The 57,671-nt window shown below is 55.2% G+C and carries 49 protein-coding genes (2 of these 49 only partly in view); 42 read left to right on the top strand and 7 right to left on the bottom strand.

The window, feature by feature from the left end; genetic code table 11:
* Positions 1 to 810 carry the 3' portion of a branched-chain-amino-acid transaminase gene (gene ilvE / locus KVT34_RS08660; RefSeq protein WP_217558179.1) on the top strand. 72 nt of this gene lie to the left of the window's left edge, so the window shows 810 of its 882 coding nt (coding positions 73-882); the start codon falls outside the window, past its left edge; the stop codon is at positions 808 to 810.
* A gap of 138 nt (positions 811 to 948) precedes the next feature.
* Here ilvE and KVT34_RS32940 read toward each other — a convergent pair whose 3' ends face one another.
* Complete coding sequence (locus KVT34_RS32940; RefSeq protein ID WP_483311431.1) at positions 949 to 1,347, bottom strand: hypothetical protein; 399 nt, start codon at positions 1,345 to 1,347, stop codon at positions 949 to 951.
* Here KVT34_RS32940 and KVT34_RS31725 point away from each other — a divergent pair.
* The 11 genes from KVT34_RS31725 to yajC all read left to right on the top strand — a co-directional run bounded on the left by KVT34_RS31725 (position 1,334) and on the right by yajC (position 13,020).
* Complete coding sequence (locus KVT34_RS31725) at positions 1,334 to 1,519, top strand: hypothetical protein (RefSeq protein WP_254634765.1); 186 nt, start codon at positions 1,334 to 1,336, stop codon at positions 1,517 to 1,519. The genes KVT34_RS32940 and KVT34_RS31725 overlap by 14 nt on opposite strands.
* Before the next feature lie 8 nt (positions 1,520 to 1,527).
* Entirely contained in the window at positions 1,528 to 4,131 is a 2,604-nt protein-coding gene (locus KVT34_RS08655) for a LysM peptidoglycan-binding domain-containing protein (RefSeq protein WP_309244081.1), read from the top strand.
* 213 nt (positions 4,132 to 4,344) lie between these two features.
* On the top strand, positions 4,345 to 5,022 hold the full coding sequence (locus KVT34_RS08650) for a BofC C-terminal domain-containing protein (protein WP_217558176.1): 678 nt from the start codon (positions 4,345 to 4,347) through the stop codon (positions 5,020 to 5,022).
* 197 nt (positions 5,023 to 5,219) lie between these two features.
* The gene (locus tag KVT34_RS08645; RefSeq protein ID WP_217558175.1) at positions 5,220 to 5,642 is read left to right on the top strand and encodes an organic hydroperoxide resistance protein; all 423 of its coding nucleotides are present in this window, start codon (positions 5,220 to 5,222) and stop codon (positions 5,640 to 5,642) included.
* Between the two features lie 278 nt (positions 5,643 to 5,920).
* Positions 5,921 to 6,424, top strand: coding sequence for a crossover junction endodeoxyribonuclease RuvC (ruvC, locus tag KVT34_RS08640; RefSeq protein ID WP_009671937.1), 504 nt, complete (start codon positions 5,921 to 5,923; stop codon positions 6,422 to 6,424).
* Positions 6,421 to 7,047, top strand: coding sequence for a Holliday junction branch migration protein RuvA (gene ruvA / locus KVT34_RS08635; protein WP_009671933.1), 627 nt, complete (start codon positions 6,421 to 6,423; stop codon positions 7,045 to 7,047). Before ruvC ends, ruvA begins: the two co-directional genes overlap by 4 nt.
* Before the next feature lie 18 nt (positions 7,048 to 7,065).
* Entirely contained in the window at positions 7,066 to 8,073 is a 1,008-nt protein-coding gene (ruvB, locus tag KVT34_RS08630; RefSeq protein ID WP_217558174.1) for a Holliday junction branch migration DNA helicase RuvB, read from the top strand.
* A gap of 246 nt (positions 8,074 to 8,319) precedes the next feature.
* Positions 8,320 to 10,392 carry a SpoIID/LytB domain-containing protein gene (locus KVT34_RS08625; protein WP_217558173.1) on the top strand — a complete coding sequence of 691 codons (2,073 nt, stop codon included), beginning with the start codon at positions 8,320 to 8,322 and terminating at the stop codon, positions 10,390 to 10,392.
* Positions 10,393 to 10,401: 9 nt separating this feature from the next.
* Entirely contained in the window at positions 10,402 to 11,523 is a 1,122-nt protein-coding gene (queA, locus tag KVT34_RS08620; RefSeq protein ID WP_217558172.1) for a tRNA preQ1(34) S-adenosylmethionine ribosyltransferase-isomerase QueA, read from the top strand.
* A 20-nt stretch (positions 11,524 to 11,543) separates the two neighbouring features.
* Entirely contained in the window at positions 11,544 to 12,680 is a 1,137-nt protein-coding gene (gene tgt, locus KVT34_RS08615; RefSeq protein ID WP_217558170.1) for a tRNA guanosine(34) transglycosylase Tgt, read from the top strand.
* A 19-nt stretch (positions 12,681 to 12,699) separates the two neighbouring features.
* Entirely contained in the window at positions 12,700 to 13,020 is a 321-nt protein-coding gene (gene yajC / locus KVT34_RS08610) for a preprotein translocase subunit YajC (protein ID WP_217558169.1), read from the top strand.
* 92 nt (positions 13,021 to 13,112) lie between these two features.
* Here yajC and KVT34_RS08605 read toward each other — a convergent pair whose 3' ends face one another.
* A complete protein-coding gene (locus tag KVT34_RS08605) occupies positions 13,113 to 13,958 on the bottom strand; it encodes a phosphatase PAP2 family protein (RefSeq protein WP_217558168.1) in 846 nt (281 codons plus the stop codon).
* A 93-nt stretch (positions 13,959 to 14,051) separates the two neighbouring features.
* Positions 14,052 to 14,444: a TIGR04086 family membrane protein gene (locus KVT34_RS08600; RefSeq protein WP_217558167.1), complete on the bottom strand. Its 393-nt coding sequence runs from the start codon at positions 14,442 to 14,444 to the stop codon at positions 14,052 to 14,054.
* 119 nt (positions 14,445 to 14,563) lie between these two features.
* Here KVT34_RS08600 and KVT34_RS08595 point away from each other — a divergent pair, with 119 nt between their 5' ends.
* Both KVT34_RS08595 and KVT34_RS08590 read left to right on the top strand, forming a co-directional pair.
* A complete protein-coding gene (locus tag KVT34_RS08595) occupies positions 14,564 to 15,883 on the top strand; it encodes an SLC13 family permease (protein WP_217558166.1) in 1,320 nt (439 codons plus the stop codon).
* 83 nt (positions 15,884 to 15,966) lie between these two features.
* A complete protein-coding gene (locus KVT34_RS08590; protein WP_042230414.1) occupies positions 15,967 to 16,656 on the top strand; it encodes a DUF421 domain-containing protein in 690 nt (229 codons plus the stop codon).
* A gap of 65 nt (positions 16,657 to 16,721) precedes the next feature.
* On the opposite strand, the gene spoVB is transcribed toward KVT34_RS08590, so the two are convergent.
* A complete protein-coding gene (gene spoVB / locus KVT34_RS08585; RefSeq protein ID WP_217558165.1) occupies positions 16,722 to 18,293 on the bottom strand; it encodes a stage V sporulation protein B in 1,572 nt (523 codons plus the stop codon).
* A gap of 181 nt (positions 18,294 to 18,474) precedes the next feature.
* Between spoVB and KVT34_RS32585 the strand changes: the two genes are divergently transcribed.
* The 6 genes from KVT34_RS32585 to KVT34_RS08555 all read left to right on the top strand — a co-directional run bounded on the left by KVT34_RS32585 (position 18,475) and on the right by KVT34_RS08555 (position 25,506).
* Entirely contained in the window at positions 18,475 to 19,176 is a 702-nt protein-coding gene (locus KVT34_RS32585) for a post-transcriptional regulator (protein ID WP_217558164.1), read from the top strand.
* A 112-nt stretch (positions 19,177 to 19,288) separates the two neighbouring features.
* Positions 19,289 to 20,521, top strand: a complete 1,233-nt coding sequence (gene secD, locus KVT34_RS08575; RefSeq protein ID WP_217558163.1) for a protein translocase subunit SecD — start codon at positions 19,289 to 19,291, stop codon at positions 20,519 to 20,521.
* Complete coding sequence (gene secF, locus KVT34_RS08570) at positions 20,511 to 21,431, top strand: protein translocase subunit SecF (protein WP_217558162.1); 921 nt, start codon at positions 20,511 to 20,513, stop codon at positions 21,429 to 21,431. Before secD ends, secF begins: the two co-directional genes overlap by 11 nt.
* A gap of 91 nt (positions 21,432 to 21,522) precedes the next feature.
* Positions 21,523 to 22,476, top strand: a complete 954-nt coding sequence (locus KVT34_RS08565; protein WP_217558160.1) for a cation diffusion facilitator family transporter — start codon at positions 21,523 to 21,525, stop codon at positions 22,474 to 22,476.
* Between the two features lie 43 nt (positions 22,477 to 22,519).
* A complete protein-coding gene (gene recJ / locus KVT34_RS08560; RefSeq protein ID WP_217558159.1) occupies positions 22,520 to 24,976 on the top strand; it encodes a single-stranded-DNA-specific exonuclease RecJ in 2,457 nt (818 codons plus the stop codon).
* A 14-nt stretch (positions 24,977 to 24,990) separates the two neighbouring features.
* Positions 24,991 to 25,506, top strand: a complete 516-nt coding sequence (locus KVT34_RS08555; protein WP_217558158.1) for an adenine phosphoribosyltransferase — start codon at positions 24,991 to 24,993, stop codon at positions 25,504 to 25,506.
* An 85-nt stretch (positions 25,507 to 25,591) separates the two neighbouring features.
* Here the strand turns inward: KVT34_RS08555 and uraA are convergent, their stop codons facing one another.
* Positions 25,592 to 26,848 carry a uracil permease gene (uraA, locus tag KVT34_RS08550; RefSeq protein WP_217558157.1) on the bottom strand — a complete coding sequence of 419 codons (1,257 nt, stop codon included), beginning with the start codon at positions 26,846 to 26,848 and terminating at the stop codon, positions 25,592 to 25,594.
* 236 nt (positions 26,849 to 27,084) lie between these two features.
* Between uraA and KVT34_RS08545 the strand changes: the two genes are divergently transcribed.
* The 4 genes from KVT34_RS08545 to KVT34_RS08530 all read left to right on the top strand — a co-directional run bounded on the left by KVT34_RS08545 (position 27,085) and on the right by KVT34_RS08530 (position 32,451).
* A complete protein-coding gene (locus KVT34_RS08545; protein ID WP_217558156.1) occupies positions 27,085 to 29,271 on the top strand; it encodes a RelA/SpoT family protein in 2,187 nt (728 codons plus the stop codon).
* Positions 29,272 to 29,298: 27 nt separating this feature from the next.
* Positions 29,299 to 29,742, top strand: a complete 444-nt coding sequence (gene dtd / locus KVT34_RS08540; RefSeq protein WP_042230397.1) for a D-aminoacyl-tRNA deacylase — start codon at positions 29,299 to 29,301, stop codon at positions 29,740 to 29,742.
* Between the two features lie 135 nt (positions 29,743 to 29,877).
* Positions 29,878 to 30,051 carry a hypothetical protein gene (locus tag KVT34_RS08535; protein ID WP_217558155.1) on the top strand — a complete coding sequence of 58 codons (174 nt, stop codon included), beginning with the start codon at positions 29,878 to 29,880 and terminating at the stop codon, positions 30,049 to 30,051.
* 417 nt (positions 30,052 to 30,468) lie between these two features.
* Entirely contained in the window at positions 30,469 to 32,451 is a 1,983-nt protein-coding gene (locus tag KVT34_RS08530; protein ID WP_217558154.1) for an FAD-dependent oxidoreductase, read from the top strand.
* Positions 32,452 to 32,623: 172 nt separating this feature from the next.
* Here the strand turns inward: KVT34_RS08530 and KVT34_RS08525 are convergent, their stop codons facing one another.
* A complete protein-coding gene (locus KVT34_RS08525) occupies positions 32,624 to 33,409 on the bottom strand; it encodes a phosphodiester glycosidase family protein (protein WP_217558153.1) in 786 nt (261 codons plus the stop codon).
* Between the two features lie 265 nt (positions 33,410 to 33,674).
* Here KVT34_RS08525 and KVT34_RS08520 point away from each other — a divergent pair, with 265 nt between their 5' ends.
* The 10 genes from KVT34_RS08520 (at position 33,675) to KVT34_RS08475 (ending at position 46,637) form a co-directional block, all read left to right on the top strand.
* Complete coding sequence (locus KVT34_RS08520) at positions 33,675 to 33,980, top strand: winged helix-turn-helix transcriptional regulator (RefSeq protein ID WP_217558152.1); 306 nt, start codon at positions 33,675 to 33,677, stop codon at positions 33,978 to 33,980.
* 489 nt (positions 33,981 to 34,469) lie between these two features.
* On the top strand, positions 34,470 to 35,759 hold the full coding sequence (gene hisS / locus KVT34_RS08515) for a histidine--tRNA ligase (RefSeq protein WP_217558151.1): 1,290 nt from the start codon (positions 34,470 to 34,472) through the stop codon (positions 35,757 to 35,759).
* Positions 35,756 to 37,540, top strand: a complete 1,785-nt coding sequence (aspS, locus tag KVT34_RS08510; RefSeq protein ID WP_217558150.1) for an aspartate--tRNA ligase — start codon at positions 35,756 to 35,758, stop codon at positions 37,538 to 37,540. Before hisS ends, aspS begins: the two co-directional genes overlap by 4 nt.
* 204 nt (positions 37,541 to 37,744) lie before the next feature.
* A complete protein-coding gene (locus tag KVT34_RS08505; RefSeq protein ID WP_217558149.1) occupies positions 37,745 to 38,500 on the top strand; it encodes a tRNA threonylcarbamoyladenosine dehydratase in 756 nt (251 codons plus the stop codon).
* Between the two features lie 46 nt (positions 38,501 to 38,546).
* Entirely contained in the window at positions 38,547 to 39,857 is a 1,311-nt protein-coding gene (locus KVT34_RS08500; protein ID WP_217558148.1) for an S-layer homology domain-containing protein, read from the top strand.
* Between the two features lie 313 nt (positions 39,858 to 40,170).
* The gene (locus KVT34_RS08495) at positions 40,171 to 41,532 is read left to right on the top strand and encodes a spore germination protein (protein ID WP_217558147.1); all 1,362 of its coding nucleotides are present in this window, start codon (positions 40,171 to 40,173) and stop codon (positions 41,530 to 41,532) included.
* A complete protein-coding gene (locus KVT34_RS08490; RefSeq protein ID WP_217558146.1) occupies positions 41,519 to 42,607 on the top strand; it encodes a GerAB/ArcD/ProY family transporter in 1,089 nt (362 codons plus the stop codon). The genes KVT34_RS08495 and KVT34_RS08490 overlap by 14 nt, the downstream gene beginning before the upstream one ends.
* Positions 42,604 to 43,707, top strand: coding sequence for a Ger(x)C family spore germination protein (locus KVT34_RS08485; RefSeq protein WP_217558144.1), 1,104 nt, complete (start codon positions 42,604 to 42,606; stop codon positions 43,705 to 43,707). The genes KVT34_RS08490 and KVT34_RS08485 overlap by 4 nt, the downstream gene beginning before the upstream one ends.
* 86 nt (positions 43,708 to 43,793) lie before the next feature.
* Positions 43,794 to 45,098, top strand: coding sequence for a replication-associated recombination protein A (locus KVT34_RS08480; RefSeq protein WP_483311433.1), 1,305 nt, complete (start codon positions 43,794 to 43,796; stop codon positions 45,096 to 45,098).
* Between the two features lie 60 nt (positions 45,099 to 45,158).
* Entirely contained in the window at positions 45,159 to 46,637 is a 1,479-nt protein-coding gene (locus tag KVT34_RS08475; RefSeq protein ID WP_217558142.1) for a potassium/proton antiporter, read from the top strand.
* Between the two features lie 358 nt (positions 46,638 to 46,995).
* Here KVT34_RS08475 and mnmA read toward each other — a convergent pair whose 3' ends face one another.
* Entirely contained in the window at positions 46,996 to 48,078 is a 1,083-nt protein-coding gene (gene mnmA, locus KVT34_RS08470; RefSeq protein ID WP_217558141.1) for a tRNA 2-thiouridine(34) synthase MnmA, read from the bottom strand.
* Between the two features lie 248 nt (positions 48,079 to 48,326).
* Between mnmA and cymR the strand changes: the two genes are divergently transcribed.
* From cymR to alaS, 8 genes are all read left to right on the top strand, one after another.
* Positions 48,327 to 48,746, top strand: coding sequence for a cysteine metabolism transcriptional regulator CymR (cymR, locus tag KVT34_RS08465; RefSeq protein ID WP_009676580.1), 420 nt, complete (start codon positions 48,327 to 48,329; stop codon positions 48,744 to 48,746).
* Between the two features lie 16 nt (positions 48,747 to 48,762).
* A complete protein-coding gene (locus KVT34_RS08460) occupies positions 48,763 to 49,905 on the top strand; it encodes a cysteine desulfurase family protein (RefSeq protein WP_217558140.1) in 1,143 nt (380 codons plus the stop codon).
* A 57-nt stretch (positions 49,906 to 49,962) separates the two neighbouring features.
* On the top strand, positions 49,963 to 50,490 hold the full coding sequence (locus KVT34_RS08455; RefSeq protein WP_217558139.1) for a PRC-barrel domain-containing protein: 528 nt from the start codon (positions 49,963 to 49,965) through the stop codon (positions 50,488 to 50,490).
* A 14-nt stretch (positions 50,491 to 50,504) separates the two neighbouring features.
* Positions 50,505 to 50,702, top strand: a complete 198-nt coding sequence (locus KVT34_RS08450) for a hypothetical protein (protein WP_009676575.1) — start codon at positions 50,505 to 50,507, stop codon at positions 50,700 to 50,702.
* A 221-nt stretch (positions 50,703 to 50,923) separates the two neighbouring features.
* Positions 50,924 to 51,994: an AI-2E family transporter gene (locus KVT34_RS08445; protein WP_217558137.1), complete on the top strand. Its 1,071-nt coding sequence runs from the start codon at positions 50,924 to 50,926 to the stop codon at positions 51,992 to 51,994.
* A gap of 198 nt (positions 51,995 to 52,192) precedes the next feature.
* Positions 52,193 to 54,442, top strand: coding sequence for an ABC transporter ATP-binding protein (locus KVT34_RS08440; protein WP_217558136.1), 2,250 nt, complete (start codon positions 52,193 to 52,195; stop codon positions 54,440 to 54,442).
* Positions 54,426 to 54,959 carry a DUF1854 domain-containing protein gene (locus tag KVT34_RS08435; RefSeq protein WP_217558135.1) on the top strand — a complete coding sequence of 178 codons (534 nt, stop codon included), beginning with the start codon at positions 54,426 to 54,428 and terminating at the stop codon, positions 54,957 to 54,959. The genes KVT34_RS08440 and KVT34_RS08435 overlap by 17 nt, the downstream gene beginning before the upstream one ends.
* A 545-nt stretch (positions 54,960 to 55,504) precedes the next feature.
* Positions 55,505 to 57,671 carry the 5' portion of an alanine--tRNA ligase gene (alaS, locus tag KVT34_RS08430; protein ID WP_217558134.1) on the top strand. Its footprint extends 461 nt past the window's final position, so 2,167 of the gene's 2,628 nt are visible here — the first part of the coding sequence; its start codon is at positions 55,505 to 55,507; its stop codon lies off the right edge, out of view.

Below are 57,671 nucleotides of genomic sequence, written 5' to 3'. Positions count from 1 at the left end.
CACGGTTTTTTGTACGGGGATGGAATTTTTGAAGGCATCCGCATTTACGGCGGCAACATTTTTAAATGCAAGGAGCATCTCGACCGTCTTTACGATTCGGCCAAATCGATTATGCTCAACATTCCATTAAGCTTTCAGGAAATGCAGGACGCGTTGGTGGAAACGATCCGTCGCAACGAACTTCGTGACGGATATATCCGTCTCGTCGTTTCCCGCGGTCCCGGCGACCTCGGGCTCGATCCGCGCCGTTCGCCCAAAGCGAGCGTCATCATTATCGTCGAGCAGCTGTCGATTTATCCGGAAGAAGCTTACATCAACGGCCTCAAAACCGTTTCGGTCTCAAGCCGCCGCAATATTCCCGACGCGGTCAATCCGAAAATAAAGTCGCTCAACTACCTGAATAACATTCTCGTCAAAATCCAGTCCAACCTGGCCGGCGTGGGCGAAGCGATTATGCTGAATTCGCAGGGATATGTAGCGGAAGGTTCTTCGGATAACATTTTTATCGTAAAAAGAGGCGTCGTGTTCACACCGCCTTGCTACATCGGGGCGCTTGAAGGTATCACGCGCGCGGCGATCATCGAGATTTGTGAGCGCCAGGGCTACACCTTGAAGGAAGAGCCGTTTACCCTTCATGACGTGTATGTGGCCGATGAAGTGTTCTTTACGGGCACAGCCGCCGAAGTTATCGCCGTTCGCGAAGTGGACGGCCGCATTATCGGGGAAGGCAAAGCCGGCCCGATTACGACGAAACTTCTGCAGGAATTCCGCAGCATAGTGACTGTCGACGGGGTTAAAGTTTACGAATAGGCTCCCACGTACGATTCGTTTCATTTGATTACCGGTACCGACTTTTGTATCGGTTGGACCGTTTTATGCCAAAACAACTCATCAAACTCTCAGAAAACCGTTTCCGGGGAAGGGGCACTTCCTGCGGCAGCGGTTTTTTTATGCCCGGAATTGCTGTGTTTGCGCCTGTCCTCCGGAATTTTCCGCGGCTTTTTTTCGTCCGGGGATGTCAAATGCCCATGCGTCTGCATAAGATGTAATGTCAATCGGATTGGGGAAGACGGATATGTACTTAGAAGAAGGAGGTAAGACCCGTTGAAAATCCATATGGTTAAAAAAGGGGATTCGCTGTATAAAATCGCCCAAAAATACAACGTCGATCTCGATAAAGTGATCGAAGCGAATCCTCACATCGCGAACCCGGACCAAATCAACGTCGGCGAAAAGGTGAAAATTCCGGGAATGCCGACGAAACCCCATCACCATGAAGGGCAGCATCACGATGGACAGCATCACGATGGGCACCAGCAGGATGGACAGCATCATGATGGGCATCATCACGATGGGCACCAGCAGGGTGGACAGCATCATGATGGGCATCATCACGATGGGCAGCATTATGATGGACAGCATCACGATGGGCATCATCACGATGGGCAGCATTATGATGGACAGCATCACGATGGGCATCATCATGATGGGCATCATCATGAGCCCCACCATCTGGTAAAGCACATTGTGCAGCAGGGAGATACGCTGTGGAAGCTCTCGAAGGCATGGGGAATTCCGCTGAAAGAAATGATTGAGGTCAACACCCAACTGAAAAACCCGAGCGTTCTGATGACCGGTGAAACCGTCTATATTCCCAAAAAGGGTCACAAAGAGCAAGAAGGCGTTCAAGGGTATCAGCCTCATCACGGCGGGACAGCTCACGGCAAGAAGAATACTGCCCCGATCCAGCCGGTTGTCCCCGTGCCCGAGGTAGTGGAGCAAAAGGCGGAAGTCATCCAGCCCCCTCCACCACCGGAAATTAACCAAATAACGAAGATAACGGAAATTAACTTAAACGTGGCAAAGGTGACAGACCATAAAGAGGAAGTAAAGATCGAACTTCCCGCACAGCCTGCGCCTAAGGTAGAGCTGCCTGTTATCGAGCAGCCTCCCGTGCAGCCGGCTCCGCAGCCGCCGGTTCAGCCGCAGGTGCCTGAATACCAGCTGCCTCAACTGGTGCTGCCGCAGATCGAGCTGCCGTCTTATACACCGCAGCCTCCGCCCCAGCACCCTTGCGAGCCCGTTGTACCGGCTCCTTATCCCGCTTATGTAAAAGAGGCGGAAGCTATTCCGGACTGCGGAGGCTATCCGGAAATCCTTCCGATGATTCAGCCCTGCCCTCCTTATGCGCCTTTCGTGTCTCCATATGGGCATCATCATGAAATGTGGAAAAAAGAACCGTGCGGATGCGACGGTGAACTGCCCGTCCCGTATGGACATCACGGAGCGTACGAAGGCGGCTGGGGACATCCGCAGACGCTGCCGTATCCGAATGTGGAAATTCCTCAAGGCATTCCGTCCTATCAGGCAATGGTCGCTCCCGAGGAAGAATTCATCCAGCCGGCCGGGCATATTCAGGCACAGCCCTATCCGTCCCAGCCTTGGTTTCCGAGCCAGCCCGGTTTGTACGGAGGCATGGGAGTCGGCCCGGATTTGAATACCCCTTACACGGACGGAGCCTATTGTGCGGAAAAGCCCGCATTGGGACAGCATCCGGGTTACCCCGAGCCATATGCACCATTTGGCCATGGGGGCTTTGAGCATGGAGGCTACGGTGACGTAGGCGGATGGCCTCAGAGCCACGAGCAGGCAGGCGGATGGCCGCAAGGCTTAGCGCCGCAGCAATGGGCGGAGCAGGGGCAGCATGTCCCCGGAGGTTACGGTGACGTAGGCGGATGGCCGCAAGGCTTAGCGCCGCAGCAATGGTCGGAGCAGGGCCAATACGCGCGCGGAGGCCACGAGCAGGCAGGCGTCTGGACGCAGGGCTACGCGTCGCCGGAGGAGGCGGAGCAGGCCGCATATGCGCTTGGAGGCCGCGAGCAGGCAGGCGTCTGGTCGCAGGGCTACGCGTCGCCGGAGGAGGCGGAGCAGGCCGCATATGCGCTTGGAGGCCGCGAGCAGGCAGGCGTCTGGTCGCAGGGCTACGCGTCGCAGCAGGAGGCGGAGCAGGCCGCATATGCGTCCGGAGGCCGCGAGCAGGCAGGCGGATGGCCGCAGGGCTACGCGTCGCCGGAGGAGGCGGAGCAGGCCGCATATGCGCTTGGAAGCCGCGAGCAGGTAGGCGGATGGCCGCAAGGCTATGCGCCGCAGCAGCAGCCGGTCCAGGGGCAGTACGCGCCCGGAGGCTACGGTGAAGGAGGCGGATGGCCGCAAGGCTATGCGCCGCAGCAGCAGCCGGTTCAGGGGCAGTACGCGCCCGGTGGCTACGGTGAAGGAGGCGGATGGCCGCAAGGCTATGCGCCGCAGCAAGAGCCGGTTCAGGGCCAGTACGCGCCCGGAGGCTACGGTGAAGGAGGCGGATGGCCGCAAGGCTATGCGCCGCAGCAAGAGCCGGTTCAGGGGCAGTACTCGCCCGGTGGCTACGGTGAAGGCGGATGGCCGCAAGGCTATGCGCCGCAGCAGCAGCCGCTTCAGGGCCAGTACGCGCCCGGAGGCTACGGTGAAGGAGGCGGATGGCCGCAAGGCTTTGCTCCACAGCCTTATGGGTCGCAGGCTTTTACGGCCGGCCTGGCGTCTATTCCACCATCGGCGGGCAAGAAAGATTGCGGCTGCGGCTGCGGGGGTGCCAAGAAGGGCCGCGGTCAGACGCCGGAGGCGACTAACTTCCCGGCATTCCCGTCCGGGTTCGTTCCTTACGCGGGAGGCGCTCAGCAATCGCCGTACACGCCGTTTACAAGTTACGGCCAGCCGGATTGGGAGCGGATTTATCCGCCCGCGTTTCCAGTACCGTACGGTTATGGTCCCGATCAGGAAGGAGCGGTGAATCCGTACGCCCAAATTCCCCAGCCCGCCTACGCCGTTTCAGGTCCGCCGTTTCAGGGGGCCTCTAACGGGATAGAGGGCTTCCAGGGATCCGAACAGGGATACGGGGACAGTGAAGCACGGATTCATCTGGCCGATCAGGAAGAGGAATCGGATTCCTTTTTGGAGACGCAGACCAAAGCCAAAAAAACGTCCGCTCCCAAGAAATCCAAACCTTCCAAGAGTTCCGTGCGCACGATCATCCGCAAATCGGGCCGCCGCGCGCCGAAACAGACGGTTAGTGCAAATGTTCCTTGGATGAACGTTTAAACCTTTTGTCTTATCGGCTTTCCATGTCAATCCATGGGAAGTTTCCGCTCCGGCGATTCCTCTCGGGAATGCCGGAGTTTTTCATTTTATGCACGGCGATATCGTCTCCAGATTTTCTTACCGCAGCCTTTATACCGTGCTGGAAATACATGTATAAGCTTTTAGACGGGGGGAACAATAAGGGAAAACAGAGGATAGAAGGGGATTGCCGTGATGGTTTTCAACTTGCTGAAGCAATTGAAGAAAAAAATCCGTCTTAAACGCAAACGGCTGATATTCGGCAGTTACGTTCTGCTTGCCGCAATCGCATACCTGCTGGTTGCCTATGAATTCCCCGAACCGGCTTATCGGGAAGCAGGTGCGCCGCTCGGACAAGCTGCCGCGCCGGAAATCGATCAGGCTCTGAAAGCGCAGCAGGAACAAACCCTGCGGCAAATCCGCTCCGAAGGCGGTCAGCGGCTGACTTATATACAGCGCTCGTACGTATGCGGAGAAGAGCAGCAGGAGCTGGGACTGAAATCCGCGGACGAGATTACGGCTTTGAACGGGGAGCATCCTGATTGGACCCTGAGTTTGAATTCCAAGGGGAGTGTAATTTTTACTCAGCATATCGACGATCTGTCGCCCAAATGCAAACAGAGCGCATATTTCGGGGTGGACGAGAGCGGAAACTTATCTTTGTTTGACGGGCTGCCAGCCAATGACAAGGTGATTCGTACCTTTTTCCAGCTTAATATCCAATATCTCGAAAGCACTCTGCCCAAAGAAACCGTGCATCAGCTTCACGAAGGAATACGGGTGTCCGATGTGGCTGAGTTCAACAGTGTCTTGTCCACATTCAGCGATTATGCCGTCCAGGAGAGCGAAAAGGCCATGTCGCCCAATTACTAAAGTTTTTACCGGCCGGAATGGCGATTTCAACAAATTTGTTTAAAAAGGTTCCGCTTTAAGGCGGAGCTTTTTTTAGGAATATAAATTTTATAAAATTATATTGCACACAATATAATAGTGTGATATTATTCTCTCATACAACGAAGCGCCTCCTGCGGCGCCTCTATTTTAAACTTTTAAAGGGATGGTGTTTGACTATGGAACATTTATACACAGCGGTTGCAACGGCTCAAGGCGGACGGAACGGGAAAGTAACTTCGGATGACGGTGTGCTGAATTTAGAAGTCAAAATGCCCAAAGAGCTGGGCGGTCCCGGCGGAGCGGCAACGAATCCCGAGCAGCTTTTTGCGGCGGGTTACGCGGCCTGCTTCGACAGCGCCCTGAACCTTGTGATGAGGCAAAAGCAAATCCGTTCCGAAACACAGGTGACGGCTCACGTAACGATCGGTAAAGACGCGGAGGACGGGGGCTTCAAGCTGGCTGTCGAACTCAAAGTGAGCATTCCCGGAGTGGAAATGGGAACGGCTAACGAGCTGGTCGCCGCCGCACACCATGTTTGTCCTTACTCGAAGGCTACACGGGACAATATCGACGTGTTTATCGATGTTGTCCAAGCGTAAATTTACAGCGAAACGAGACGGCTTCCGCGAGGGAGCCGTTTTTATTGTTGCAAGAGCGGTAGGGTCTTGCGGGACTTCTATTTAGTTGAGGATCGGACCGAAGATGTTCGGAACATACCTGTAATTCAGGCTGTGGACAGACCGCGAACAAGAGGGGGAATATTTACGGTTTGTCCCGGTTTTAAACACGCTATCCCTTTCGGCGAGAATTTGCTATAATGGAAATCGATACATATGTTCGCTTTTTGGGGCATACAGGGGATGGGAGAGAACTTCTTTTGCGTATTCTGGGAATCGACCCGGGCATTGCGATCGTCGGTTTCGGGTTTATCGACAAGACCGGCAGCAAACTAACGCCCGTTCAGTACGGCTGTATACAAACCGAGGCCCACACCGATCCGGGTCTTCGGCTGAAGCAGGTTTATGATGCGGCCTGCCAGCTCATAGACAAATATAAACCCGACGCGATGGCTGTCGAGAAACTGTTCTTCAACCGGAACGTGACGACGGCCTTCACCGTAGGACAGGCGCGCGGCGTGATTATACTCGCAGCCGTTCAGCGCGGAATACCCGTCGGCGAATACACGCCGCTCCAGGTTAAGCAGGCCGTTGTCGGCTACGGCAAAGCGGAGAAAATCCAAGTGCAGGAAATGGTCCGCATGTTTCTTAAGCTGTCCGCGATACCGAAGCCGGATGACGTAGCCGATGCGCTCGCCGTAGCGATCTGCCACGCGCATTCATCCACGCTGCACGATAAAATCAAAGAGGTTACCAAACGATGATTGATTTCTTAAGAGGCAAACTAGCTGCGCGTGAAACGGAATACGTCGTTCTCGACGTGAACGGAGTCGGCTACCGCGTTTTTTGCGCCAACCCGTACGCGTTCGGATTGAAAGAAGACGCCGATGTCACGCTGTATACTCATTATCATGTGCGTGAAGACGCACACCTGCTGTTCGGTTTCCCGACAAGGGAGGAGCAGATGTTGTTCCGGCAGCTTATCGATGTCAGCGGCATCGGTCCCAAAGTCGCGCTCGGCATTCTTGCCGGAGGCCGCCCGGAAACGGTAGTCGCGGCTATCCAGCAGGAGAATATCGCGTTTCTTACCAAGCTGCCGGGTATCGGCAAGAAAACCGCACAGCGGCTTATTTTCGACCTGAAAGAAAAGCTGGGCGCACTGCCGGTTACGGAGCGCGATCTGGCCGTATCGTTCGGCTTAGTGGACCCGTCGGACGAATTCGGCACCCAGGGAGTCTGGGGCGAAGTCAAGCAGGGTCTGCTCGCGCTCGGCTACACGGAAGCGGAAGCGGACCGCGCGTGGTCCCGCATCCAGCCGAAGGTTAAGGACACCGATCCGGCCGATGTCATCATGAAACAAGCCCTCCAGGCTCTGTTTCAAATGTAAGTTTTGGGGGAGATGACGATGGAAGACCGCATTATATCCGCCAATTTGATGATGGAAGACGAAATCGTGGAATTTTCCCTTCGCCCCCGGTACCTGGCGGAATATATCGGACAGACGCAGGCGAAGGAAAATCTCAAGATTTATATTGAAGCGGCCAAAATGCGCAAAGAGGCGCTTGACCACGTTTTGCTTTACGGACCTCCCGGGCTCGGAAAAACGACCCTGTCGAATATCATCGCCAACGAGCTTGGCGTCAATATCCGCACGACGAGCGGTCCCGCTATCGAGCGGCCCGGCGACCTCGCTGCGATTCTGACGAATCTGCAGGAAGGCGACGTGCTGTTCATCGACGAAATCCACCGCCTCCACCGGACGGTGGAGGAAGTGCTGTATCCGGCGATGGAGGATTTTGCGCTCGATATTATCATCGGCAAGGGGCCGAGCGCGCGTTCCGTGCGGCTGGATCTGCCGCCCTTCACGCTGATCGGCGCGACAACTCGCGCAGGGCTGCTGTCGGCTCCGCTGCGGGACCGTTTCGGCGTAATCAGCCGGCTCGAGTTCTACACCGTCGACGAGCTGTCGTATATCGTCAGCCGCACCTGCGACATCCTCCAGGTGCAGATCGTCGGAGAGGCGTCGCGTGAAATCGGGATGCGCTCCAGGGGCACGCCGCGTATCGCGAACCGGCTGCTGAAGCGGGTACGCGATTTCGCCCAGGTCAAAGGAGACGGGATCATTACCGTCGACCTGGCCCGCGAATCACTCCGGCACATTCAGGTGGACGATCTCGGCCTTGACGAGATCGACCACAAAATGCTGAGGGCGATCATTACTTCGTTCCGCGGAGGCCCGGTCGGACTCGATACGATTGCAGCCACCATCGGCGAGGAAAGCCAGACGATCGAAGACGTGTATGAACCCTATTTGCTGCAAATCGGCTTTTTGCAGCGGACTCCCCGCGGACGGATGGTCACGCACCAGGCGTACACCCATTTGGGGCTGCCGATTCCGGAGCAGAATACTTAAATAATCTTATGCCATTTTTCCAATCGGGCTTTTTCCGGTCTCCGATACCTGCTTTCATGCAGCTTCGGGGACTTGAAAAGGCCTTTTTTAATGCCGATATAAAGGATAGAGAAGGGAGTCCAACTTGGGCTTATTTGGAATTCTCACAACTTATCGTTGAAAGCTGCGTCTAATAGTTGATAGAATACTAGAGTTGGATTCATTTACCAGACCCATATCCCCAAACGGAAAGGATTGTTTGCATCTATGAAGAACAGCCGGATAAGCTGGAAAGTGGTCACGGCCGCCTTGCTGGCGCTGGTGCTGGCAGCGGGATTGTTCGGCAGCGCCGCGCTCCCGCTACAAGCAGCGGTTCCGAAACTCGATACGATTCGGGTCGGCCTTTTTATCGAACATGAAAGCTACCGCACTCCCGAGCAGGTGGTTACCCTCTCATCGGACAAAGGCTTCAAGCTGGGAGTGCGCACCCCCGCAGGGGTTGTGAACCTAGCGGCGGAGGGGGGCGCGACTCTGAAAACCTCCCTGGACGCTTACGGGGTACTTGTGCTGGAGACGGCGAACTGGAGTGAAGCGAAAGCCGCTTACGACAAGCTCCAGAGCTCGCCTTCCGACCGTGCGTACATCATCAGCCGCTCCAAAAAAGGAGCCAACGTGTATCAGGTATACTACGGCAGCTACGCGGCGAAGGAAACGGCCAACACGGCAAAAGCCAAGGCGGTCAAGGCAACCGGCTCCGCGCAAGCGGTTCTGTCGGGGCCTCTGCATTGGTCTGCCGGCACGTACGCCACGGCCGCCGAAGCGGAGAAGCAGGCCGCGGCCGTATCACTGGCGGGAGCGGACGCCGACGTTGTTCTGACGCCGGATGCTTCGGGACAAGCCGGGTACAGTGTATGGGTAGGCGGCGAGGCGGACGAGGCCGGGCTGGCCGCCGTCAAAGCGGCTTTGCCGGGCGTGGCCCTGCAGCCGGCCGATACGGCATCGGCGTATCTGATCAAGCGGGCGGACGCTACGACCGCCGCAGCGGGAGTTCCCCATTATTTCTCGGGAGCAGGCTCGCAGAAAACTTGGTTCGACGGCAACGGTGCCGGCATCAAAGTAGCGGAGAAGTCGAATCAGGTCTACCGGGGCAGCATGGAAATCAGCCGCTACAACGGCAAATTCGCGCTCGTTAACGAGCTTCCTTTCGAAGAGTATTTGTACTCCGTGGTCAGCTCCGAGATGGACGGCAGCTTTCCGCTGGAAGCGTTGAAAGCGCAGGCGGTCGCCGCGCGTACGTTTGCGATTAAAAAAGGAATGAAATACGGCATCGCGCACCTCAGCGATTCGACGACTGACCAAGCCTACAGGGGGATGCTCCGCGAAGCCGAAATCGTCCGCCAGGCCGTCGATGCGACCAAAGGTGAAGTGCTGGTAGACAAGTCGGGCATTATCGGAGATCCTTTGTACTCTTCCAATTCGGGCGGGCAGACCGCCGACGCTTCCGAAATTTGGGGCAATGCGGTTCCCTATCTGAAAAGCGTAGCCAGCCCCGACGAGGGAGCGGCTAAAGGCAAGCCAGTCTGGTACCGGGTTGCATTGCTTTCCGGTGAAACCGGCTATGTCAGCGGCACTTACCTGAAGAAAACGGGCGAGAAGAGCGCGGCCGGTCTTGAAATAGCCGCATCCACGCAAGGGGGCGTAAATGTCCGCACGTTGCCGAGCACGGACAGCGCCAGCTCCCCGGCTGTTGCCCAGCTTAAGGACAAGGAGCGTGTCACCCTGCTGGAACAGGTAACGGAGTCAAACTCCTACAGCTGGTTCAGGGTGTACGACCGCGCCCAGATGGAGAAGCTGCTCGCAGGCGCGGGAGTAAAGCTGAACGGACCGCTCCAGTCGCTGGAGGTAAGCAAAAGAGGACCGTCGGGACGCGCTACCGAACTGAAAGCAAACGGGGAAGTAGTGAAGGTCAAATACCCGAACGATCTGCGAAATGTTTTGGGCGGCCTGCCCAGTACCCTGTTTGATATTGAGGAACCGGGAAGGTATACTATAGTTGGTGCAGACGGTAAACCGGCCGCCCAAACGGCGGGTTCTGTCCAGGTTATCGGGGGAACCCAGGCCAAACCGCAAAAAGCGGGGGCCGACCTGTTCGTCATGGGGGCGGACAACCAGGTGCGCAGCGTCGCATCGGGCACGGCCGGCTTCGTGATCCGCGGGACAGGCAACGGGCACGGACTCGGCATGTCCCAATGGGGAGCCAGAGGTCTGGCGGAGCAGGGGAAAACCTACACCGAAATTTTACAAACTTACTATACCGGAGTTTGGACGACTAAGGAATGAGAGACATAAATGGACGTACAAGATTTTGATTACGATTTGCCGGAAGAATTGATTGCCCAGACTCCGCTCCTGGAACGGACGCAGTCTAGACTGATGACGCTCGACAAGCAGTCGGGCGCCATCGGTCATCATACGTTTGAACAGTTGGCCGATTATTTGAAAGCCGGGGATCTGCTCGTGATGAATGACACGCGAGTCATTCCAGCCCGGCTTTTTGGCGTGAAGGCGGACACGGGGGCCAAAGTGGAGCTTCTGCTGCTCAAGCCGCTGGGCGAGGACCGATGGGAAGCTTTGGCCCGTCCCGGCAAGCGGATTAAAACCGGCACCGAGCTGCTGTTCGGTGTACAGCCGGAGACGGCTGCGGACGGTACGCCGGTCGTTCCGAAGCAGGCGCCGCTTTCGGCAGTTGTCGAAGCCGAAGGGGAGATGGGAGCGCGTACCGTCCGCTTCCGTTACGAAGGTATTTTTAACGAGATCCTGGATAAGCTGGGGGAAATGCCGCTGCCTCCTTATATTAAGGAACAGCTGCCCGAGAAGGAGCGCTACCAGACGGTCTATGCCCGCCATGCGGGTTCCGCTGCCGCTCCGACCGCCGGGTTGCATTTTACCGGCGATTTTCTCGACAAGCTGAAAAACCGGGGCATCCGTCTGGCCTTCGTGACTCTTCACGTCGGGCTCGGGACGTTCCGTCCCGTATCCGCCGACAAGGTGGAAGAGCACGAGATGCATGCCGAGTACTATGAGCTTCCGCAGGAAACGGCGGATCTCATCAACGAGACGACCGCCGCAGGCGGCCGCATCGTAGCGGTCGGCACGACCTCGACGAGAACGCTGGAAACCGCGGCCCGCCAGTCGCGGTCGGCAGCGGAAGAACAAGGCGGCTCCGTCCACACGGACAGCGGCAAGCCGTACATTCGCGCTTGCAGCGGGTGGACCAGCATCTTCATCTATCCGGGCGTGGAATTTCAGCTTGTCGATGCGATGCTGACGAATTTTCACCTGCCTAAATCGACGCTGCTGATGCTGATTTCCGCGATGGCCGGCCGGGAGAGCATTTTGAACGCTTACCGTGAAGCCGTCGAGCGGAAGTACCGCTTTTTCAGTTTCGGCGACGCGATGTTTATTTATTGAATCGAGAAGGGAAGACAACTATGGCTGCGGTTACTTATGAACACATCAAGACCTGCAAGCAGACCGGGGCAAGGCTCGGTCGCGTACATACTCCGCACGGTGTGATCGAAACACCGGCTTTCATGCCGGTAGGCACCCAGGCGACGGTAAAAACGATGAGCCCGGAAGAACTGAAAGTGATGGACGCTCATATTATTTTGAGCAACACCTACCATCTTTTCCTCCGCCCCGGCCATGAACTTGTGAAAAAAGCAGGCGGCCTTCATAAATTTATGAACTGGGACCGCCCGATTTTGACGGACAGCGGGGGCTTTCAAGTATTCAGTCTGAGCGATATCCGTAAAATCACGGAAGAAGGCGTGCAGTTTCGTTCCCACCTGAACGGGGACAAACTCTTTATATCGCCGGAGAAAGCCATGGAAATCCAGAATGCGCTCGGCTCCGATATTATGATGGCCTTCGACGAATGTCCTCCCTATCCGGCGACTTACGAGTACGTGAAAGACTCTCTGGAGCGTACGACCCGCTGGGCGGAGCGCTGCCTGAAGAGTCATGCCCGTCCGGGCGACCAGGGACTGTTCGCCATCGTGCAGGGCGGCATGTACGCCGATTTGCGCAAGCAGAGCGCGGAGCAGTTGACTTCCATGGATTTCCCGGGGTATGCTATTGGAGGATTGAGCGTAGGCGAGCCCAAGCACCTCATGTATGAGATGCTGGAGTGCACGACACCGCTGCTTCCGACCGGAAAGCCCCGCTACCTGATGGGAGTGGGTTCACCCGACGCACTGATCGAAGGCGCTATCCGCGGCGTGGATATGTTCGACTGCGTACTGCCGACACGGATTGCCCGCAACGGCACCGTGATGACGAGCGCAGGACGTCTTGTTATCCGCAACGCGAAACACGCCGATGATCTCGGGCCGCTTGATCCCGAGTGCAGCTGCTACACATGTACCAACTACAGCCGCGCCTATATCCGTCACCTGATCAAGGCCGATGAGACATTCGGCATCCGGCTGACCACGTACCACAATTTGCATTTCTTGCTTGAACTGATGAGGGGTGTCAGACAAGCCATCCGCGAAGATCGCCTCGGCGATTTCCGGGACGAGTTTTTTACAAAGTATGGTCTTCACGACAACGACAAAGGTTTTTAACTGAAGGAGGATCTTAACGATGTCCAATCTGGCCGCAGCAGCCAATGCAAGTCCGTACGGAAGCTTAGTGACGTACATTCCGCTTATTCTGATGTTCCTGGTTCTTTATTTCCTGCTGATCCGCCCGCAGCAGAAGCGGACGAAAACCCGCAACATGATGCTGGCTAACTTGAAGAAAAACGACAAGATCGTGACGATCGGAGGCCTTCACGGCACGATCCTGGAGATTACCGACGACATCGTCGTTCTGCGCGTTAACGACGCGACCAAAATGACATTCGACCGTTCCGCGGTCAACACCGTTGTAACGAGCAGCGCGGTTGCAGAAGAGAAGAAATAAAAGCGAATCACATACATAAAAGGCGAGTTCCTCGACCGGCCGGTCTAAGGAACTCGCCTTTTTTACGTACGTATCGGCAAGCTGCTGCAGCATTATTCGCTGACTTCTTGCTTCTGGAGCCTGCGCTGCGGCAGAAGAATCCTGCTGAAGAACGGACGCTCTTCGCTGATGCTTAGGCCCAGACGGGCCGCGAATATACCGAGAAGGACACCGCCGCACATGTCGGTCAGCCAGTGGATCCCCAGGTAGAAGATCGAGAAGATGATCACCACGCAGCTGAGGAGGGAAAACCATTTCCAAAGCCGGTTCCCTGAACGGCTGGCAAGCAGCGCCATAGAAACGGAAATGGAGGTGTGCAGGCTCGGGAAACAGTTGTCGAGCCCGGACAAAGGCCGGTATTCCGCTTCGAATTTAGGAAACACTTCCAAGATCAGCAGCTTTACGTTGGGATGGAACGCCCACACTTCCTGGACGGGGAAGAACAAGTAAAACGGAATGGCAATGACGTAATTGATTATGACCGTATAGCAAAGCGCATAAAAAAGACGGTATTTCTTCTGGTACGTATAAATCAGAATCGATACGATCATCAGGCATGGAAATACGATCACATAAAAAATACTGGTAACCATCGTGATGGTGTTGTTATAGAACAAGTGCTGGAAACCTGCTACGAAGTCTCCTTCCAGCCCGTGTATTTTTGCCGTGAAATCGGCTGTGTAGTGCATTTTGGATTCAATCCAAAGCTCGACTTTGTTGAAAAAGAGAATAGCCATGACCGCCGCAAAATGAAAGAAAAACTTCCGTTTTGTGAAAAAGTCCTGTACGAATGCTCCCGCGACAAAAAACGGATTTTTCCGTAAAGACAGGTACAGGAGAACGTAGATGGAAATCACAATATATACGGTTGCGTGGGTCATGGATTGTAACGGATACATTGTATTTCCCCCTAAAATTCAAAAAGGTATAAGAGAACTAAGATATTATATCATAGTCGGAGTAGTAGGTGTGCAATTTCAGGGGTCTCTCCATTATTTACTGCTGGAATTAACGCCGATCATGCCGCCGAGCGCACCGGCAACGAAAGCGAATCCGGCCAGAGTGAGCGTTTTCAGATCGAATGCGGTATCAACCGCAAGGAAGCCGATAATCCAGACGATCAGCGCATAAAAAATACCCAGCATGCCGCCGTAATACCAGCCTTTCCGGCCCGCGCGTTTACCCGCAACCCAGCCTCCTACAAAAACGGAAAGCCCGTGCGTGATATACGCCAGGGTGGAAAGCGAAGATTCTTGCGTACGGCTGAGAAGCAGAATCAGCGACGTTACTATCGTTCCCGCAACCAGCATAATGAACGCATAGAGAAGGCCTGAAAGAAATGGTGAAGATAGACGGACCTGGCTCACCTTATTAATCGGAATCATGACAGTATCCTCCCTTTCCCTTAAGAACATTTCGGTATCATCATTCTATGGGCCTGTTCATAAGAATAGTACAGGTTCCGCTTGTACGCGGTTCCGTGGGAAAGGGGGGCGGGAACAAGATGTATAAAGCTGTGCAGAATGCCGGCTGGCAGGCCGCAGCGGCTGTAGTTGTCGCCCTGCTGGCCGTAGGTTTGGGCCTGAAATTTGTCCGCTGCCGCGCCTGGCTTCCGCTGGCGGGAGCAGCTGTTTTAATGGCGGCCGGAATTGCGGGTCCCCCAGCCGCCGTGATAGAGACCGTCCCGTGGAGAGCGCTCGCGCTTGCGCTGACTATGGGAATAATCGCGACCGTAACCGAAGAAGCGGGATGGATTCAGCTGACGGCGGTAAGATTTTATCGGCTGACTTCGGCGAACCCGCAAAAGATGCTGGCCATGTCCATGATGCTGGCCGCCGCCGCATCGGCCCTTCTGGACGCATTAACCGCCATGGCGGCTCTTCTGCCGCTTCTGCTGGCTTTTACGAGAGCCTGGAAAATACCGGCTTCTCCGTTCGTAATCGGGATGATGCTGGCCTGCAACCTCGGAAGCGGCCTCTCCGTTGCCGGAACTATGCCGGCTCGGCTGATCGGCACTGCAGGCGAACTTGGCCTGACGGGCGTCTGGCTCGTGCTGGGCCCTCTCCATGCCGTGCTGCTTGTTCTCGCTTATCTGATGATTCGGACGGTGTATGTCGATAAGCTGAAAGTAGGCACGGAAAGGCTCCGGGAACTCCAAACCGCGGCTTCGGGCATGAATGGAAACAAGGGGGATATCCGCAATCCGGCTATCGCCCTTGGTTTGATCCTGTTGGCATATATTTGTGCCGATCTGACGGGTGTTGACTTGATTTGGATTTCCGGAGCGGGAGCGGCCCTATTGTTCCAATCGGTAATTAAACGACGCGAAAGCCTCAAAAGTTTCGCGGCCGGCTTTGTCCCGCTCCTGGCGCTCACCGCCGGCTGGCTTCTTATCGCCGGCGCTTTCGTCCAGACAGGCGTGCTTGACGTCGCGGCCGAATGGCTGATGAAGGCAAGCTCGGGAGACGACCAGCGGGCCGTGCTGGCCGTCCTCTGGATGTCCGCCGCCGGCACCGCCTTTTCGGACGGGACGGCCTGGACCGCATTTTCCGTTCCCGTCGTTCGAATGGTGGGTGAACAATTGCAATCGGTTTCTCCGGATCATGCGGGCAGGCTCTGGTATGTCCTGCTTTCGGGCATCCACTTAGGCGCCAATGCGACCAGCTTCAGTTCTTTTTCCAGTCTTCTGGCCTTTGGAGTCGCTGCCTCCCGGAAAAACGGGATGAGCTTCCGGGAATATGCACGGATCGGCGTGCCGTTTGCTCTATTTTCACTTACCCTGGCATCCCTGTATTTAGTCGGATTCTGGTTTGGCAACAATTGAGGGACCTCCGGGCCGCATGAAGGGAAAGGGGGGCGGTCAGACTACCAGGTAAACTCCGAGAACAGAACGTCCAGGAGGATACCATGGAACTGCTGACGATTTTTTTGCGCACCGTTATGATCTATTTTGTCGTTTTCGTCATGCTCCGTATTATGGGGAAACGCGAAATCGGCAAGCTTTCGGTCTTCGATCTGGTGATATCGATTATGATTGCCGAAATCGCCGTATTTGTACTGGAAGACATACGCATGCCCATGGCTAACGGAATGGTGCCGATGATTACGCTCGTGCTCATTCAACTGCTGATGGCATTCATTACGCTCAAAAGCCAGCGTTTCCGCACGTTATTCGAAGGCCGTCCCAGCGTCTTGATCGAACACGGGAAGCTGAACCGCGAAGAAATGCGCAAACAGCGCTACAACCTCGATGATTTGATGATGCAGCTCCGGCAGCATAAGGTTATGAACGTGGCCGATGTCGAATTCGCCATCCTGGAGCCTTCCGGCAAGCTGAGTGTGGTGGAAAAATATCATCCCAGCCGTAAGCCCGAAATGGGGCCGATCGAGAGCGGGCGCATCCGTTATGCGGGGCTGCCTGTAGCCTTGGTCATGGACGGCAAAGTCCAGGAAGATAATCTGCAAAAAGTGGGCCAGACCCGTTTCTGGCTTAAGAGCGAGCTTAAGAAGAAGGGGATATCTGACTTCAAGGAAGTTTTCTTCTGTTCCGTCGATCACCGCGGGTATTTGTACGTGGATAAGAAGGACCGGGTTTAAACGTTGAAAAAGCCGGACTGCACAAAAATCTGTGCGTACCGGCTTTTCTGTATGCGGCGGACGGATCAAGGTTTGCGAATGATTTTCCGCCCGAGTGTCAGCAATCGGGACAAGTCCGATCTGTTAATGATTTTGAGTACCGTTACGGCCGCCAGATAAGCCGTTAAGGCGGCAGCCGAGGCAAGGAGGAAACTCATACCGGCGGGCATGGTGCCGATGGACCGGTAAACGGCGTAGCAGCATAAGGAGGCGATGCCCATGGCGACCGACACTTTGGCCACATCGCTGCCGCGCAGGGTAAACTTCAGATGCCGCAGCACGCTCAGCCCGTGAAGGAAGGTGACCAGCACAACGTTCACGCAGCTGGCCATAACGGCGCCAAGTATACCGAATTCGGGCTTGCTCGCGAGCCATACGATCAGCAGAAGCTTGACGAGGGAGCCGATCAGCGTGTTGATGAGCGCGCTGCCGGGTTTGTCCAACGCCTGCAGCGCGGCCTGGAGAGGAGCCTGCAGGTAGATGAAAATCGCGACCGGCGCCAGCATTTTAAGCATGACTGCGATATCCTTCTGCCCGTACATTAGCAGACAAAGAGGGTCGGCCAGCACATACATGATGACGGCGAAGGGAGCGCCCGTAACAAGCGCCAGGCGAAGCGACTGATGCATGCGTTTGTGGATGGTCTTCAGATCTTTGCGCGCCGCGGCCTCGCTGAGCGACGGAACGAGCGAAACCGAAAGCGAGGAAGTCAAGGCGCTCGGCAGCAGGATGATCGGAATGATCATCCCTTGAAGGGCGCCGTACTGCGCCGTGGCGAGTGCGGTTGCGATACCGGCGGCCGCAAGACTGTGCGCGATGAGAATGGATTCGAGCAGGTAGGAGCCCGCCCCCACGAGGCGGCTGGCCGTAATCGGCAGCGAAAGCGTCAGCAGACGGCGCAGTTGGGTCATCCGGCCGTGCGCGGCGCTTGTGCCGATCTGCGCCTTGTTCACGGGCATGTTTTTCTTGCGCTGCAGCTTGTAATGGATGAGAAGGACGAGCATACCCGCGATTTCACCGATGGTGACCCCGATCATGGCGCCGGCGGCCGCCCATGAAACCCCGTAGGGGAGCAGGGCGAAGGAGCAGAGAAGCACCATGACGATGCGCACCAGCGTCTCTATGGTCTGGGAGGTGGCCGTAGGGATCATGTCTTGCTTTCCCTGAAAATAGCCACGGAGAACCGAGGATACGGCGATAATCGGTATAATCGGGCTCATGCTGAGAAAAGTAAAATAGACGCGCTCGTCCGTCAGCAGATGGGAAGTTATCCAGCGCGCCCCCAGTATGCAGACTGCGGTAAAGATCCCCGATATGCTCACGGAAAGCGTGAGGGCGAGCTTAAGAATGCGCGCCGAACGGCGGTAGTTGCGCTCGGCTTCCGCCTCCGCCACGAGTTTGGATACGGCGAGGGGAATGCCTCCCGTTACAATCGTAAGAATAACGATCAGGAACGGCCAGCCCATCTGGTAGAGGCCGACGCCTTCGGCGCCGATTACCCGGGGAAGCGTGATCCGCGGGATGAAACCGAGGATCCGGTTTACGATGCCTGCCGCCAGTAAAATCATCGTCCCTTTTAGAAAAGACTGCTTGGTCAACGTTCACTCCCTCTTCCGTAACGGGTTCTACTAGAGGATATGCGGGCAATGGCCAAGCTCATGCCAAACTTTTTGGGGATACGGGACCGGCCATGCAGGAAAACCTGTTTTTGTAAGCGAATATAGCAGATATGAAGCAGAACGTGTACGTTGCCGTTACAGCAGCTAAGGGGGGAATAATGTGAATTCGGAAACGGACAAATTGGAGACGGCATCAGCCGCGGCAGCGGAGCAATCCGAGGCCCCGGAAGACGCCAAAGAGCAAACGGAAGCCCCGCTATTGCCGGAAGGACTTCTTGAAGCGGAAGCGCTGGCCGAAGCGGAGTCCCTGGAAACGATGCTGGAACCCGAAGAGACGGAAGAAGAGAAAGATGCGGATGTTCCGGACGGATGGCCGGAAAGAGGTGGATTGATGCAAGAATCCGGCCGTGAAGTCGAAACAGGCGGAGCGCCAGAAACGCCAACGGTTGTGGAGATCGGCTCCATGGACGAAACGGCTGCTGCTGCCGAACCCGTGCAAGCGGTCGTGATCGATCCTGCCGATTCGTTTGAAGTGGAAGCGGAGCCGGCATTCGACATGGCGGTCGAAGGGGAATTTAATACCGGGGCTGCCCAAGGCACTATGGAGGAGGAATCAGAGCCCGAGCGCTTGAACGACCGGGAACTCAACGAGATGATCGAAGGCTTATGCCTGAGCAAAGCGGAGGAGTTCCAGATGATCGGTTACGAACATGTCACGGGAGAAGAAATCTGGGAGTGCATCAACGACAGGTACAAGAAGAAAGGTTTGCCGCCTCTTCACCAGGTTGTCAACGATATTTTGTCGCTTAAACCTAATCAGTTTATGAATTATTTGACGTTAAGCATGTATCGAAGGTCCTGATCGGCTTTTCGGGGCCTTTTTTTGTTTGGAGTGGTAAAAAACGTCAAATTGACTCGTTTTTCGCGTGTGGGTATAATAGGAATATTGAGTTGGGAAGGGAGATTATCAAGGAATGAATGTAAAACGGATCTCGGCGTTTTTCATAACCGTCATTGTCACGCTGGCCGTGATCGCAACGACGAGTCCCGGGCTTCTTGGCAAGATCAAGCTCGGTTTGGATTTAAAAGGAGGGTTTGAGATCCTCTACGTGGCTGAGCCGTTTACGGCCGGTCAGAAAGTAACCCCCGCAACTTTGAAGAAAGCCGCGGAAAGCATCGCGCAGCGCGCGGACAAGCTCGGCGTAGCGGAGCCGGAAGTTCTCGCCGAAGGCGAAAATCGTATCCGTGTGCGTCTGGCGGGCGTCCAGAACGAAGATGAAGTGCGCAAGCAAATCGGCAAACCGTCTGTTCTCACATTTCGTGATCCGCAAGGCAACAATATGCTGATCGGTACGGATTTTGTCGAAGGCGGAGCCTCGGTCGGTTACGATTCTACGAATCGTCCGGTTGTACAGATCAAAATGAAAGAACGCAGCAAGTTTAAAGAAGTTACTACAAAAATGGTGGGCAATCCACTAGCTATTTATCTGGATGATACTATGCTTTCCGCTCCGATGGTTAAAACTCCAATTGATAGTGACTCTGCTGTTATCGAAGGCAGCTTCACTTTCGAGGAAGCGCAAAAGCTGGCCGATACGATCAACCTCGGCGCCCTCCCTCTGAAATTGACGGAGAAATACACGCAGGTAGTCGGCGCTTCCCTCGGACAAATGTCTCTAGAACAAACGATCCGCGCGGGGATTATCGCATCCGTTATCATTCTGGTCTTTATGATTCTCCTTTACCGTCTGCCCGGCATTATTGCGGCCTTTACGCTTATCACGTACACTTGGCTGCTTCTCGTGCTGTTTGATTGGATCAACGCGACACTGACCCTTCCGGGGATTGCGGCACTCGTGCTCGGGATCGGGATGGCGGTCGACGCCAACATTATTACGTACGAACGGATCAAAGAAGAAATCCGCAGCGGCAAGAGCATTCCTTCTTCGCTTAAAGCGGGTTCCAAAGCATCTTTCCGTACGATTATGGACGCGAATATCACCAATATCATTTCCAGCCTTGTCCTCTACTATATCGGCAACGGGGCTATCAAAGGCTTTGCTTTGACCACGATGCTCAGTATTGTCGTGAGTATCTTGACGAACGTGTTCTTCTCGAGATTCCTCATTCACCTGCTCATTAAGGGCAATGTGTTTAAAAAGCCCGGTTATTTTGGCGTGAAGGAGGCGGACATCCGTGAACTATAGTAACAAATTCAACTTTGTCAAACACCGGAATGTTTTCTTCGCAATTTCCGGTATACTCATACTGGCCGGTATCGTAACGCTCTTGCTGTTCCAAATGAACTACGGCGTCGACTTTAAAGCGGGTACTTCCATCGACGTTTCGGTAGGACAAGCGATTACCAAAGAGAAGGCGCAGGAGATTTACAAAGGCGCGGGCTTTGATCAGACCGTTACGATCGGCGGAGCCAACGGCGACCGCGTTTCCACCCGTTTCGATGAAATTCTGGGCAAAGAACAGGTCGATAAAATTAAGGCGGCTTTCGAAGCCCCTTATAAAGATAAGGTGTCCATGGAAGTGAACACCGTATCGCCCGACATTGCTAAGGAACTTGCCATTAAAGCGATCATCGGTATTCTCATCGCAAGTGTGGCGATCAGCATTTATGTAAGCATCCGGTTTGAATGGAGATTCGCGTTAGCCGCCATTATTTCCATTCTTCACGATGCGTTTATCGTTGTCGCGATGTTTGCCATCTTCCGTTTCGAGGTTGACTTGCCGTTCGTAGCCGCCGTACTGACTACCGTCGGTTACTCGATCAACGACAAGATCGTTATCTTCGACCGGATTCGTGAAAACCTTCGTTTCGCCAAGATGAAAACTCCGGAAGACCTGGAGAAGCTTGTTCACGACAGCACATGGCAAACGATGGCTCGGAACATCAACACGGTTCTTACCGTATTGATCGCGGCTGTCTGCCTCTTTATTTTCGGCAGCGAATCTATTAAATTATTCGCCCTGGCGAAAATCATCGGTCTGACAAGCGGCGCATACTCTTCCATCTGTATCGCGAGCCCGCTGTGGTACCTGCTCAAAAGAAACTCGCTCGGCAACAAGCGCAAAGCCGCTCCGGCCGCAGCCGCAAAAGAATAAGCTCACTGCCGCGTGAATCCTTGTTCCCGCGGCTTTTCCTTGACATGAGATAGAAGCGTCACCCAGCAAACTATTCATTAGGAGAGTCGACATGTCAGACGAACGATTTCAGAAAGCCGAAGTCGCCGCGTGGATTGGAATAGGTGGCAACATCGGTCTTACGGTTCTTAAAGGTGTGGTCGGCGTGATGGCGGGAAGCCGGAGCCTCTTGGCGGACGCCGTGCATTCCGCTTCGGATACAGCGGGTTCATTCGCTTCGCTGCGGAGTCTGAAAGCGCCGGGAACTCCCGTCGACCATGGCCGCTCCTACGGTCGTGACAAAGCGGAATCCATTGCCGCGATTCTAATTGCGGTCATTATGACGATCATTTCCGTGGAAATCAGTATGAACTCGGTGAAGGACATGGTTTCCGGCGTACGTAACGCACCCGAGAGCTATGCGCTTATTGCCGTTATCGCTTCTCTTGTTTGCAAAGAAGTCATGTTCCGGTACAATTACTGGGTCGGGAAAAAGCTAGGCTCACGGGATCTCGTGACCGGCACCTGGGAACACCGTTCCGGCGTGTATTCCTCGATTATGGCACTGGCCGGGGTAGGAGGCGCTCTGATCGGTGAAAAAATGGGCTGGTGGTTTATGTACTACTTGGACCCGGCAGCGGCCATCGCCGTCACCCTTCTTATCGTTAAAAACAGTTACGGGGTTATTACCGACGCGCTGCAGAAAACGATGGACCGCGCCCTGCATCAGGAAGATGCGCGGGATATGATCGACGCCGTACAAGGCGTAAAGGGCGTCATTTCCGTAGAGGATCTCCGGGCCCGGGAACACGGACATTATGTCATTGTGGAGCTTAGGATCAGCGTGAATCCGCGCATTTCCGTTCTGGAAGGCAACGAGATTGCAAGAACGGTCAAGTACCAGCTCATGAAAAAATTTATACACCTTTCGGATGTCACGATTCACGTATTCCCATACGATTCGGGTTATCCTTACAAACACGGTATAGATGCCGCTGCAAATGACAGTGCGCAGATGCTTCATTAACGAATGAGCTAAGAAATGAATATGCAAGTTTAGGAGGAACAACGTGCTGGAATCCAAAGCAAGATGGCGGTTGGGCGCTGGAGACGAGGCCGTTGCCGGGCAGCTTTGCGATGCTCTCGGGATCGATCCGCTGCTCGCCAGGCTGCTTGTGCTGCGCGGAGTTAGCAGCGTTCCCGAAGCCGAACAGTTTCTCAGCGGAGGAAGCGGTCATTTTCACGACCCTTTCCTGATGGAAGGCATGGAACCGGCGGTCAGCCGGATACGATCGGCCCTTAGCGGCGGAGAAAAAATTCGTGTCTACGGCGACTACGATGCGGACGGGGTCAGCTCAACGGCGCTTATGGCTCACCTGCTCCGAGGTTTGGGCGCCAATTTCGACACCTACATTCCGCATCGGGTCAAAGAAGGGTACGGTTTGAATAAAGGGGCCGTTGATCTCGCTAAAGAGCAAGGAGTATCGCTGATTATCACGGTCGATACCGGTGTAAGTGCGGTAGAGGAAGTCGCTTATATTCAGGAGCTTGGCATGGACGTCATCGTGACGGATCATCATGAACCGCCCGGTACGCTGCCACAGCCGCTTGCCCTGATCAATCCCAAGCAAGAAACCTGCCCCTATCCGTTTAAGGGGCTTGCAGGTGTTGGGGTCGCTTTAAAGCTGGCCCAGGGACTGCTGGGACGTCTGCCCGAAGAACTGCTGGAGATTGCCGCCATCGGTACGGTAGCGGATTTAATGCCGCTGCACGACGAGAACCGGCTTATCGTTAAGCTCGGACTGGAAAGAATGAGAAAGTCGGCTTATCCCGGACTGCGTGCCTTGATGGACGTCTCCGGTGTCGACCGGAGCGCAGTGAATGCCACGCATATCGGTTTCAGTCTCGCGCCCCGGATCAATGCCAGCGGAAGGCTGGAACACGCCTCGACTGCACTCAAACTTCTGGTGACAGAAGACGAAGCCGAAGCGGTATCGATCGCGGAAGAGCTCGATCTGCTGAACAAAGAACGCCAGTTCATTGTAGACGAGCTGACGGGACTGGCTAAGGCTGCCGTGCAAGAAGAACAGGACGGGGCTTTGAAGCGGGGAGAAACGCCCAGAAACTTTATCGTCGTGTCCGGCGAAACCTGGAATGTCGGCGTCGTCGGTATCGTTGCTTCGCGTCTGGTCGACACTTATTACCGTCCGACCATCGTGCTCAGCATAGATCCCGACACGGGGATGGCCAAAGGCTCCGCCCGATCCATCGCGGGCTTCGATATGTATCAGGCGCTGACGCACTGCGCCGATCTGTTGGATCATTACGGCGGGCATCAGGCCGCTGCGGGCATGTCGCTTCGCAGGGAGAACATCGCCGAGTTTGAACGGAGGCTGAATGTGCTTGCCGGCGAATGGCTCAGCGCGGAAGATTTTATCCCGCTGCTCGCCGTCGATGCGGAATGCAGCCTCAGCGAAGTTCCCCTCGAATGCATCGAGGAGCTGGAGAAGCTGGCTCCGTTCGGAGTAGGCAATCCGGCGCCGAAGATTTTGTTCAGCGGCCTCCGCCTCGATGAAATCAGGCTGATGGGCCGTGAGCGCCAGCATCTCAAGTTGGTTCTCACGGATGCCGCCGCCGAGATCGCCGCCGGAGTCGAGGCCGTAGGCTTCGGCAAAGGCTGGCTCGGCAGCCTGATGACGCCGCAGGCGCCCGTTGACATTGTCGGAGAGCTCTCCGTCAATGAGTGGAACGGCGTGCGCAAGCCGCAGCTCATGCTGCAGGACTTGCGCATCCCGGCTCTCCAGGTCTTCGACTGGAGAGGCAAACCCGCCGCGCGCGTCGTCGAAGAGCTGGCCGCGCTCGGCGAGCGGCTCGCCGCCCTTCCGGGGCGCGGCTCCGCCCGGCCGCCGGCCCTTGTCCTCTTCGGCGAAGAGGACCGGGCGCCCGGCGGGCGTCCGGCAGGCCCCGTGTGGCGGTGCCTGCCGGACGGGAGCCTGGCAGCGGACAATGAAGCGGCCCGGGAACTGAAGTTCCCGGAGATGACCGACATTGTCCTCTGCACGGCTCCGCGCTCGCTCCCGCAGCTGGAGCGGGCGCTCGCCCAGGCGGACGGCATACGCCGGTGCTATGCCGTCTTCGCCGATCCCGCGCCGCAGGATGGCGGCGCGATGCCTACGCGTGACCAGTTCAAAGCGGTCTACGCGTCCGTCAGGCAGCAGGGCATGTGGGATTTGCGCAATCCCGCCCTGCTGCAATCGTTCAGCCGCCGGTCAGGCTTGTCGGCGTCGATGATCTCTTTCGTCCTCGACGTATTCGAGGAGCTGGGCTTTATCGAGAAAGCCGGAGGCGTCGTCCGCCCGGTAGCCGCTCCGTCCAAGCGTGACTTGACGACTTCGAGGAAGTACCAGGAACGTCTGTCCCGCGCGGAAGTCGACCGCGTCTGCGTGTATACGTCCGCCAAAGAATTAAGCGACTGGATTGCAGGCTGTCGTTCACCGCAGCAATTGTCGTCCGCGCAACCCACATAAATGGAGGAATCCCCATGAATTTCAAAGAGTATATCCGCGTCATCGAAGATTTCCCGCAGCCGGGCATCCGTTTTAAAGACATTACGACCCTGCTGCAAAATGGGGCTGTATACAAAGAAGCGATCGACGAGATCGCCCGTTTCGTCAAAGACAAAGAAATCGACCTGATCGCAGGTCCGGAAGCACGCGGGTTCGTCGTGGGCGCTCCCCTTGCCTATGCGCTCGGAGTAGGTTTCGTGCCGATCCGCAAGAGCGGCAAGCTGCCGGGCAAAACCATTGAAGCGGACTACTCCCTGGAGTACGGCAAAGACAAACTGGCGGTGCATGACAATGCGATCAAACCGGGCCAGCGCGTACTGATTGCCGACGATCTGCTCGCAACCGGCGGCACCATCAAAACTTGCGTCAATCTGATCGAACAACTGGGCGGAGAAGTCGTGGGTTCGGCATTCCTGATTGAGCTGACTTATTTGAACGGCCGCGAGCAGCTGCCTGCTGGCAAAGATGTTTTCACGTTGATCCAGTATTAAGATTAAGTTGCGGATACAAAAAAGCCTGTTCTCCTTTGCGGAGAACAGGCTTTTTATAAAGGACAATTTCTTTAACGCAGATGCACTAGTCGTTCGAAAGCTTCAACACCTCGACCAGTTTGAAGAAAAGACTGAGCACGATAGCCGATACGGTCGCCAGCGCCATGCCTTTCAGCTCGAAGGAATCGATTTTGAGGGCCGCGCCGCTGAGGCCGATAATAAGCACGATGGAAGTCAAAATCAGATTAGTCGCCTTGGAATAATCGACTTTGCTTTCGACCAGCATTCGGATACCCGATGCGCCGATAACTCCGAAGAGCAGGAGCGAAACGCCGCCCATCACCGGAGTCGGGATGGTCATGATCAGTGCGGCAAGCTTCCCGGAGAAGGAGAGCACGATGGCAAAGCAGGCCGCACCGCCGATAACCCAGGTAGAGTATACACGGGTCAGGGCAAGTACGCCGATGTTTTCGCCATAGGTCGTATTTGGTGTAGAACCGACGAAACCGGACAGGATAGTAGAGATCCCGTTGCCGAGCAGCGAGCGGTCCAGTCCGGGATCTTTGGACAAGTCCTTGCCCACGATGTTGCCGGTTACGACGAGATGGCCGATATGCTCGGCGATCACGACAAGGGCCGCCGGCAGAATGATCAGAACGGAAGTCAGATCAAACTGTGGTGTATATACCTGCGGCAGAGCGAACCAGCTCGCTTCCGAAACCTTGGCGAAGTCCACGATTCCGACGAAGGCGGCCAGAGCATAGCCGGCTACAATCGAGACGAGAATCGGAATGATTTTCATAAAGCCGCGGAACAGCACGTTGCCCAGCAGGGCGATCAGCAAAGTTACGATGGAGACGAGCAGCGCTTTGCCGTCGAGGGGAGCGCCGTCCTTCGGAAGAAATCCGGCCATGCCCGCGGCCGTCGGCGCCAGCTCAAGCCCGATAACGGCAATGATGGCACCCATGGCGGCCGGCGGGAAGACGACATCGATCCATTTCGTCCCGACAAGTTTGACCAGCAGAGCGACAAGCACGAAGACGATTCCGACGATGATGAAGCCGCCGAGCGCTGAATTGTAGCTATTTGTGCTAAGCACGTACAGCACCGGCGAAATAAAGGCGAAGCTGGAGCCCAGATAAGCCGGAATTTTTCCTTTACACAGAAAGATGTAGAGCAAAGTTCCGATCCCGTTCATCAGCAGCACGATGGCCGGATTTACATGAAAGAGCGCGGGTACTAGAACAGTGGAGCCAAACATGGCGAACAAATGCTGCAGGCTGAGCGGAATTGTTTTGCCCAGGGATGGCCGTTCATCAACCCCGATGGTACGGTTACTCATGTCCGAACATTTCCTCCTTTATCGCGTTTAAGCGATGATAGCTAGAGTTCCATCGACAAGTTTAGCAGATTTTCGGGATTCGTCTATAGCTTTTTTCGGACCGGACAGAGAATTTGAGGAAAAAGGTCGTCATTTCCCGAATTTTCTTGTTTTGAGCGGGCTTGACAGTTGACGCAAGGCGCACAATTTAGGCATAATGAATAGAAATATCCATGTTTCGTAGAAAGGGTTTATTCATGGGAATAGAGCAGTTGCTGGAAAAGGCGGCACAGTACTTTAAAGAGACAGAACTCAACCGAATCAGAGAGGCGTACGAGTTCGCGGAACAAGCCCATCACGGGCAAGTGCGCAAATCCGGAGAGCCTTATATTTTACATCCTCTGGCCGTTGCCGACATTCTGGTCGACATGCAGATGGACGTGACGTCCATCATTGCGGCTCTGCTTCACGACGTCGTGGAAGACACTACGGTTTCGCTCGAGGCCGTCCAAGATAAATTCGGCAGAACCTGCGCCATGCTGGTAGACGGTTTGACCAAGCTGGAGCGGATCAAGTTTAAAACCAAAGAAGAGCAGCAGAACGAGAACTACCGCAAAATGTTCGTGGCGATGGCGCAGGATATCCGCGTCATTCTTATTAAACTGGCCGACCGGCTGCATAATATGCGGACCCTTAAGTATCAGTCCGAAGAGAGCCAGCGGCGGATCGCCGACGAGACGCTCGAAATCTTCTGTCCGATCGCCCACCGGCTCGGTATTTCCGCCATCAAATGGGAAATGGAAGATATCGCGCTCCGTTATCTGAACCCGCAGCAGTATTACCGCATCGTCAATCTTATGCAGAAGAAGCGGACGGAACGGGAGAAGTATATCGAGGACGTCATCCGGAATATCCAGGACAAGCTCCGCGAAATGGGGATCGAAGGCGATATTTCCGGCAGACCCAAGCACATTTATTCCATTCACAAAAAAATGTCTTCGCGCAACAAGCAGTTTAACGAGATCTACGATCTGATGGCCCTGCGCGTCATCGTTGACAATATTAAGGATTGCTACGCCGCGCTCGGGATTATCCACACGCTGTGGAAGCCGATGCCGGGACGTTTTAAAGACTATATCGCCATGCCGAAGCCGAACATGTACCAGTCGCTCCATACGACGGTCATCGGCCCGAAGGGCGAGCCGCTCGAAGTCCAGATCCGGACTTGGGAGATGCACCAGACCGCCGAATACGGAATCGCGGCCCACTGGGCCTACAAAGAAGGCAACGGCTCCCCCGAGGGAACGTTCAGTGACAAAATGCAGTGGTTCCGTGAAATTCTCGAGCTGCAGAAAGAAACAGACAACGCGTCGGAATTTATGGAATCCATGAAGATGGATTTCTTTACCGATCTTGTTTTTGTGTTTACTCCCAAAGGGGAGGTTATCGAGCTTCCGGCGGGCGCGGTCCCGCTTGATTTTGCGTACCGCATTCATACCGAAGTCGGCAACCGCACCATCGGAGCCAAAATCAACGGCCGGATCGTGCCGCTGGACCATAAGCTCAAAACGGGCGATATCGTCGAAATTTTGACATCGAAGCATTCTTACGGACCGAGTCAGGATTGGGTGAAAATCGCTCAATCCTCCCACGCGCGCAGCAAAATCAAGCAGTGGTTCAAGAAAGAGAAGCGCGAGGAGAACGTGGCCAAAGGCCGCGAAGCCATCGAACGCGAGCTGAAACGGCTGGCTTTCGATCCGCAGGCGCTTATGACCGACGAGAAGCTGATGGAAGCGGCGAAGAAGTTCGCTTTTAACGATATCGAGGACATGATGTCGGCTATCGGTTTCGGGGGGATCACCGCAGCTCAGATCTGTACGAAGCTTACGGAGAAGCTCCGCAAAGAGAAGGAAGCGGAAGAAGCCCAAGCGATGGAATTGACCAACGAGGTCAAGGAAGTCAAGGCGGCTCCCGCCGAGAAGAAAAGCAGACCGGTCAGCGGCGTAAGGGTAAAAGGAGTGGATAACCTCCTGATCCGCTTCGCGAGATGCTGCAACCCGGTGCCGGGCGACGATATTATCGGCTACATCACGCGCGGCCGCGGGGTGTCGGTTCACCGGACGGACTGTACGAACATTCCGGGAGAGAACACGGAGGAAGGAAACCGCGTCATCGAGGTCGAGTGGGCGGATTCCGTGGAATCGAATTTCCACGTGGAAATCGAAATCACGGGGCATGACCGCCGCGGTCTGCTGAATGAAGTGCTGCAGGTCGTTTCGGAAAGCAAAACGATGATTTCCGCGGTTTCCGGCCGTTCCGACAAGAACAAAATGGCCATGATTCACATGACCATCCTGATCCGCAACATCGAGCACCTGCATGCCGTTGTGGAGAAAATCAAGCGAGTGGAGGATGTATATTCCGTTCAGCGGATTATGCAATAGGCTCTTTCGGTAAGGAGAGTGGAATTCATGAAAGTCGTGGTACAACGCAGCAAGGAAGCGCAGGTTACGGTAAACGGGGAAATCGTCGGCCGCATCGACAGGGGCTTGATGCTTCTGGTAGGCGTGGGCCATGAAGATACGGAAGAGGACGCCAAATATTTGGCGGACAAGATAGCGGGCTTGCGCATTTTCGAGGATGAACAGGAAAAGATGAACTTTTCCGTGAAGGATATCGGCGGCAGCGTGCTTTCCGTTTCGCAGTTTACCCTGTACGGGGACTGCCGGAAAGGCAGAAGGCCGAATTTTATGGGGGCGGCCCGGCCCGAGCAGGCAGAGGCTTTGTACGATAAGTTCAACGGCCTTCTCCGCGAACAGGGCCTTCATGTGGAAACGGGGGCGTTCGGACAAATGATGGATGTCGCCTTCACCAACTGGGGACCGGTCACGCTTATTCTCGAAAGCAAAGCTTAATCGGGCGGGTGCCGGACTGGCATAATGCGGCAGCTCTTTGGACAGCCTAAAAGTCGAAGCCGCCGGCCGGAGAACCTTCTCATCGGAGAAAAACTTCCTCCGGCGCGCCATTAGACAGAGGAGCTTTCCTACACCATGCGCCGATCCCTTAAAGAAAAGCAAATGACCCAGCCCGAGAGCCAGCTCGCTCATTCGGCTTACTCCGAAAGAATACGAGCCGGAGCCGAGCAGTCCTGGATGGAAGCGAGCGGGGAAATCGCCCCCGCGCAAGGAAGATTCAAACGGACGGCTAAAATCCCGCCCCGTTAACGAGACCGGCCTCCCAGCGGAAGGCCGGTTTTCATTTTGAGCAGAGAAGGCAGACGCAAGAGCGGGCCAGCTTAAAACCTTTGTCCCCCTTGCAAAATATGTTACACTAGTCATGGTCATTTTTAGGAGGAAAAGAAGCTTTTTGCCGTTTGACGGAGACCGATTGGCTTCATTCCCGTATAAGAAGAAGTGGTGCTTGAGCTTCCCGCTGTTCCGGGCGTTCAAATAAGTTCACGACCCTACAAAACTTCCAAGGCGGATAAAGGGTTCAACTCCCCTACTCTCCGCTGTCCCGGGCCGTAATCGTATTCGTGCAGCAAACCCGAAAGGCTTCGGAACGATCCATGCACACAGGACTACATAGCCGGGACGCAAGCAGAAACATAAGCAGTTGGAATTCAATGAGGAAGGTGCCCCATGACAAAGAGTAAGAACAACCATTCGAAGCATGCCGCATCAAAATCCTGGATCGTCTGGATGTGCCTGCTGCTCGTGCTGACCGTAATCGCAGCCGCAGCCGCACTTTACTGGCAGTACCGTCATCACAACAAACCGAAGCCGATCGCTCAGCAAACGCTGTCCGAAGTGAAATCGGTAGCGAATCTGGAGAAGCAGTATGATGTGATCGTCGTCGGAACGGACCCGGAGGGGGTAACGGCAGCGGTGTCAGCCGCCCGCAACGGGCAGAAGACCTTGCTGGTGGACGGGCACGACCGGGAAATTCTCGGCGGCCTGATGACACTCGGCTGGCTGAACAGCATCGACATGAACTATGTGCCGAATCCGTCCGTGCTCAATCCGCACGACGTGCTGAACAAAGGCCTTTTTTCCGAATGGTACAGTAAAATCGAAGGTGATTCCTTCAGCATCAACACGGCGGCGAACGCATTCTACGACATGGTGCGCGGCGAGAAGAACATCGATCTTATGCTTAAACTTAAATCCATCGAGCCGCTCCTGTCCAATCAGGGACAGCAAACCCGCGTAGAAGGCATCACCCTTACAAAAGAAGACGGAACGAAGCAGGAAATTCGCGCGAATGCCGTGATCGACGCGACGCAGGACGGCGATATCGCCGCCGCGGCCGGCGTTCCTTTTACGTATGGCCTGGAAGATCTCGGCAACAAAAACGCCAAAATGGCGGTTACGCTCGTATTCAAGCTGAAAAATGTGACGCCTGAAGTCTGGTCTCAAATCACCAAGCATTTGAAAACGGACGACGATCCGATGTCCGATGCCAACGAAGTCAGCGCCTGGGGCTACAAAGAGCTTTACAACTACCCGGCGCTTAACCCGGAACGCGTGAAGATGCGCGGTCTGAATATCGGCCGCCAAGACGGCGATATGGTGCTAATCAACGCTTTGCAGATTTTCAATATCGACGGTCTGGACGCGAAGTCGCGCGCCGAAGCGTTTGAAATCGCGAAGAAAGAAATTCCGAACGTGGTCGCTTTCTTGAAAAAGAACTACCCCGAATTCGCGGGTGTCGAACTCGCGGGTACAGCTCCGGAGCTGTACGTCAGGGAGACGCGCCATATTCAGGGGGAATACCGTCTGAATATTATCGACCTGCTGGAAAACCGCGACCAGTGGGACCGGATCGCGTTCGGCTCGTATCCGGTCGATATCCAGCGTCTGGCTCCGACGGACACGGGTATGGTCGTCACGCAGCCGGAGCAGTACGCGATTCCTTTCCGGAGCATCGTGCCGAAGAAGGTCGACGGGCTGCTCGTCGTCGGGCGGGCGGCTTCCTATGACACGCTTCCGCACGGCAGCGCCCGGGTCATCCCGGTCGGCATGGCTGAGGGGCAAGCCGCAGGAGCCGCAGCCAAACTCGCCAAAGATGCGGGACTGAGTTTCCGCGAGCTTGCCGCTTCCAAGGAGAATATTGCGAAGCTCCAGGATATGCTGAACAAACAGGGCGTGGATCTTAAGCCATTCAGCATGAAGCCGCAGCCTTTTATGACCCACAAGCAGTATGAAGGTCTCAAAGCAGCCGTGTCCATGTCTCTCGTAGGCGGCGGCTACAAGAACGAGTTTGAGCTGGACAAAGTGTCAAACCCTCAGCGTATGGTGAACTATATCACCCGGATGAAGAAAATCATTCCGTCGGCTTATGGCGGCGATCCGAGCGGTTCGCTGAAAGGAATCGACGAAGAAGCACGCAAGAAGTCCGCACTGACGCTCGATCAGGCCGCGTATACGATGACGCAGGGACTGGGCATCGCCGTTCCAAAGGAAGGCGCCATGGCCGAACTTTCCAAGCGAGGCATCGTACAGGAATCGTCGCTCGCGACAATCAAGGACAAGCAGAACCTGACAAACGGGGACACCTTTATGCTGATCATGGATTTGCATAAATACGCCGAAAGCAAAGGCGCGAAACCTGCGTCGTCCTAATTTCGTTCGAGATTGTAACGGAATTGTAACTTGATTTTCATCTGGGATTAATGTTCGCGCCCTATACTAAATATCGACCCCCTTTACGATATAGATATCCATGGACAGTCTGCAGCTTTGTGCTGCAGGCTCTTTTCTTTGTACGGCCTGTTTTTCCCGCAGAAACGGATCGTCAATGCAGGGCAATCATCTGATAGATTTGCCGTTTGTCGCCCGGCAGGGATGCCTGTGCCACTTTGAGCTGGGAGGAGCCGTTTCCGTCCAGGAATACGCCGTCCACGAGTCCGCTTCTGCCCAGCGATCCCGCGATGGCGGCGCGAAACTGCTCGCCGGTGCACGGCGTCGGCGTTACGACGAGCCAGACGGCGTTGCTTTTGTCGTACACGATGCCGGTCCGCATGCGGGCTTCGTTCAGGGCGGGCATGTTCTCCTCCTTGGCGAGCTTTCGCCAGTCGGCTTCATTTTGCAGGCTCATGGAGATCCCGCCCTGGGCCCAGTAGCGGCTTCGGTCCGCTACCTTGAGCTCGGCCGCGTCGGACGCCTGCTGGACCGTAAACTGCCGGGCTGCGCCGTCCCAGACGAGGGTTCCCCGCTTATGGCCGGTATTGAACCAGCCCGATCCGTATTCGCCCTGAGCTCCCTTGACCGGCAGGTCGTTCATAACGGCGATGCTGAGCAGGTTGCCCTGCCAGAAAAAGCCGCCGTTGATCCCGAACTCCGACAGCTCCATGATGTTGCCTTTTACGGCTTTGAGGGCAATCCGCTCGGGTTTGGTTTTCGCCACATGCAGCTCGACCCCGTTGGGCGCCGTTATTTGCGCATAAGCGTACGCAGGAGGGGGCGGTTTTTTTTCTCCGGACTGATGGGCGAAGAGCAGGGTGACGGCAAAACTGGCGGCCGCAACGGCGCCGTAAATCGCAAGCAGCTTGTCTATTCGGGTGAAAAACCGGGGAAGCATAGCCAACCTCCTGTCTGTTCGGCTCTATGATTCTGAACTCTATGATCCTATTCTATGAGGGAGGCGCTAGAGTAGAACCATATTTTTCAAATGTTCGAAAAAGGTTTAATGAAATGACAACCCGGCGGCGAAACGAATGCGAATGTGAATGTGAATGTGAATGTGATGGTGAAGGCATAAACCGGTCCCTCGGCGGGATATTAGTTTTATAGACTTACTTTTGACAAGTCACTATGGTAAGATGTAGCTAAGGAGATGATGTCGCATGGCAGATTTTCATTTGTGTCCCAAATTCGAAAATGCGTTTGAACTGCTTGGAAAACGTTGGACGGGATTGATCATCCGGGTCCTTTTGAGCGGTCCCAAGCGTTTTAAAGATATATCCGATATGATTCCGAGCATGAGTGACAGAATGCTGTCCGAACGCTTCAAAGAACTGGAGGCGACGGGCATTCTGATCCGGCACGTTTACCCGGAGACGCCTGTGCGGATCGAATACGAACTGACCGAGAAAGGCAAGGGGCTCGAACCGGTAATGGACGAGCTGCAAAAATGGGCGGAAACTTGGTAAGGGAAAAGCTTGACTTTGCCGGAAGAGCCGTTTACAATCATCTCTAATACAACCCTGAAAAACTTTGATCCGCTGAAGGGATGAAGTCGTTCGACTCCACGTACTCAGAGAGGGAAGCCCTGGCTGCAAGCTTCCTTATGATGGCCGAGCGTAAGACCTCCCGGAGGACAGTCGGTGAACAGAGGGCTGCCGGTGTTTGTTCTTTGCAACATGCCGCGCTTACCATGTCTCATTAGCCGATTTGCGTAGACGGGCGTTAACCGTATGAAGCGAGAATCAGCCGGGCCGGACTTTCCGAGCCGCAGGCCGCCGATTTTCGGAATGTGGGTGGCACCACGGGTGATGATTAGTTACTAACGTCTCTCGTCCCTTTGACCGTTTTGTGGTTTTAGGGATGGGAGACTTTTTTAATTTTTAATGGCAAAAGAGTACTATCACAGACGCAAGACAACGGGGAAAGTCGACAAGAAAAGCAAGGAGGAGGCTCGCATGAGCATGCAAAAGCCGAAGGGCACCCAGGACATTATGCCGGGTTCCGTAGAAAAGTGGCAGGCGCTGGAAAGCAAAGCCCGCGACCTGTGCAGCCGGTTCCGCTACCGGGAAATCCGTACGCCGATTTTCGAACACACCGAGCTGTTTTCCAGGGGTGTGGGCGAGACGACGGATATCGTAGAGAAAGAAATGTACACGTTCCAAGACAAAGGAAACCGCAGTATTTCGCTCCGTCCGGAAGGAACGGCCGGCGTCGTACGCGCGTATGTGGAAAATAAACTGTACGGCGAGCCGGATATCAGCAAGCTGTTTTACATCGGACCCATGTTCCGGTATGAGCAGCCGCAGGCCGGACGCTACCGGCAGTTTCACCAGTTCGGGATCGAAGCGTTCGGCTCGGAGGATCCTTCGCTGGATGCCGAAGTCATCGCGTTCGGTTACACGTTTTACCGCGAACTGGGGATGACGGGCGTATCCGTGGAAATTAACTCGGTCGGAACACCCGAGATCCGGGGGAATTACAAAGAGAGACTGAAGGCGTTCCTGGAGCCTTTCAAGGATAAGCTCTGCAAGGACTGCCAGTCGCGGTTCGACCGCAATCCGATGCGGATTCTGGACTGCAAAGTCGACCAGAAGTATTTCGACGGGGCACCCGAACTGCTGGACGATCTGGACGAAGCGTGCCGGACTCACTTCGAAGCGGTGAAACGTCATCTGACCGCGATGGAGATTCCGTTTACGATCAATCCCCGCCTGGTGCGCGGGCTCGATTATTACACGCACACCGCTTTCGAATATAAAGCGGCGGGCATCGGCTCCATCGATACGATCGGCGGCGGGGGCCGGTATAACGGCCTCGTCTCCGAGGTGGGCGGGCAAGATCAGCCCGGCGTCGGCTTCGGTCTCGGCCTCGAGCGCATTCTGCTCGTCCTGGAATCCCAGGGCGTGCAGCTTCCTCAGCCTCCCGGGCTGGACGTGTACCTGATCGGACTCGGTCAGGCGGCCGAGGACGAGATCGTGAAGCGGCTCTACGAGCTGCGTACGCACGGCATTTTGGCGGAGAAGGATTACCAGGGCCGCAAGATGAAAACGCAGATGAAATCGGCTGACCGTTCTGCGGCGCGTTTTGTCGCCATTCTGGGGGACGACGAGCTGGAGCGCGGTGAAATTACGGTCAAAACGATGGCCACCGGCGAGCAGGAAACGATCAAGCTGGAAGATTTTGCGGAAACGATTTTGAAACGGACAAGATCCGGAAACGAAAATGGAGGGGTTCAGTCATTATGATGCTCAAAACACATCATTGCGGGCAATTAACGAAAGCGAACATCGGAGAAACGGTTATTCTGAACGGTTGGGTACAGCGCCGTCGCGACCTGGGAGGCGTCTTGTTCATCGACCTGCGCGACCGCAGCGGTCTTGTGCAGATCGTCTTCAACCCGGACTTCTCGGGAGAAGCGCTGGCGGTCGGCGACCGTGCCCGTAACGAGTACGTACTGGCTGTAAAAGGGACCGTTGTCGAACGGGACGCCGAAACGGTAAACACCAACCTGCAGACCGGTGAAATCGAAGTCCGGATCACGGAAATCGAAATTATGAACGCGGCTAAAAATCCCCCGTTCTTCATCGAAGACGGCATCGAAATCGACGAAACGCTGCGTCTGAAGCACCGTTATCTGGACCTTCGCCGTCCGGAAATGCAGCAGACGCTCATGCTTCGCGCCAAAGCGTCCCGGATTTTCCGCGAGTTCCTCGACGAGAACGGCTTCCTCGATATCGAGACGCCGATCCTTACGGGCAGCACGCCGGAAGGCGCGCGCGACTATCTCGTGCCGAGCCGCGTGCATCCGGGCGAGTTCTTCGCGCTGCCGCAGTCTCCGCAGCTGTATAAACAGCTGCTCATGGTGAGCGGACTCGAGCGGTACTACCAGATCGCGCGCTGTTTCCGCGACGAGGATCTGCGGGCCGACCGTCAGCCGGAGTTCACGCAGGTGGACATCGAGACGTCCTTCCTGTCCCAGGATCAGCTTCTGGACATGATGGAGCAGCTGCTCGTGCGTCTGTTCCGCGAAACGGTCGGAGCTGAAATCCCTACACCGTTCCAGCGTCTGACGTACGCGGAAGCGATGGACAAATACGGCTCCGACAAGCCGGACCTGCGCTTCGGGCTGGAGCTGTCCACGGTGACCGATATCGTGGCGGACAGCGACGTAAAAGTGTTTAACATGGTCGCCAAAAACGGCGGCATCGTCAAAGCCTTGAACGCCAAGGGCTGCGGCGCGACGTGGAGCCGCAAAGAACTTGACGATCTCCAGCCGTTCGCATCCCGCTACGGCGGCAAGGGTCTGGCCTGGATCACCGTGAAGGAAGGCGAATGGAAAGGGCCGATCGTCAAATTCTTCAAGGAAGAAGAGATCGCTGCGCTGACCGAGCGTCTGAACGTGGAAGAGGGGGATCTGCTCGTCTTCTCCGCCGACAAACCGAAAGTCGTGTACGACGTACTCGGCAACCTTCGTCTGAAAGTCGGCCACGATCTGGGTCTGATCGACGACAAAGCCTACAAATTCCTGTGGGTCGTCGACTTCCCGATGTTCGAGTACGACGAAGACGAGAAGCGTTATGTCGCCATGCATCACCCGTTCACCCGTCCGAAGGACGAAGATCTGCACCTCTTCGAAACGGACCCGGGCCAAATGCGCGCCCAGGCCTACGATATCGTGCTCAACGGCTACGAAGTAGGCGGCGGTTCCATGCGGATTTACCAGCGCGAGGTGCAGGAAAAAATGTTCGCAACGCTCGGGTTCACGCCTGAAAAAGCCAAAGAAAAATTCGGCTTCCTGCTTGAAGCTTTCGAATACGGTACGCCTCCGCACGGCGGAATGGCATACGGCTTCGACCGTCTGGTCATGCTGCTTGCGGGACGCACGAACCTGCGCGAGACGATCGCCTTCCCGAAAACGGCAAGCGCGTCCGATCCGCTCACCGATGCGCCGAGCGAAGTCGACGAGAAGCAGCTTGAACAGCTTTCCATCCGCATCGCGTTGAAACAACCGGCAGCCAAAGCTTAAGTTCGGCAGCCGCGACGCTCCCGGCCATGTAAATTTTACAGGCCGCAGCGGTGTAAAATAGAGGAAACAGGGAGGGACCTTCGGGTCCCTTTTTTTCGGGCCGCAAAGGTAAAACCAAGCGCCCGACTTGACATTGGCCACCGAATCAGGTCAAACTTAGCGTAAACCTATCATTTTGTTAGCTAACAGAGGAGGAAATTCCGAATGCTTCATCAATTCTCCCGGACGGAACTTGCCATCGGACCCGAAGGCCTTGAGGTTATGAAAGGCAGCACAGTAGCCGTTCTCGGTATCGGCGGAGTCGGTTCCATAGCGGCCGAAGCGCTGGCCCGGACCGGAGTCGGACGAATTATACTGATCGATAAAGATGTGGTGGATATTACGAATGTGAACCGTCAGATCCATGCCCTTACGACGACGGTAGGACAACCTAAGGCCGATCTTATGCAGGAACGGATCAAGCTCATCAATCCCGAATGCGACGCTATCGCGCTGCGGATGTTTTACACGGAGGAAACGTACGAGCAGCTTTTTGACTACGAGCCGGATTATGTTCTGGACGCTTCGGATACCATCTCCTATAAAATTCATCTCATCAAGCAGTGCCTGGAGCGCAAGATTCCGATGATTTCCAGCATGGGCGCGGCAAATAAAATGGACCCGACCAAGTTCCAGGTCGCGGACATTTCCAAAACGACGATGGACCCCATTGCCCGGGTCGTCCGGACGAAGCTCCGCAAGGAAGGCATCAAAAAAGGCGTAAAGGTGGTTTTCTCGACGGAAGAGCCGAAGAAACCGCGTGAAGATGTCACTCAGCGCATCGTACCGGAGAACGCGCCGGAAATCCGGAAAGCGCAGCAGCCTCCGGCGAGCAACGCTTTTGTACCGCCCGTTGCGGGTCTGATCATGGTCAGCGTATGCGTCCAAGACCTGCTGCACAACGCCGGTATTGACGTTTAACTACCTTTTGCGAAGTGACAATAGCACCAAGAGAGGCAGGAAAGGTATGGCTTGGAAGAAAGTTCTTCTCACTTTATCCGCGGCTGCCATGCTAACTTCGGCAGCCGGACAGGCCTTCGCGGCGGAGCACCGGGAGGCGGAGCGGTCCGGCGGAAGCGGGGCGGAAGCGCCGCGGGAGGGACAGGCAGCGGGGGCGCAAACCCGCCCGGCCGCAGGCCTTCTCTTCGCCGATGTGGCCCCGGATAACCGCAACGCGGACGCGATTGCGGATCTGGCTGCGCGGGGCCTCATCGAAGGAGCGGCATCCGGCCGGTTCGATCCGGACGGGGCGCTGACCCGCGAGCAGTTTGCCAAGCTGCTCGCATCCGCCTTCGGACTCGGAACGTCCGAAGGGCCGACCCCTTTCGTCGACCTCGTGTCCGCGTGGTCGACGCCGTATATTTCGGCTGCCTATGCGGCAGGGCTCGTTGACGGCATAACGGCCGTCAAGTTCATGCCCGCGCAGCCGGTAACCCGCCAGGCCGCCGCCGCGATGGTGTGGCGCTGGCTGGAGGCCCGGGGCGTCGAAGCCCCGGCGGCTGCATCCGGCCCGAGCGCGGGCGATGCGGATGCGTGGGCACAGGCGTCCGTGCGCAACATCATGGCGCTGGGGCTGCGCAGCGATTCGGGAGCGAGCTATGAACCGAAGCGCGTCATGACCCGCGGAGATGCGGCTACGCTTGTTTCGCGGGCGCTGGCCCTGCTGGAGACGACGGCTGCGGAGCGCGCGGCTAAAGCGGCGCAGCCCCTGACGGCGGACAAGGCGGCAAGCCTGATAAGGTTTAACGAGCAGAAGACGGCGGAGCTGTTTCTGAGCCTCTTCGACCATGAACTGGCTTCCCGTACGAAGCCGCCGTTTGAAGCGATCCGGCCCGTGCTGAGCCGCTATTATGCGGACCCGGGAAGCTGGAGAACTTTCTATGAGCGTCATCTGGGCGGGATATACGAAGCCGTGGCCGTTTTTCCGGCTGTATCGATGCCGGTGCCTTCGTTTAAAATCGTCAGCGTGACGGACGACAGGGTCCAAGTCCGTGGCAAGAGGCCGGAAGGGGCCTACACGGATTCGGCCTTTCTGACGTATACGCTGCTCAAGCGAAACGGAAACTGGGTCATCGGCGGCCGCGAGGAAGAGAAGCTTACGGAGCCGTTCACCCGCGAAGAGGCGGAGGGGATTGTGGGCCGGTATTACAAAGCGGGCTCCGGTCTGTTCGAGCGGGAGGAGAGAGACCGCTTCCTGTTTACCGTGACGGACAAAGGGGAGAAGCTGCGGTTATCCGTCAGCAAGGCCAAGGGAATTCTGGCCCTGGAAGAGGACTGAAAGATTTTCCGGCACCCTCTCTTCCCCCAATAAGCCTGTTAAACACGTTCGAATGTTTTGAAGCGATTAGCCTTCATTCCGCTTTCCGGCGGGGTGAGGGCTTTTTTTGCGTTTCGCCGCAAGGTGGACGTAGGGGAACTCGGGTTTTTAGCCCGTAAAAAGACAAACGGCGGCAAATACGGTCTGCCTCCAGGGTTCGTTTATGCTTGTTCGGCAGGTTGTAATTACGAAGTGTTGGAATGACATGGAAGCAAGCTGGGCAACGTAAACCAAAGAACCGTTACGCAAAAGAGGGAAGGGAGGAGAATAACGGATGACCGGCACGAATGCGACAACGGAGCAGATTGAACAATGGCTGGCAGAGAAGCTGGCGCTTTCCGTCGATCTGGAAAATTGCGAGCTTACTTCGGATGGCAGGACGATGCGGCTGATTTACCTGAAAAGCTTGTGCGATTCGAAAATGATACGGAGATTTTTTATCGCCCCGTTTTTTGAAATCCGGTCGATGGACCTTTATGTGCAATATATTTCATCCCTGCCCAGCGGCATGGAGTTTACGAATGTGGTCAGAGCGCTTGATTTGATTTTATCGGGATCGGTGGCTCTGTTCGTCGACGGCAAAATATACCTGCTGGAAGCCTTGCAGGACGTAAAGAGCAGTGTGGGGGACGCCACGGTGGAAGCGATCGTGCAAGGGCCTCAGGACGCTTTTACGGAATCCATTTTCACGAATTTGAACTTGGTCCGCCGGCGTTATAAATGTTCCAATCTGAAAATCGAAAATTCAACGGTCGGCTATTTGTCCCAAACCGCCATCGCCCTCGTTTACGACGACCGGAAAGTCGACATGGGTATCCTTAAAGACGTTAAAGATAAATTTTCGCAGATGAAGATAGACAAGATTCAATCTTCCGGCGAGCTGGAGAAAGCGCTGAGTCCGCATGGCTTCCGGCTGGTGCCTACGATGATGACCACGGAACGGCCCGACCGGGCGATCGATAATTTGAGCGAGGGCAAGATTATCATTCTGATCGATACGAGTCCCTTTGCGCTTATTTTGCCGTCCACCTTTTTTGATTTTTTTACCGCTATGGACGATAAAGTGCAGCTCCCGTTCGTCGGTTATTTTCTGCTCATTCTTCGATATGTCGGCCTGTTTATGACCTTGACCCTGCCTGCGCTTTACGTGGCCTTTACATCCTATAATCCAGAAATTTTGAAAATGAACTTGACGCTGCTCATCGCGGGAAGCCGGGCGAGCGTGCCGTACCCCTCATTTGTCGAGGTTCTGATTATGCTCGTTATGATGGAATTTCTGATCGAAGCGAGCTTGCGGCTGCCGAAAGCGATCGGGCCTACGGCGACGACGGTAGGCGGTCTGATTCTGGGGACGGCTTCCACGGAAGCGGGGCTGGTCGGAAGCATCATGATTATTCTCGTGGCGGCGGTTGCCATTTCCAACTTTGTTATTCCGATCAACATGATGAGTTTTTCGGTCCGTTTCGCGAAGTACTGGTTCGTCTTGCTGGCCGCTGTTTTCGGACTGCTCGGCGTAGTCGTCGGGGTCATCGGCAGTATCTTATACTTATGCAATCTTCGCAGTTTCGGGCGCCCTTATATGCGGCTGTTTCATATAAACGAGCAGCGTAGAGGAGGTACGGATGGTCACCAATAGATATGTGTACTACATGATCGCCATCAACGCTTTAATCAGCATTATCATTTATGTGCCGAGAATTTTGCTGCAGCACCGGTTCGACGGCGCATGGACTTCGATTCTCCTCTCGGTCGTCATCAGCTACTTGCTGATCCGATGGTTCACGAGTATGCTGGTTCCTTTCACCCGGCAGGGATTTCCGGAAATGATGAAGGAGTATCTGCCCAAGGGGCTGAATGTGTTCGTCCTACTGCTTATGATCGGGCTCTGGTTTTTTGCCGGGGCCATTACGCTTTTGTCCTTTGTGGATATTACGCTCCGTTACATAAGCCCGGACGTTCCCGCCTTTCTGGTTATGATCGGCTATTTGATCGTGGTGTGCTGGGCCTGTACGCTCAATCCCGCTTCCATTTTGTTCGGACTCGAGATTTTGCTCGTGCTGAATTGTCCTATTGTCGCGTTCTTCATCATTCGAGCCGTAACGTCGCCCCTGTTCGACTGGGACGCGGTGCTGCAAACCTTCACGTTCAGTCTGCAATGGCCCACGTTTCAGGCGATGGCGGCGGCGACTTTTCTTTTTACGGGTTATATCAATCTGGTTGTATTTAACCGGGTATTCGAAAAGTTTCATATGAGAGGTTATCTGCTTATTTCGCTGTCGGGTCTGCTGCTTCTGCTGCTAACGATGATCGTGCCGATCGGCATGCACGGTTCTATGGGCGTATCCACGTACGTTTATCCGTGGTTTTCTTTGGCGGATTCCATCCGGGTCGATATGTTCCTCGTCGAACGGCTCGTCTTCGTTTTTTATTTGGTGTATATCTCGCTTTTTCTTATCAGTACGATCGTACATTGGCATGTGGCACAGAGTATGGCCCGGGGCTTAATCCGCTTACCCGCCACTTCACGCGGAGCTAAGTATCTTCCGCTAGGAGTCGTTGTCGTTTTCGCTACAGCATGCATGTGGATGCTCAAATTCAATCAGGAAGGGCTGATAAGAGCAGGAGAGATCTTTCTTGAAATCAGGCTCATGGCTGAATTTATTTTCGTGCTGCTGATTTTCTATATGTATCGGAAGGAGAAAAAGAAGTGAGGTACAAGCTGCTGCTGTTTATTCCGGCTCTGCTGTTCCCGCTGCTCCTCGGCGGCTGCAACTTCAAAGATATCGACAAACGAATTTTTGTGATTTCGATGGGGATTGACAAGTCGGATGATCAGGAAAACAACCTTCGGATCAGCCTGAAACTGGCCATTCCTCAAGGAAATCCCAAAGAAGGGACCGAGCAATTCGACATTATCGTCGAGGAGACCAAGACGGTTGCGGACGCGGTAAGGAAAGCCAAGTCCAAGGTGGACAAAGAGCTGGATTTCGGTCATATGAAGGTGCTTCTGATCGGGGAAAATATGGCTCGCGATGATATTTATCAGATTATCAACTGGGGGGTACGGCGCAGGGATATTCAGCTCATTACGCTGCTGGCCATTGCCAAGCCAACAGCCTTAGACGTCCAGAAAGTCAAGCCCCAATCCGAGCGTATTCCCTCCAACGCCCTTATACTCGGTCTTTCCAAAAGCGGAACGGAATCGCCCTACATCGTAACGGAGTATTTATTCGATTACCAGCGGCGGCTTGAGGAAAAAGGACTGGATCCCATTCTTCCGATCGTCAAAGCCGAAGGAGGTCATTTTAGAATCGATCAGCTGGCGCTCATGAAAAAACACCGGATCGGAATTGAGCTGAGTCCCAATGAGACGAAATTGTATAACCTGCTGAAGACCAAAAATCTAAAAACGAACCTGAGCGGTAAAATGGAAGGAAGCGTGTACGAACTGAATCTGGAGAGCTCACGGGCTTCTTATAAAATAAACGCACGACCGGGAGATGAGCCGGTACTCGCGTACGAAATTTACATAAAAGCGACTTTGGAAGAAAACGAGAGCCATAAGAAAATGACCCGGCCTGTTCTGGATAGTATCGAAGACGCAACGGAAAAGGAAATAAACGGACAAGTGGAACGATTCCTGAAGAAGCTGCAAAAACATGAGACAGATCCGATCGGCTTCGGTCTGCATTATATGTCCCGCCGTTGGGATAACGCATCGGAATGGGAGGACTGGCAAAAAATATACCCAAAGCTGACATTCAAAGTGAACACTCATGTCCGCATCCACTCCGCGGGAACGGCTCATTAGGCCGGGTACTTCGACAAATAAGAGGCGCCGACAGTATAATAGGAAGATACTCTATATGCTGTTGAAAGGCGGAATTGCAGATGGAAATGGACTTATTCAGTGCCGCTGCCGAGAACGATTCCCGCGGAAAGCTTCTCGCGGACCGGATGCGGCCCCGCATTCTTGATGAATATATCGGCCAGGAACATATCGTGGGTCCCGGCAAGCTGCTGCGCCGGGCGATCGAGGCCGACCAGATCACGTCGATCGTGCTGTATGGGCCTCCCGGCTGCGGCAAAACCACGCTCGCTCACATCATATCGGAGAAGACGTCCGGCGATTTCGTCAGATTGAACGCCGTGGACGCTTCGGTCAAGGATGTCCGCGAAGTGATCGAGCAGGCCAAGTCGGCCAAGGCGCTGTACGGCCGGCGGACGATTCTGTTCCTCGATGAGGTCCACCGTTTCAACTCGGCCCGTCAGGACGCCCTGCTGCCCGCCGTGGAGCAGGGCACGATCGTGTTCATCGGAGCGACGACCGAGAATCCGTTTCACTACGTGAACGGGGCTCTGCTCTCCCGCTCCACGCTGTTCCAGCTTCAAGGCTTGACTGAGAAGCATGCCCGCATCGCGATGGAGCGCGCCCTCTCCGATGAAGAGCGTGGACTCGGCTTTCTGAACATAGAAGCCGAAGAAGAGGCGCTTGCGCATATCGCGTTCATGGCGGGCGGAGATATCCGCCGTGCGCTCAATGCGCTGGAAATCGCCGCGCTTACGACCTCGGCCGATGCGGACGGCGTCGTCCGCATCACGCTGGACATCGCGGAGGAGTCCATCCGCCGCCCGACCGTCAAAGCGGACGAGTCGACGCAGTATGACGTCCTCTCCGCGTTTCATAAGAGCGTGCGGGGATCGTCCGACGCCGCTCTTTTCTGGTTCCTGTATGCCGTGGAGAAGCTCGGCATGGACCCGATGACGTTTATCCGGCGTCTGACCGTCGCATGCAGCGAAGACATCGGCCTGGCGAATCCGCAGGCTATGGTTCAGGCGGTTTCGGCGATGGAGGCCTACCACAAGATCGGCTGGCCGGAGGCGAAATATATCGTCTGCCAGGCGATTCTGTTCGCCGTGGAGAGTCCGAAATCCAACTCCATCCCGCTTGCCATCGGACGTGCGATGTCCGCCATGGACAGTATCGGAAAGGCGGAGGTTCCCCTGCATCTCAGGGATACCCACTACAAGGGAGCGGAACAATTAGGGCATAAAGGCTACATGTATCCCCACAATTATCCGGGTCATTACGTGAAACAAGCGTATTTGCCGGAACAATTGGAGGGCGAGGTGTTTTTTAATGCCACGGAACAGGGTATGGAAGAGAAGATGAAAATAAATCAGCAGCGCCGGAACCGATGACCCTTCTATAAGAGCCTGCGGCTTCCGGCAGGAACTGCAGGTAGCTGAAGGAGACCGATTATGACGGAGAAATATATTTTTCTCATTGCCGTCCTGCTGTTCGCCGGCGTGCTTATGTCCAAATTTTCGTCCCGTTTCGGACTTCCGGCTCTCGTCTTTTTTATGCTGGTGGGCATGGGGCTTAATCGTTTTATTTATTTCGACAACGCCCAGCTTACGCAGTGGTTCGGTTTGATGGCGCTTATCGTCATTCTGTTCGACGGAGGCATGCACACGAAGTGGACGCATGTGAAGGAAGTGATTCGCCCTTCCTTGATGCTCGCTACGATAGGCGTGCTGTTGACTACGGCCATCGTCGGGTTAAGCGCCTACTGGATTTTGCAGGTGACGCTCAAGGAAGGGCTGCTTCTCGGTGCCATTGTCGGTTCTACGGACGCCGCGGCGGTATTTGCCGTTCTCGGCAACCAGAACGTAAAGAGAAGGCTGACCTCGACGCTGGAGGCGGAATCCGGCACGAACGATCCTATGGCGGTATTTCTGACGGTTTCTCTCATCGAACTTATTCAAATGCCGGACACGAGCATCCTTCTTCTGATCGGCAGTTTTTTATGGGAGATGGGTTTGGGGCTTGTGCTGGGATTGGTCATCGGCCGTCTGGCCGTCTGGAGCCTCAACAAAATCGATTTGGATTCTTCCGGGTTGTATCCCGTTCTGGCGCTTGCTTTTGCCATATTTACATACGGCTCTACGGCGCTGCTTCACGGAAGCGGACTGCTGGCCGTCTATGTGATGGCCCTTCGGCTCGGCAACGCGGATTTTGCCTACCGGTTCTCGATCACGAGGTTTCATGAAGGGTTTGCCTGGATGATGCAAATCCTGATGTTTATGCTGCTCGGATTGTTGGCGTTCCCGGACGATCTTATCAGTATTGCCTGGCAGGGAGTAGCTCTTGCCCTTATTCTGATGTTTGTTGCGAGACCAGTGGGGGTATTCGGAAGCATGCTCGGCACCGGATTTCAATACCGGGAAAAGCTGCTGATCTCGTGGGCCGGCCTCAGAGGGGCCGTTCCGATCGTACTCGCCACCTATCCGCTGCTCGCGGGACTGGAGCACGGACGCATGTTTTTTAACATCGTTTTCTTCATCGTGCTTTTATCGACGCTGGTCCAGGGCTCAACCATTTCCGTCCTGTCCAAAAAACTGGGCCTTACCGAGGGGGCGGCGAAGAACGATGCCCACACCCTTGAGCTTCTGGCTCTCGGGAAAGCGAATGCGGAAATTATCGAGATTAAAGTGACGGAAGGCGGCCCGGTCAACAACAGGCTGATCAGCGACCTGGAGCTCCCGGAAGAAGTTCTCATTACGGCCATCGTCCGAAAAGGAAAAATTATAACGCCTCACGGGAATACGGAGCTTATCGAAGGGGACCTTCTGTATACGCTCGTGTCGAAACCGATGAGGGAGAAGGTCAAGAAAATCTTTTATGAGGAATCCCCCGCGATCAAAGCCGCCGATCTTACGCCCGAAAATGGGCTGTGAACACAGCTTTTGGAGTCGAAATGGCTAACGGGGTGAATTATTTCCCAGGTAATCAAAGCTGCTTTAAATGTTGCTTTAGTTGTAAGTACTATACATGTACTTGCAAAAAAGAAAGCGACTCCCTTTGGAGGGAGTCGCTTTCTTTTTGTAGCCATTGCAGTAGCCATTGCAGTAGCCATTGCAGTAGCCATTGCAGTAGCCATTGCAGTAGCCAATGCTGTAGCCAATGCTGTGCAGGCAGCCTACTTAGACTGCAACCGCCGCGCGAGCAGACAGCCGGGCCCGGTTGAAGCCAGGGGCGACTGTGGCTGCGGCGCAGCGGGGGCGGAATTGCTTGGCTTCCGAAAGGTGGTCCTTCTTAGCGGTGCACCTTATCGATGATTCCGCCGCCCAGGCAAATTTCGCCGTCGTAGAAAACGACGGACTGGCCGGGCGTGATCGCTTTCTGCGGCTCGTGGAACACGACTTCGGCCGCTCCGTCCGCGCCCAGTGTTACCGTAACGCCCTGATCAGGCTGACGGTAACGGAATTTAGCCGTACAGGTGAACTCACCCTGAGGTCTCCGCGTGCTGATCCAGTTCACGTCCGTGGCGGACAGGCCTTTGCTGTACAGGCGCGGGTGCTTGTCCCCCTGAACGACGTACAAAATGTTGCGTTCAAGGTCCTTGTCCGCAACGAACCAAGGCTCGCCTGTACCCGAACCGCCGATTCCGAGTCCCTGGCGCTGACCGAGCGTGTAGTACATCAGGCCGTCGTGGCGGCCTTTCACTTCGCCGTCCAGCGTCTGGATGTCCCCCGGCTGTGCGGGCAGGTACTGGCTCAGGAATTCTTTGAAGTTCCGTTCCCCGATAAAGCAGACGCCGGTGCTGTCCTTCTTCTTGGCGGTCGCAAGACCGGCAGCCGCCGCGATTTCGCGGACCTGGGGCTTCGGCATGTGCCCGATAGGGAACATGGCTTTCGAAAGCTGGTACTGGTTCAGCGCGTGCAGGAAGTAGGTCTGGTCCTTGTTCGAATCGTTTCCGCGAAGCAGAACGAATTCCCCGTCGCGTTCCTCCAGGCGGGCATAGTGGCCGGTCGCGATAAAATCGGCGCCCAGATCCAGACCTTTCTGCAGGAACTCGCCAAACTTGATTTCACGGTTGCACATAACATCGGGGTTCGGAGTGCGCCCGCTCTTGTATTCATCCAGGAAGTATTGGAACACCTTCTCGGAGTATTCTTTTTCAAAATTAACCGTATAAAACGGAATGTCGATCTGGTCGCAGACTCTCCGTACGTCTTCCGCGTCTTCTTCGGCGGTACAATGGCCGAACTCGTCGGTATCGTCCCAGTTTTTCATAAAGACGCCGATGACGTCATAGCCCTGCTCTTTCAATTGCAGAGCCGCTACGGAAGAGTCTACCCCGCCCGACATACCGAGAATGACTCTCTGTTTGCTCATGGCCGGTTCTAATCCTTTCTTGCCAAAAATGGCTGGTGACACCTGAATGGACCTCAGGGTTCTACCCATTATAACGCGCTTTTCGCAAAGTGAAAATATTTCATCAAGATGTCATGGTTTTGTAACCAAAATAATCGGAATTGTGATAACATAGTAAAGAACATGCCTAAATGGAATGAATCATAGAGAAATAGGATACCCTAGAGCTAGTAATCTTACACATAAGCAGGGGTAGAAGAGGTGTTAAATTGAAAATTTCAACAAAAGGCCGTTACGGTCTCACTATAATGATGGAACTGGCCGCAAGATTCGGGGAAGGGCCGACCTCGCTGAAAAGTATCGCAGAGAAACATCAGCTATCCGAACATTACCTGGAGCAGCTCGTAGCTCCTCTTAGAAACGCAGGTCTTGTTAAAAGTATCCGCGGCGCCTATGGCGGGTATATTCTTTCGAAAAACGCGGAAGAAATTACCGCGGGCGAAGTGATCCGAGTCCTGGAAGGACCGATTTCACCTGTCGATTTTACGGAAGAAGACGATCCGGCCAAGCGGGATTTGTGGATTCGTATCCGGGACAGCATCGCGGAGGTTCTGGATTCCACAACTCTGGCTTCTTTGATTTCTTACCAAGAAGAAGGCAAACGCGACAGCTATATGTTCTATATTTGATTGCAGGGTGACCATTATGGGAATATATCTTGATCATGCCGCTACCACGCCCCTCCATCCGGAGGTGCTGGAAGCCATGATGCCTTACTATACGGACTACTTCGGCAACCCTTCTAGCATCCACAGCTACGGCCGGGCCGCCAAGACGGCGCTCGACCGTTCGAGGAGCGCTTTCTCGGCGGCAATCGGCTGTTCACCGGCCGATCTGCTGTTTACGAGTGGGGGAACCGAGAGCAACAATACAGCTTTGTACGGGGTCGTCGAGACCTTCGGGGGCAAACGCGTTCACGTGATTACAACCCAGATCGAGCACCATGCGGTGCTGCACCCGGCAGAACGTCTGGCCCGGATGGGCTGCGACGTTACATTTCTGCCAGTAGATATGACCGGTCTTATCCGAATGGAAGACCTGGAAGAAGCTATCCGGCCGGAGACCGTGCTGATCAGCGTCATGTATGTGAACAACGAGGTCGGTACCATCCAGCCGATTGAAGAAATCGGACGGTTGGCCAGAAGCCGAGGCATCGCTTTTCACGTGGATGCCGTTCAGGCGCTGGGCAAGCTTCCGATCGACCTGTCCGTGCTTCCCGTAGACCTCATGAGCTTCTCCGCTCATAAAATCAACGGGCCCAAAGGGATCGGCGCTCTTTTCGCTTCACGTAAGCTTCAGTTGGCCCCGCAAGTATTGGGAGGGTCTCAGGAACGTAAAAAAAGAGCCGGTACGGAAAACGTAGCCGGAGTAGTCGGCTTCACAAAATCACTGGAAATATATAACAATAATTACAAAGAATACAACATTCAAACTTCCGAGTATCGCCAACATATGGAGCGGATTTTCCTGGAGGAACTAGGGCCCGACGGTTTTGTGATCAACGGCAACCCGGATGTGTCCGCTCCCCATATTTTTAACGTGAGCTTTCCGGGGAGCCATACGGAAACCCTGCTCATGAATCTCGATCTGGAAGGTATCGCGGCTGCCAGCGGGTCCGCTTGTTCGTCGGGCTCTCTTGAGCTTTCTCATGTCCTGCGGGCCATGAACCTTCCAGAATCTGTATGTAAGTCGGCTGTCCGTTTTAGCTTCGGTTTTGGGAATTCTATAGACCAAATTGAGACGGCGGCCCGGAAAACCGCAACCATCGTGAAGCGGATTCGTAGATAAGAGAAGGGCGCGCCCTTTGGCGGCGGCAAGCTGTCACGAGGAGGTTTAAGATTCCCCTTGCGTAAAGCCCGCGACATTATCGGATTGCCGGTCTTCTGCGTGTCCACAGGCAAACGTGCAGGAACGGTGAGAGACGTTCTACTCGACAATGAATGGACGGTACTCGGCGTTATGCTGGACGCACGGCACTGGTATTCTTCTTGCCGGTACATTCCGGCCGGTGAAATTACGGCCTGTGGACAAGATGCCGTCACGATTGCCGACATGAAATCCGTACGAAGTTATGCGGAAGCGGAGGGCCTGGGGCTGATCCCGCTGAACGGCGGCAAGCACAAGCTCAAAGAACTCCCCGTTATTACGGCAGACGGTCAGCAATTGGGAACAATCGAGGACGTTTATTTGCTTGAACAATTGGGTACAAAGATAATAGGTTTTGAACTGTCCGAAGGTTTCGTATCCGATTTAATGGAAGGTCGCAAGTGGCTCCCAATGCCGATATCGCTAACCATTGGTGAGGATGCGGTGATTGTTCCGCTTAACTCCCGGCTTGAGGCGGAGGAAATCTTCGTATTTAAAGAAGAATAGGGTGAAAATTGCACATGATGCGCTGTCCAAATTGCAGTTCCAAGGATATCGGTAAAATCGGATCCCATCAATTCTATTGCTGGGGCTGCTTCATTGAACTCGCTGTAAACGGGGAGAAAATGTCCGTTTATCAAGTAGAGGAAGACGGTACGCTGAGTTCGCTCGACGATCTGTTTTTCGAAGAAGAAATGCCGCAAATTCATGCCCAATAAGGGTTTACAACTTGATTAGCCGAAATGAGGCACTGCCTCTGCAGGGACGGGCTTAACCGCTTGGATCCGGCAGGAGCAGTGCTTTTTGGTTTGGGCCGATAGAAGAGAACCGGCCGGTGCCGGAGGAGCTTGGATTAATTGCCAAGGTAGTACATATACTGAAGAAATGGAGAAGGACATTCATTCGCCGAAGTCTGCCAGTGTCAACGGGAGGGAACGCCATGAATTCGATTTTTAAAAACGGCTGGTTTGCCGGCCTGATTTATACGCTTCTCGGACTGCTGGTCCTGTTCTTCCTGCTGCAAATAAGACCGATTCTGGGGAGTGTCTTCCATTTCTTGAAGGCGGTGCTGACTCCTTTTCTGATTGCGATGATTATTTCCTATGTGCTCAACCCCGTCGTCAATCTGCTGAGTACGCGCAAGGTTCCCCGGACGTTTGCGGTTCTGCTCATTTATGCGGTGTTTCTGACCTCGCTCACGGTCATTTTTATGAATGTGACTCCGATGTTCGTCAAGCAGCTTGGGGAACTGAACGAGCATATGCCTGAAATGACGATCAGGGCCCAGTCGCTTGTGGACGGCATGAAAAACAGCCAGCTTCTTCCGGATACGGTCCGGTCGGGTATCCACGATGCGATTTTTAAACTGCAAAAAAATCTGTCCCTCAAAATTTCGGACACGATTCACGGCATCGGGGGCACCATCAATATGCTTCTGACCGCTTTCATCGTTCCTTTTCTCGCCTTTTATATGCTTAAAGATTTTCAATTGATCGAGAAAACCGTGCTGGCCATTGTTCCGAAATCGCGGCGCAGGCAGGTGGTCAAGGTGCTGGTCGATATCGACACGGCGCTGGGCAATTATATCCGGGGACAGTTTCTCGTTTGCGTTATCGTCGGGGTGCTGGCTTATATCGGGTACTGGGCCATCGGGATGCCTTATCCGCTGCTGCTGGCGGCGCTCGTTGCGGTTTTTAACATCATTCCGTATCTCGGTCCGTTCTTCGGGGCGGCTCCGGCTGTTGTTATGGCGGCCACGGTTTCGGTAAAAATGCTCCTGCTTGTTATCGTCATCAATACGATCGTGCAAATTCTCGAGGGAAACGTAATATCCCCGCAGGTTGTGGGGCGGACTCTGCATATGCATCCGCTGCTCATTATTTTTGCGCTGCTCGTCGGCGGGGAAGTGGCGGGAATACCGGGCCTGATTTTGGCCGTTCCCTTCTTTGCGGTGCTTAAGGTGGTGCTCCAGCATCTGTTTCTCTATTACATTCACCGGCGTCCGGTGTAGATTCGGATAAAATTCGGGAGAAGGTTACGGGATAAGGCTGCCGATACAGAGGAAGCAAATTGAAGTCTACAATTAAAGGCGCGTCCGGGCAGAGTCGCCAATCGGATCTGGGCCGTTCTCTTGCGCTTGCAAGAGGCGTGCGTTACGATCAGACTAACGATTCTGCCGCGATAGTAGAGCGGCGAAAGGAGGTTGCCCATGGCACTCAAGGAGCCGCCCACAGCAGCGGAAGAACTGCCGCCCGAACTTCTCCGCAGCCTGGGGGCAAAGCCTGCGGTATCCGCCCGGGCGGACATGGACGAGAGCGGCCGGCCGGGTGACCGCTGGCTGATTGCAGGCGCCGGGGAAATCGGCGTCTACGCTTCCGGCGGCGTCTGCCTGCGCAGATTCCCGCCGGAAGAGGTCCGGAGCCTGCGGACCCAGGACGCTCCGCAGGGCGGAGGATGCCTCATCGCGGATACGGATGCGGGCCCGGTCGTGCTCGTCCGCTACACGGGCGCCTGCGCCAAAGGGCTCGAAGCGGCGGTTCATGCGGCCAATCTGCTGCTGGAAACCGGCGATAACGGAACCGGCGTAGCGGACGGTGACAGTGCAGGCCGGTGCGCGCTGTGCGGAGAGGCGGCACCCGGGCTGGACCATGACTGCGCGGCCGGAGATAAGACGGAGCGGAGCAGTCCCGGACGCCGGCGCGTGCTGGCCCGGCTGCTTGCGTATACGCGCCCGTACCGCGGCCGGATGGTCCTGGCTGCGCTGTTTTTGATCATCGCGGTTTTGCTGGAATTGGCGCCCCCGCTTGTGACCAAGATTATCGTCGACGACGTGCTGCAACCGGGAGGGATGGCCGAGACGCTGCTGATTTGGGTAGCGGCTCTGCTGGGTGCACGGCTGGTGCTGTCCGCACTGCAGATCGCCCGGGGGTTTATCGGGGTGAAGGTTGGAGCGGCCATGATGAACGATATCCGCCGTGAAACGTTCGAGGCGCTGACCGAGCAGTCTCTCAGCTTCTACGACCGCCGCCAGACGTCACAGTTTATCGGCCGGCTCAATCAGGACACGGATTCCATGAGACAGTTTCTCACGGAAGGCGTGATCTGGGTGGCGAGCCAGGTGCTCACTGTCGCGGCTATTTTGTCGATGATGCTCACCCTCAGCTGGAAACTCACCCTGGTTGTGCTTATTCCGACTCCGCTGCTGCTTGCGGGAGTCTGGATTTTGTGGCCGAGGGTCCGCTGGCTTTGGTACAAGCAGTGGCGAGCGCTAAACAAGCTTCAGACCCTGGTAGGCGACTCTCTTCAGGGCATCCGTGTCGTGAAGGCATTCGGCCGGGAAAAAAGCGAGCAGGCCCGGTATGGGGAAGCCAACCGGGAAATGATGACGCAAACCGTGCGGATGGAAGGGCTGTGGCAGGCCGCAACCCCGCTGTTTATGCTCGTTACGGGCGCAGGCGGGATCATCGTGTGGTATTACGGCGGCCTGCAGGTGCTGGACGGCGGCTTGACCTTGGGCACTCTGATGGCCTTTACGGTTTACCTCACGATGTTTTTCGGTCCTTTGCAGTGGTTTACGCAGGCGATCAGTTGGACGAACCGGGCCGTGTCGGCCGCCGAGCGTGTTTTTGAAATTATGGATACGCCTCGCGAAGTTGCCGATACGGCAGATGCGGTAACGCCCGGCCGGCTGGATGGCTCCGTTTCACTGGACCGGGTTACATACGGTTATGAGAAGCACAAGCCTGTCCTCAAAGACATTTCTCTAGAAGTGAAGCCCGGTGAAATGATCGGATTTGTCGGACATTCGGGCGCGGGTAAATCTACGCTGATTCATCTGATCTGCCGGTTTTACGACCCGGACCGGGGGCGGATTTTAATAGATGGGATTCCGCTGAAGAAGCTGAGCCAGGAAAGCCTGCGGGCTCAGATCGGGGTTGTGCTTCAGGAAACGTTTCTTTTCGACGGGACGATAGCCGAAAACATCGCTTACGCGAAGCCGGAAGCGTCGCCTCTGGAAATTATGCGGGCGGCAAAGATCGCCAACGCCCACGATTTTATCGTCGCGATGAGCGACGGCTATGACACGCGGGTCGGCGAACGCGGTCACCGCCTGTCCGGCGGGGAGAAACAGCGCATTGCCATTGCGCGCGCCATCCTGCACGATCCCCGCATTCTCATCCTGGACGAGGCGACCGCATCCGTGGACACGGAGACGGAGCGTCTTATCCAGGAAGCCGTTTCCAGGCTTGTCCGGGGACGGACGACCTTCGCGATCGCCCACCGCCTGTCGACTCTGCGAAGCGCAGACCGTCTCGTGGTGATCGACAAAGGACGCATCGCCGAAACCGGGACTCACGAGGAGCTGATGCAGCAGGAAGGCATCTATTGGAAGCTCGTGAAGGCCCAAACCGAAACAGCGTTGATCAGGGAGCGTGATACCAGTGCCGAACCTGTATGAATCCGGCGGTTTCCCGGGGGGCGGGGACCCCTTCGATATCTTCCTGCTTGAAGCGGACCAATGCCGGTTTCAACGCACGGAAGGGGGCCTGCTTTTGTTGTCCTGCGATGGAAGGGAACATGAGGAAATTCTGGTGTTCCGGACGTTCCCCTTTTCCGAGCCGAATCGGTACATCTCGATCCGTACCAAAGAGGGGGAGGAGATCGGTATTATCGCCGATTTGCGGCAGTTGGACGATGCCTCCCGCCGGGAGCTGGAGAAGGAACTGCATTTGAGATACTTGCTTCCCCGCGTCGAAGTTATCCGGAGCATCAAGCAGAAGACATCGGGATGGCAGTGGGACATCGTTACCCAGTTCGGCTCGGAGCGGCTGCAGCTCCCCAACTTGCATGAGCACGTATTCAGGCAAGGAGAGGATCGTCTCCTCCTGGTGGATACCGAAGAACGCAGATTGGAAGTGGCCAGCATTCGGAAGCTGGATCCGGCAAGCTTAAAGCAGCTGCAGAAGATTTTTTGAAACTAAGAAAATCTTCCGCTTGACACGGAGTCTGACCGATCCGTTTGAACCGGCGGCGCTTCTTTTCCGCCAATCTGCTAAGAGGGACTTGTCCATCGGCGGAGCTTTCTTTAATCGGCGTCCGTCTGGTTGACATCGTTTCCAGATATGAACTATAATTTTCGGTAACTGAGTCAAACTCGATAAGCAAAGCGCTGAAGAAATCCAGTACGCCATAGCCCATTGGCAGAGAGAAGGTTCCTTCTTCTATAGAAGAAGGCTGCGAGAACCTTTCATGAAGGATGGCCGAACGCTCATTTCGGAGTGTGGGTGACAAGTTGCATAAGCCCAACGGCAAGCGGATCCGTTATCGTCCGCAACGAGGAGATTGGATGAAACGGCAAGGCGCCTGCCTGCACGTCATCCGATAACCAGGGTGGTACCGCGAATTTTTCGTCCCTGTTGATAACAGGGGCGTTTTTTGTTTCCTGTAGAGAGGGCCGAAGGAGCAGCAGTCCAAACCTAATAAACCAAAACCATTCCAACAAACGGAGGCTCGAAACGTAATGAAAGCAAGTGAAATTCGTTCCAAGTGGCTGGAATTCTTCGCCAGCAAAGGACACAAAATCGAGCCGAGCTCCTCGCTCGTGCCTCACAACGACCCTTCTCTTTTATGGATCAATGCCGGGATGGCGCCGCTCAAGCCTTATTTTGACGGTCGTGTCGTTCCCGAGAATCCGAGAATCGTAAACGCGCAGAAATGCATCCGTACAAACGACATTGAAAATGTCGGCAAAACCCGCCGGCACCATACCTTTTTCGAGATGCTCGGAAACTTCTCCATCGGCGACTACTTCAAAGAAGAAGCCATCACCTGGGCCTGGGAGTTTCTGACGGACCCGAAATGGATCGGATTCGATCCGGATCGTTTGTCGGTGACCGTGTATCCCGAGGATACGGAAGCTTTTGAGTTCTGGAATAAAAAGATTGGTCTGCCGGAAGCGCGTATTTACAAGCTCGACGAGAACTTCTGGGATATCGGGGAAGGCCCGTGCGGACCTTGTACGGAAATCTTCTACGACCGCGGCGACAAGTACGGCGATCTGAACGATCCGGAATGCTGGCCCGGCGGCGAAAACGAGCGTTTCCTGGAAGTGTGGAACCTCGTATTTTCCCAGTTCAATCACAATAAAGACGGCAGCTACACGCCTCTTCCGAACAAAAATATCGATACGGGCGCGGGTCTGGAGCGTTTCGCTTCGATTTTGCAGGATGTGGACTCCAACTTCGACACGGATTTGTTCCAGCCGATCATTGAAGCGACCTGCCGCATCGCGGGCGTGAAGTACAAGGAGAACGAAGAGTTTGACGTGGCTTTGAAGGTTATTGCCGACCACGTCCGTACCGTCGCTTTTGCGGTGGGAGACGGCGTACTGCCTACGAACGAAGGCCGCGGCTATGTGATCCGCAGACTTCTGCGCCGCGCCGTCCGCTACGGGAAAGTACTCGGCATGGATAAACCGTTCCTACATCAGCTCGTTCCGGTCGTAGGCGAAATCATGGGCGTTTACTACAATGAAGTCGTGGAGAAACGCGAGTTCATCGAGAAAATCATCCGCATCGAGGAAGAACGTTTTCACGAAACGTTGTCCGACGGTCTTGCCATTCTTGCCGGGATGGTCGAGAGCACACGTGCGGCAGGCGGGCGGGCCATCAGCGGGCCGGACGCTTTCAAGCTGTACGACACGTACGGATTCCCGGTTGACTTGACGGAGGATTTCGCGAACGAGCAGGGATTGGCCGTCGACCGCGAGGGATTCGAAGCGGCGATGGAAGAACAGCGCGAGCGTGCGCGCAGCAACCGGAGCAAGTCCGGCAGCATGAAAGTGCAGGGCGGAGCGCTCTCCGAGTTTACGGATAAAAGTGAATTTGTTGGATACACTGAATTGGTAGTTCCAGCCAAAGTGCTGGCGATCGTGCACGACAACGAGTTTGTGGACGCGGCGGGAACCGGCGAAACGTGTCAGGTCATACTCGACCGGACGCCGTTCTACGCCGAAAGCGGCGGACAGGTAGCCGACCGCGGCGTCATTACGGGCGACGGCGTACGCGCAGCCGTGCTCGAAGTCGGCAAAGCGCCGCACGGCCAGCACGTTCACAGCGTGACCGTCGAGCAGGGCATCCTGCGCACGGGCGATACGGTCACGGCACAAGTCTCCAGCGAGCTTCGCGGAGAAACCGTGAAGAACCACACGGCCACTCACCTGCTGCATAAAGCGCTGAAAGAAGTGCTCGGCACGCACGTGAACCAGGCGGGCTCCCTCGTTGAGCCGGACCGCCTGCGGTTCGACTTCTCCCACTTCGGCGGCATTACGCCGGAAGAGCTGCAGGATGTCGAACGCCGCGTGAACGCTCAAATCTGGGCGAACACGCCGGTGGACATCTCCCTTCGCGGCATCGACGAAGCGAAAGCGATGGGCGCCATGGCGCTGTTCGGCGAGAAGTACGGCGACATCGTCCGCGTCGTCCGCGTCGGCGATTACAGCCTCGAGCTTTGCGGGGGCTGCCACGTACAGAGCACGGGCGAAATCGGCTTGTTCAAGATCGTCAGCGAATCCGGGATCGGTTCCGGTATCCGCCGCATCGAAGCGGTGACAAGCCGTCAGGCCTACGAGTACGTGGACGGCCAGCTGCAGCTGCTGAGGGATGCGGCCGGCGTTCTCAAGGCCAACA

Source organism: Paenibacillus sp. GbtcB18 (assembly GCF_019091125.1).
GTDB classification, from domain to species: Bacteria; Bacillota; Bacilli; order Paenibacillales; family NBRC-103111; genus Paenibacillus_F; species Paenibacillus_F chitinolyticus.
Note: the sequence above shows the minus strand (reverse complement) of the source record. Positions and strands in the feature narration are given on the sequence as shown.

Excerpts from the sequence above, each read along its gene's own strand:
- ruvB (WP_217558174.1), top strand. The coding sequence starts at position 7,066 with ATGGAAGACCGCATTATATCCGCCAATTTGATGATGGAAGACGAAATC.
- KVT34_RS08450 (WP_009676575.1), top strand. The coding sequence starts at position 50,505 with ATGATGCGCTGTCCAAATTGCAGTTCCAAGGATATCGGTAAAATCGGA.
- KVT34_RS08595 (WP_217558166.1), top strand. The coding sequence starts at position 14,564 with ATGTATAAAGCTGTGCAGAATGCCGGCTGGCAGGCCGCAGCGGCTGTA.
- KVT34_RS08505 (WP_217558149.1), top strand. The coding sequence starts at position 37,745 with ATGCTTCATCAATTCTCCCGGACGGAACTTGCCATCGGACCCGAAGGC.
- KVT34_RS08490 (WP_217558146.1), top strand. The coding sequence starts at position 41,519 with ATGGTCACCAATAGATATGTGTACTACATGATCGCCATCAACGCTTTA.
- KVT34_RS08650 (WP_217558176.1), top strand. The coding sequence starts at position 4,345 with ATGGTTTTCAACTTGCTGAAGCAATTGAAGAAAAAAATCCGTCTTAAA.
- KVT34_RS08500 (WP_217558148.1), top strand. The coding sequence starts at position 38,547 with ATGGCTTGGAAGAAAGTTCTTCTCACTTTATCCGCGGCTGCCATGCTA.
- KVT34_RS08530 (WP_217558154.1), top strand. The coding sequence starts at position 30,469 with ATGACAAAGAGTAAGAACAACCATTCGAAGCATGCCGCATCAAAATCC.
- aspS (WP_217558150.1), top strand. The coding sequence starts at position 35,756 with ATGATGCTCAAAACACATCATTGCGGGCAATTAACGAAAGCGAACATC.
- KVT34_RS08605 (WP_217558168.1), bottom strand. The coding sequence starts at position 13,958 with ATGTATCCGTTACAATCCATGACCCACGCAACCGTATATATTGTGATT.
- KVT34_RS08625 (WP_217558173.1), top strand. The coding sequence starts at position 8,320 with ATGAAGAACAGCCGGATAAGCTGGAAAGTGGTCACGGCCGCCTTGCTG.
- hisS (WP_217558151.1), top strand. The coding sequence starts at position 34,470 with ATGAGCATGCAAAAGCCGAAGGGCACCCAGGACATTATGCCGGGTTCC.
- uraA (WP_217558157.1), bottom strand. The coding sequence starts at position 26,848 with ATGAGTAACCGTACCATCGGGGTTGATGAACGGCCATCCCTGGGCAAA.
- KVT34_RS08535 (WP_217558155.1), top strand. The coding sequence starts at position 29,878 with ATGCGCCGATCCCTTAAAGAAAAGCAAATGACCCAGCCCGAGAGCCAG.
- KVT34_RS08555 (WP_217558158.1), top strand. The coding sequence starts at position 24,991 with ATGAATTTCAAAGAGTATATCCGCGTCATCGAAGATTTCCCGCAGCCG.
- ruvA (WP_009671933.1), top strand. The coding sequence starts at position 6,421 with ATGATTGATTTCTTAAGAGGCAAACTAGCTGCGCGTGAAACGGAATAC.
- KVT34_RS08480 (WP_483311433.1), top strand. The coding sequence starts at position 43,794 with ATGGACTTATTCAGTGCCGCTGCCGAGAACGATTCCCGCGGAAAGCTT.
- KVT34_RS08525 (WP_217558153.1), bottom strand. The coding sequence starts at position 33,409 with ATGCTTCCCCGGTTTTTCACCCGAATAGACAAGCTGCTTGCGATTTAC.
- KVT34_RS08600 (WP_217558167.1), bottom strand. The coding sequence starts at position 14,444 with ATGATTCCGATTAATAAGGTGAGCCAGGTCCGTCTATCTTCACCATTT.
- KVT34_RS08645 (WP_217558175.1), top strand. The coding sequence starts at position 5,220 with ATGGAACATTTATACACAGCGGTTGCAACGGCTCAAGGCGGACGGAAC.
- KVT34_RS08445 (WP_217558137.1), top strand. The coding sequence starts at position 50,924 with ATGAATTCGATTTTTAAAAACGGCTGGTTTGCCGGCCTGATTTATACG.
- dtd (WP_042230397.1), top strand. The coding sequence starts at position 29,299 with ATGAAAGTCGTGGTACAACGCAGCAAGGAAGCGCAGGTTACGGTAAAC.
- KVT34_RS08545 (WP_217558156.1), top strand. The coding sequence starts at position 27,085 with ATGGGAATAGAGCAGTTGCTGGAAAAGGCGGCACAGTACTTTAAAGAG.
- KVT34_RS08495 (WP_217558147.1), top strand. The coding sequence starts at position 40,171 with ATGACCGGCACGAATGCGACAACGGAGCAGATTGAACAATGGCTGGCA.
- queA (WP_217558172.1), top strand. The coding sequence starts at position 10,402 with ATGGACGTACAAGATTTTGATTACGATTTGCCGGAAGAATTGATTGCC.
- tgt (WP_217558170.1), top strand. The coding sequence starts at position 11,544 with ATGGCTGCGGTTACTTATGAACACATCAAGACCTGCAAGCAGACCGGG.
- KVT34_RS08565 (WP_217558160.1), top strand. The coding sequence starts at position 21,523 with ATGTCAGACGAACGATTTCAGAAAGCCGAAGTCGCCGCGTGGATTGGA.
- KVT34_RS32940 (WP_483311431.1), bottom strand. The coding sequence starts at position 1,347 with ATGATGCCCATCATGATGCTGTCCATCCTGCTGGTGCCCATCGTGATG.
- yajC (WP_217558169.1), top strand. The coding sequence starts at position 12,700 with ATGTCCAATCTGGCCGCAGCAGCCAATGCAAGTCCGTACGGAAGCTTA.
- KVT34_RS08440 (WP_217558136.1), top strand. The coding sequence starts at position 52,193 with ATGGCACTCAAGGAGCCGCCCACAGCAGCGGAAGAACTGCCGCCCGAA.
- KVT34_RS08475 (WP_217558142.1), top strand. The coding sequence starts at position 45,159 with ATGACGGAGAAATATATTTTTCTCATTGCCGTCCTGCTGTTCGCCGGC.
- mnmA (WP_217558141.1), bottom strand. The coding sequence starts at position 48,078 with ATGAGCAAACAGAGAGTCATTCTCGGTATGTCGGGCGGGGTAGACTCT.
- KVT34_RS08460 (WP_217558140.1), top strand. The coding sequence starts at position 48,763 with ATGGGAATATATCTTGATCATGCCGCTACCACGCCCCTCCATCCGGAG.
- KVT34_RS08590 (WP_042230414.1), top strand. The coding sequence starts at position 15,967 with ATGGAACTGCTGACGATTTTTTTGCGCACCGTTATGATCTATTTTGTC.
- KVT34_RS31725 (WP_254634765.1), top strand. The coding sequence starts at position 1,334 with ATGATGGGCATCATCACGATGGGCACCAGCAGGGTGGACAGCATCATG.
- KVT34_RS08520 (WP_217558152.1), top strand. The coding sequence starts at position 33,675 with ATGGCAGATTTTCATTTGTGTCCCAAATTCGAAAATGCGTTTGAACTG.
- secD (WP_217558163.1), top strand. The coding sequence starts at position 19,289 with ATGAATGTAAAACGGATCTCGGCGTTTTTCATAACCGTCATTGTCACG.